Origin of the sequence: Campylobacter sp. CNRCH_2014_2849, from assembly GCF_025772845.1 — a bacterium.
In the GTDB taxonomy this organism is placed as follows: Bacteria; Campylobacterota; Campylobacteria; order Campylobacterales; family Campylobacteraceae; genus Campylobacter_D; species Campylobacter_D lari_D.
The window spans coordinates 1-57,671 of the sequence record NZ_JAKMSW010000008.1; the positions used below are offsets into that span (position 1 = coordinate 1).

General features: G+C 28.9%; 58 protein-coding genes, 6 tRNA genes and 4 pseudogenes (1 of these 68 running past the window's edge). 27 read left to right on the forward strand and 41 right to left on the reverse strand.

The genetic code is table 11. The features are described from left to right. Positions 1-162: 162 nt before the first annotated feature. The 4 genes and pseudogenes from L8X33_RS06365 to L8X33_RS06380 all read right to left on the reverse strand — a co-directional run bounded on the left by L8X33_RS06365 (position 163) and on the right by L8X33_RS06380 (position 2,340). Positions 163-654, reverse strand: coding sequence for a hypothetical protein (locus tag L8X33_RS06365; RefSeq protein ID WP_263666693.1), 492 nt, complete (start codon positions 652-654; stop codon positions 163-165). Beyond that, complete coding sequence (locus L8X33_RS06370) at positions 651-887, reverse strand: hypothetical protein (RefSeq protein ID WP_263666692.1); 237 nt, start codon at positions 885-887, stop codon at positions 651-653. The genes L8X33_RS06365 and L8X33_RS06370 overlap by 4 nt, the downstream gene beginning before the upstream one ends. 521 nt (positions 888-1,408) lie before the next feature. Then, positions 1,409-1,489, reverse strand: a pseudogene (locus L8X33_RS06375) (type II toxin-antitoxin system RelE/ParE family toxin); the annotation flags it as partial. Positions 1,490-1,959: 470 nt separating this feature from the next. After that, on the reverse strand, positions 1,960-2,340 hold the full coding sequence (locus L8X33_RS06380; RefSeq protein WP_263670263.1) for a hypothetical protein: 381 nt from the start codon (positions 2,338-2,340) through the stop codon (positions 1,960-1,962). Positions 2,341-2,494: 154 nt separating this feature from the next. Here L8X33_RS06380 and L8X33_RS06385 point away from each other — a divergent pair, with 154 nt between their 5' ends. Together L8X33_RS06385 and L8X33_RS06390 are read left to right on the forward strand one after the other, a co-directional pair. Next, positions 2,495-2,698, forward strand: coding sequence for a hypothetical protein (locus L8X33_RS06385; RefSeq protein ID WP_039642399.1), 204 nt, complete (start codon positions 2,495-2,497; stop codon positions 2,696-2,698). A 23-nt stretch (positions 2,699-2,721) separates the two neighbouring features. After that, entirely contained in the window at positions 2,722-2,928 is a 207-nt protein-coding gene (locus L8X33_RS06390) for an XRE family transcriptional regulator (RefSeq protein WP_263670266.1), read from the forward strand. 307 nt (positions 2,929-3,235) lie between these two features. Here L8X33_RS06390 and L8X33_RS06395 read toward each other — a convergent pair whose 3' ends face one another. The 25 genes and pseudogenes from L8X33_RS06395 to tig form a co-directional block, all read right to left on the reverse strand. Continuing rightward, complete coding sequence (locus L8X33_RS06395; RefSeq protein ID WP_263670268.1) at positions 3,236-3,661, reverse strand: type II toxin-antitoxin system PemK/MazF family toxin; 426 nt, start codon at positions 3,659-3,661, stop codon at positions 3,236-3,238. A 928-nt stretch (positions 3,662-4,589) separates the two neighbouring features. After that, on the reverse strand, positions 4,590-5,735 hold the full coding sequence (locus L8X33_RS06400; protein WP_263670270.1) for an AAA family ATPase: 1,146 nt from the start codon (positions 5,733-5,735) through the stop codon (positions 4,590-4,592). Continuing rightward, positions 5,728-6,852: a hypothetical protein gene (locus tag L8X33_RS06405; protein ID WP_263670271.1), complete on the reverse strand. Its 1,125-nt coding sequence runs from the start codon at positions 6,850-6,852 to the stop codon at positions 5,728-5,730. Before L8X33_RS06405 ends, L8X33_RS06400 begins: the two co-directional genes overlap by 8 nt. A gap of 10 nt (positions 6,853-6,862) precedes the next feature. Beyond that, positions 6,863-7,048, reverse strand: coding sequence for a helix-turn-helix domain-containing protein (locus L8X33_RS06410; RefSeq protein ID WP_039642406.1), 186 nt, complete (start codon positions 7,046-7,048; stop codon positions 6,863-6,865). 424 nt (positions 7,049-7,472) lie between these two features. After that, positions 7,473-7,840: pseudogene (locus tag L8X33_RS08715) on the reverse strand (type II toxin-antitoxin system HicB family antitoxin). Further along, a complete protein-coding gene (locus tag L8X33_RS06420; protein ID WP_258108018.1) occupies positions 7,800-7,979 on the reverse strand; it encodes a type II toxin-antitoxin system HicA family toxin in 180 nt (59 codons plus the stop codon). Before L8X33_RS06420 ends, L8X33_RS08715 begins: the two are co-directional and overlap by 41 nt. Before the next feature lie 124 nt (positions 7,980-8,103). After that, positions 8,104-8,577, reverse strand: coding sequence for a hypothetical protein (locus tag L8X33_RS06425; protein WP_263670275.1), 474 nt, complete (start codon positions 8,575-8,577; stop codon positions 8,104-8,106). Further along, positions 8,556-8,738 (reverse strand): hypothetical protein, encoded by a 183-nt coding sequence (locus L8X33_RS06430; protein WP_263670277.1) that lies wholly within the window; start codon positions 8,736-8,738, stop codon positions 8,556-8,558. The genes L8X33_RS06425 and L8X33_RS06430 overlap by 22 nt, the downstream gene beginning before the upstream one ends. Beyond that, a pseudogene (locus L8X33_RS06435) lies at positions 8,739-9,134 on the reverse strand (tyrosine-type recombinase/integrase); the annotation flags it as partial. A 12-nt stretch (positions 9,135-9,146) separates the two neighbouring features. Then, positions 9,147-9,875: a phage integrase SAM-like domain-containing protein gene (locus tag L8X33_RS06440; RefSeq protein ID WP_263670278.1), complete on the reverse strand. Its 729-nt coding sequence runs from the start codon at positions 9,873-9,875 to the stop codon at positions 9,147-9,149. Positions 9,876-10,170: 295 nt separating this feature from the next. Next, positions 10,171-10,255 (reverse strand) — tRNA-Leu (locus L8X33_RS06445). Between the two features lie 5 nt (positions 10,256-10,260). Then, positions 10,261-10,337 (reverse strand) — tRNA-Arg (locus tag L8X33_RS06450). A 27-nt stretch (positions 10,338-10,364) separates the two neighbouring features. Continuing rightward, positions 10,365-10,441 (reverse strand) — tRNA-Arg (locus L8X33_RS06455). 3 nt (positions 10,442-10,444) lie between these two features. After that, positions 10,445-10,521 (reverse strand) — tRNA-His (locus tag L8X33_RS06460). A 12-nt stretch (positions 10,522-10,533) separates the two neighbouring features. Further along, positions 10,534-10,611: transfer RNA gene (locus L8X33_RS06465), tRNA-Pro, on the reverse strand. Positions 10,612-10,699: 88 nt separating this feature from the next. Continuing rightward, the gene (locus L8X33_RS06470; RefSeq protein ID WP_263666675.1) at positions 10,700-11,422 is read right to left on the reverse strand and encodes a TerC family protein; all 723 of its coding nucleotides are present in this window, start codon (positions 11,420-11,422) and stop codon (positions 10,700-10,702) included. 43 nt (positions 11,423-11,465) lie between these two features. Next, entirely contained in the window at positions 11,466-12,038 is a 573-nt protein-coding gene (purN, locus tag L8X33_RS06475; RefSeq protein WP_263666674.1) for a phosphoribosylglycinamide formyltransferase, read from the reverse strand. Next, the gene (locus L8X33_RS06480) at positions 12,029-13,375 is read right to left on the reverse strand and encodes an NAD(P)H-hydrate dehydratase (protein WP_263666673.1); all 1,347 of its coding nucleotides are present in this window, start codon (positions 13,373-13,375) and stop codon (positions 12,029-12,031) included. Before L8X33_RS06480 ends, purN begins: the two co-directional genes overlap by 10 nt. After that, positions 13,359-14,699 carry a DNA recombination protein RmuC gene (gene rmuC / locus L8X33_RS06485; protein WP_263666672.1) on the reverse strand — a complete coding sequence of 447 codons (1,341 nt, stop codon included), beginning with the start codon at positions 14,697-14,699 and terminating at the stop codon, positions 13,359-13,361. Before rmuC ends, L8X33_RS06480 begins: the two co-directional genes overlap by 17 nt. A gap of 2 nt (positions 14,700-14,701) precedes the next feature. Further along, positions 14,702-15,388 (reverse strand): NYN domain-containing protein, encoded by a 687-nt coding sequence (locus L8X33_RS06490; RefSeq protein WP_133318989.1) that lies wholly within the window; start codon positions 15,386-15,388, stop codon positions 14,702-14,704. 8 nt (positions 15,389-15,396) lie between these two features. After that, the gene (locus tag L8X33_RS06495; RefSeq protein ID WP_133318990.1) at positions 15,397-16,905 is read right to left on the reverse strand and encodes a YifB family Mg chelatase-like AAA ATPase; all 1,509 of its coding nucleotides are present in this window, start codon (positions 16,903-16,905) and stop codon (positions 15,397-15,399) included. Next, complete coding sequence (def, locus tag L8X33_RS06500) at positions 16,902-17,426, reverse strand: peptide deformylase (protein WP_263666670.1); 525 nt, start codon at positions 17,424-17,426, stop codon at positions 16,902-16,904. Before def ends, L8X33_RS06495 begins: the two co-directional genes overlap by 4 nt. Next, positions 17,423-18,463, reverse strand: coding sequence for a GGDEF domain-containing protein (locus tag L8X33_RS06505; protein WP_263670282.1), 1,041 nt, complete (start codon positions 18,461-18,463; stop codon positions 17,423-17,425). Before L8X33_RS06505 ends, def begins: the two co-directional genes overlap by 4 nt. A 12-nt stretch (positions 18,464-18,475) precedes the next feature. Further along, the gene (clpP, locus tag L8X33_RS06510) at positions 18,476-19,066 is read right to left on the reverse strand and encodes an ATP-dependent Clp endopeptidase proteolytic subunit ClpP (protein WP_220566471.1); all 591 of its coding nucleotides are present in this window, start codon (positions 19,064-19,066) and stop codon (positions 18,476-18,478) included. Continuing rightward, positions 19,066-20,385, reverse strand: coding sequence for a trigger factor (gene tig / locus L8X33_RS06515; protein ID WP_220566470.1), 1,320 nt, complete (start codon positions 20,383-20,385; stop codon positions 19,066-19,068). Before tig ends, clpP begins: the two co-directional genes overlap by 1 nt. A gap of 109 nt (positions 20,386-20,494) precedes the next feature. On the opposite strand from tig, the gene folE reads away from it, so the two are divergent. The 10 genes from folE to L8X33_RS06565 all read left to right on the forward strand — a co-directional run bounded on the left by folE (position 20,495) and on the right by L8X33_RS06565 (position 29,190). Continuing rightward, positions 20,495-21,067 (forward strand): GTP cyclohydrolase I FolE, encoded by a 573-nt coding sequence (gene folE / locus L8X33_RS06520; RefSeq protein WP_133318995.1) that lies wholly within the window; start codon positions 20,495-20,497, stop codon positions 21,065-21,067. After that, positions 21,067-22,374, forward strand: a complete 1,308-nt coding sequence (gene fliI / locus L8X33_RS06525) for a flagellar protein export ATPase FliI (protein ID WP_220566469.1) — start codon at positions 21,067-21,069, stop codon at positions 22,372-22,374. Before folE ends, fliI begins: the two co-directional genes overlap by 1 nt. 56 nt (positions 22,375-22,430) lie before the next feature. Continuing rightward, the gene (locus L8X33_RS06530) at positions 22,431-22,919 is read left to right on the forward strand and encodes a hypothetical protein (RefSeq protein ID WP_133318996.1); all 489 of its coding nucleotides are present in this window, start codon (positions 22,431-22,433) and stop codon (positions 22,917-22,919) included. Positions 22,920-22,972: 53 nt separating this feature from the next. Continuing rightward, positions 22,973-23,152, forward strand: coding sequence for a putative motility protein (locus tag L8X33_RS06535; RefSeq protein ID WP_133318997.1), 180 nt, complete (start codon positions 22,973-22,975; stop codon positions 23,150-23,152). A 79-nt stretch (positions 23,153-23,231) separates the two neighbouring features. Continuing rightward, on the forward strand, positions 23,232-24,377 hold the full coding sequence (locus L8X33_RS06540; RefSeq protein ID WP_133319187.1) for a hypothetical protein: 1,146 nt from the start codon (positions 23,232-23,234) through the stop codon (positions 24,375-24,377). 126 nt (positions 24,378-24,503) lie between these two features. Then, positions 24,504-25,682: a NifS family cysteine desulfurase gene (locus L8X33_RS06545; RefSeq protein ID WP_263659576.1), complete on the forward strand. Its 1,179-nt coding sequence runs from the start codon at positions 24,504-24,506 to the stop codon at positions 25,680-25,682. 10 nt (positions 25,683-25,692) lie between these two features. Continuing rightward, positions 25,693-26,664: an iron-sulfur cluster assembly scaffold protein gene (locus L8X33_RS06550; RefSeq protein WP_263670283.1), complete on the forward strand. Its 972-nt coding sequence runs from the start codon at positions 25,693-25,695 to the stop codon at positions 26,662-26,664. Between the two features lie 85 nt (positions 26,665-26,749). Continuing rightward, the gene (nhaA, locus tag L8X33_RS06555) at positions 26,750-27,910 is read left to right on the forward strand and encodes a Na+/H+ antiporter NhaA (RefSeq protein ID WP_133319000.1); all 1,161 of its coding nucleotides are present in this window, start codon (positions 26,750-26,752) and stop codon (positions 27,908-27,910) included. Continuing rightward, positions 27,907-29,061 (forward strand): Na+/H+ antiporter NhaA, encoded by a 1,155-nt coding sequence (gene nhaA / locus L8X33_RS06560; RefSeq protein ID WP_263660661.1) that lies wholly within the window; start codon positions 27,907-27,909, stop codon positions 29,059-29,061. Before nhaA (L8X33_RS06555) ends, nhaA (L8X33_RS06560) begins: the two co-directional genes overlap by 4 nt. A 54-nt stretch (positions 29,062-29,115) precedes the next feature. Continuing rightward, a tRNA-Glu gene (locus tag L8X33_RS06565) sits at positions 29,116-29,190 on the forward strand. A gap of 190 nt (positions 29,191-29,380) precedes the next feature. Here L8X33_RS06565 and L8X33_RS06570 read toward each other — a convergent pair. Genes L8X33_RS06570 through L8X33_RS06595 form a run of 6 tightly spaced genes read right to left on the reverse strand, consistent with a single transcriptional unit; the run spans position 29,381 to position 34,280 of the window. Continuing rightward, entirely contained in the window at positions 29,381-30,007 is a 627-nt protein-coding gene (locus L8X33_RS06570; protein ID WP_220566464.1) for a trimeric intracellular cation channel family protein, read from the reverse strand. Positions 30,008-30,036: 29 nt separating this feature from the next. Next, positions 30,037-31,080, reverse strand: coding sequence for a Cj0069 family protein (locus L8X33_RS06575; RefSeq protein WP_263670284.1), 1,044 nt, complete (start codon positions 31,078-31,080; stop codon positions 30,037-30,039). Positions 31,081-31,134: 54 nt separating this feature from the next. Then, positions 31,135-32,223: a chorismate synthase gene (aroC, locus tag L8X33_RS06580; protein WP_263670285.1), complete on the reverse strand. Its 1,089-nt coding sequence runs from the start codon at positions 32,221-32,223 to the stop codon at positions 31,135-31,137. Then, positions 32,220-32,888, reverse strand: coding sequence for a ribonuclease III (gene rnc, locus L8X33_RS06585; RefSeq protein ID WP_220566461.1), 669 nt, complete (start codon positions 32,886-32,888; stop codon positions 32,220-32,222). Before rnc ends, aroC begins: the two co-directional genes overlap by 4 nt. Beyond that, positions 32,881-33,321 carry a ribonuclease HI gene (gene rnhA, locus L8X33_RS06590; protein ID WP_263661619.1) on the reverse strand — a complete coding sequence of 147 codons (441 nt, stop codon included), beginning with the start codon at positions 33,319-33,321 and terminating at the stop codon, positions 32,881-32,883. Before rnhA ends, rnc begins: the two co-directional genes overlap by 8 nt. Next, on the reverse strand, positions 33,318-34,280 hold the full coding sequence (locus L8X33_RS06595) for a hypothetical protein (RefSeq protein WP_133319007.1): 963 nt from the start codon (positions 34,278-34,280) through the stop codon (positions 33,318-33,320). Before L8X33_RS06595 ends, rnhA begins: the two co-directional genes overlap by 4 nt. Positions 34,281-34,354: 74 nt before the next feature. On the opposite strand from L8X33_RS06595, the gene dnaG reads away from it, so the two are divergent. Both dnaG and L8X33_RS06605 read left to right on the forward strand, forming a co-directional pair. After that, a complete protein-coding gene (dnaG, locus tag L8X33_RS06600) occupies positions 34,355-36,142 on the forward strand; it encodes a DNA primase (protein ID WP_263670287.1) in 1,788 nt (595 codons plus the stop codon). A gap of 65 nt (positions 36,143-36,207) precedes the next feature. Next, the gene (locus tag L8X33_RS06605) at positions 36,208-37,191 is read left to right on the forward strand and encodes an argininosuccinate synthase (protein WP_263670288.1); all 984 of its coding nucleotides are present in this window, start codon (positions 36,208-36,210) and stop codon (positions 37,189-37,191) included. 25 nt (positions 37,192-37,216) lie between these two features. On the opposite strand, the gene L8X33_RS06610 is transcribed toward L8X33_RS06605, so the two are convergent. Both L8X33_RS06610 and L8X33_RS06615 read right to left on the reverse strand, forming a co-directional pair. Continuing rightward, the gene (locus L8X33_RS06610) at positions 37,217-38,680 is read right to left on the reverse strand and encodes a methyl-accepting chemotaxis protein (protein WP_133319010.1); all 1,464 of its coding nucleotides are present in this window, start codon (positions 38,678-38,680) and stop codon (positions 37,217-37,219) included. Between the two features lie 112 nt (positions 38,681-38,792). Beyond that, positions 38,793-39,299 carry a hypothetical protein gene (locus tag L8X33_RS06615; RefSeq protein ID WP_263660654.1) on the reverse strand — a complete coding sequence of 169 codons (507 nt, stop codon included), beginning with the start codon at positions 39,297-39,299 and terminating at the stop codon, positions 38,793-38,795. Positions 39,300-39,671: 372 nt separating this feature from the next. On the opposite strand from L8X33_RS06615, the pseudogene L8X33_RS08795 reads away from it, so the two are divergent. Continuing rightward, positions 39,672-39,894, forward strand: a pseudogene (locus L8X33_RS08795) (hypothetical protein); the annotation flags it as partial. Positions 39,895-39,910: 16 nt separating this feature from the next. Here the strand turns inward: L8X33_RS08795 and pbpC are convergent. Then, a complete protein-coding gene (gene pbpC / locus L8X33_RS06625) occupies positions 39,911-42,115 on the reverse strand; it encodes a penicillin-binding protein 1C (protein WP_263670290.1) in 2,205 nt (734 codons plus the stop codon). Further along, entirely contained in the window at positions 42,112-47,397 is a 5,286-nt protein-coding gene (locus tag L8X33_RS06630; RefSeq protein WP_263670291.1) for an Ig-like domain-containing alpha-2-macroglobulin family protein, read from the reverse strand. Before L8X33_RS06630 ends, pbpC begins: the two co-directional genes overlap by 4 nt. Positions 47,398-47,497: 100 nt before the next feature. Here L8X33_RS06630 and L8X33_RS06635 point away from each other — a divergent pair, with 100 nt between their 5' ends. Then, positions 47,498-47,860, forward strand: coding sequence for a hypothetical protein (locus L8X33_RS06635; RefSeq protein WP_220567078.1), 363 nt, complete (start codon positions 47,498-47,500; stop codon positions 47,858-47,860). Positions 47,861-47,891: 31 nt separating this feature from the next. After that, positions 47,892-48,206 (forward strand): hypothetical protein, encoded by a 315-nt coding sequence (locus L8X33_RS06640; protein WP_220567077.1) that lies wholly within the window; start codon positions 47,892-47,894, stop codon positions 48,204-48,206. Here the strand turns inward: L8X33_RS06640 and L8X33_RS06645 are convergent. Together L8X33_RS06645 and L8X33_RS06650 are read right to left on the reverse strand one after the other, a co-directional pair. Next, complete coding sequence (locus tag L8X33_RS06645; protein ID WP_220567076.1) at positions 48,203-50,074, reverse strand: mechanosensitive ion channel family protein; 1,872 nt, start codon at positions 50,072-50,074, stop codon at positions 48,203-48,205. The genes L8X33_RS06640 and L8X33_RS06645 overlap by 4 nt on opposite strands. Beyond that, positions 50,071-50,709 carry a carbonic anhydrase gene (locus tag L8X33_RS06650; protein WP_133319017.1) on the reverse strand — a complete coding sequence of 213 codons (639 nt, stop codon included), beginning with the start codon at positions 50,707-50,709 and terminating at the stop codon, positions 50,071-50,073. Before L8X33_RS06650 ends, L8X33_RS06645 begins: the two co-directional genes overlap by 4 nt. A 160-nt stretch (positions 50,710-50,869) precedes the next feature. Between L8X33_RS06650 and L8X33_RS06655 the strand changes: the two genes are divergently transcribed. The 10 genes from L8X33_RS06655 to L8X33_RS06700 form a co-directional block, all read left to right on the forward strand. Beyond that, positions 50,870-51,571, forward strand: coding sequence for a Bax inhibitor-1/YccA family protein (locus L8X33_RS06655; protein WP_039629164.1), 702 nt, complete (start codon positions 50,870-50,872; stop codon positions 51,569-51,571). A gap of 102 nt (positions 51,572-51,673) precedes the next feature. Then, positions 51,674-52,018 carry a preprotein translocase subunit SecG gene (gene secG, locus L8X33_RS06660; RefSeq protein WP_133319019.1) on the forward strand — a complete coding sequence of 115 codons (345 nt, stop codon included), beginning with the start codon at positions 51,674-51,676 and terminating at the stop codon, positions 52,016-52,018. Between the two features lie 14 nt (positions 52,019-52,032). Continuing rightward, positions 52,033-52,590 (forward strand): ribosome recycling factor, encoded by a 558-nt coding sequence (gene frr, locus L8X33_RS06665; RefSeq protein ID WP_263670292.1) that lies wholly within the window; start codon positions 52,033-52,035, stop codon positions 52,588-52,590. 2 nt (positions 52,591-52,592) lie between these two features. Further along, positions 52,593-53,201 (forward strand): orotate phosphoribosyltransferase, encoded by a 609-nt coding sequence (gene pyrE, locus L8X33_RS06670; RefSeq protein WP_133319020.1) that lies wholly within the window; start codon positions 52,593-52,595, stop codon positions 53,199-53,201. Next, the gene (locus L8X33_RS06675; protein ID WP_133319021.1) at positions 53,201-53,617 is read left to right on the forward strand and encodes an RDD family protein; all 417 of its coding nucleotides are present in this window, start codon (positions 53,201-53,203) and stop codon (positions 53,615-53,617) included. The genes pyrE and L8X33_RS06675 overlap by 1 nt, the downstream gene beginning before the upstream one ends. After that, positions 53,614-54,636 carry a ribonucleotide-diphosphate reductase subunit beta gene (locus L8X33_RS06680; RefSeq protein WP_133319022.1) on the forward strand — a complete coding sequence of 341 codons (1,023 nt, stop codon included), beginning with the start codon at positions 53,614-53,616 and terminating at the stop codon, positions 54,634-54,636. Before L8X33_RS06675 ends, L8X33_RS06680 begins: the two co-directional genes overlap by 4 nt. Before the next feature lie 124 nt (positions 54,637-54,760). Further along, positions 54,761-54,928, forward strand: a complete 168-nt coding sequence (locus tag L8X33_RS06685) for a dihydroneopterin aldolase (protein ID WP_133319023.1) — start codon at positions 54,761-54,763, stop codon at positions 54,926-54,928. Positions 54,929-54,938: 10 nt separating this feature from the next. Continuing rightward, complete coding sequence (locus L8X33_RS06690) at positions 54,939-56,456, forward strand: disulfide bond formation protein B (RefSeq protein WP_263661613.1); 1,518 nt, start codon at positions 54,939-54,941, stop codon at positions 56,454-56,456. A gap of 90 nt (positions 56,457-56,546) precedes the next feature. After that, positions 56,547-57,176: a protein-L-isoaspartate(D-aspartate) O-methyltransferase gene (locus tag L8X33_RS06695; protein WP_133319188.1), complete on the forward strand. Its 630-nt coding sequence runs from the start codon at positions 56,547-56,549 to the stop codon at positions 57,174-57,176. A 105-nt stretch (positions 57,177-57,281) separates the two neighbouring features. Then, positions 57,282-57,671, forward strand: the 5' portion of a protein-coding gene (locus L8X33_RS06700) for a carbonic anhydrase family protein (protein ID WP_263666658.1). The gene runs 351 nt beyond the window's last position; only the first 390 of its 741 coding nucleotides appear in the window; it begins with the start codon at positions 57,282-57,284; its stop codon lies off the right edge, out of view.

The following is a 57,671-nucleotide window of genomic DNA, read 5'->3' on the forward strand; positions in this document are numbered from 1 at the left end:
AGAGAGTTAAATTTTAGTAAAACACAAAACAAGTGATACTATAACTTTAACCAAGTAATTCCATAGCATCTTTGTATACACTAACTAGCGAAGCTAAAGTAACAAAAGCACCGATAATTAATTTTTTCTTTTATTCTCTTTTATTTTTTCCTTTTTATCTTCTTATTGATTTTGTTCAATATGTAAAATATCAACAAGATTTTCTATCTGGATTTTAAGTTCTTGATGTTGCTCTAAAATATTATAATAATGAAATATAATTTTCCATATTGTGTGTTTTTGTTGGTAGTTATAATGTATTGGGTTGCTAAAAAAATATTTCAAATTAAAAACATAAAAATCTTTTTTAATATCAATAACATCATGGTAGTTTTCTTTATCTATGATACTTGAAGTCAAATTCAAATAATACTCCATTTTCTCACGATAAGCCAAAGAAAGTGCAAACATAGTCATTGTATCTTTAAATTTACTTTCACAATTGTTAAATTTAGCCTGAAACAAAAAGCCTTTTTCTGAAAACACAACTTTAATATCTGGATTATCATAACAATTTGATTTATCTATTTTTAATGTAAAACTACCTCTTAATAGTTGCGATATTTTACCATCATTCATATTTTCATCAGTATAAGCAACTATATAATCTATCACGCTTTTTTAAATTGACAATACTCTTGGCCTACGAAAACTCCATCTTTTATACATATATCAAAAATTTTATATATTAGTATTGTACCTTTGACATAATTTTGGTCTTCTATATTGGTATAAATTTCTAAATTTTGTGCCAAAAAGATATGAAAAAAATCCTTTAGCCTTGTATCTTTTTTAAATTTATCCTTGCAAAAATTTTCGATAATTTTAACTTGATATATATTTACCATGATATCTTCCTAATATTTGCAATATATTTTAATTTAAAATATTATTATTGTGCAACTAAAAATAAATTATATATAGGTTTTCATATTTGAGTAAAATCTAAATTAGTGGTGCGGATGAAAGGACTTGAAATATATAACTAAAAATAAACATCTGTATTACAATATTTTTATAGTAGTTACCTTTTATAAGTTACCTTTTTTATGCAGCCATATTAATCTCTATTTCTTATAAAACTTAAATAGTTTTTGAAAATTACACTTTTCAAACTTTTTTATATTTATATAAGCACCAAAGCCTTATTTTGCGATATTTTAACAAAATGTCTTTTAAGTCTTTTTGAAGTATTTTAAGTTTATTTAGCTTAAATTGAATGTTTCACGGATTTTTGGTTTAAGTTTTCTTGCTTTTTTAAGCATTTTTGGTTTGAAACTTAAATGTGTTTTTTTCTAAAGCTTAAAAGTAATTTTTAAAAGTTTGGTAGGTTTTCTTTCTAAATACCTAAGATAATAATTAAATCTTTTTATTTATCTATTTTGTAAGGTATTACATAGCCTTTAAAAATAAAATCTCTTTCTCTTTCATCATTAAAGGCTAAAGACTTTATAGGATTTGCACTATATCCACTAACTAAAATTAGCACTTCTCTTTTTGGCAAGCGGTAACACTTGCAAGACTGCTTATTTTGTGGGTTTTGGTAGGTGTCTCCAAATTTGGATATACCCTCTTCAACCACTTTTAGTTATTATAACTCATTTTATTTTATATGCCTTTAAAAGAAAGCTATTTAATTTTAAATACCTTGCAAAGCTATACAGTTTTTTTAACACCTAGATTAAACTTAGGGGTTTAATGTTGATAAGGAAGTAATTTAACTTACACTCTTTTATATTTAAAGGTTAAAAGATGACCTAATTAATAGTTAGCTCATCAGCAAAATGCCCTTTTTATCGTATTCTTATCGTATAACATTTTCTTAAAGATTGCTTAATACAATGTAGTTTTTTTGGATATTTTAAAGCTTGTTTATAGTGTAGTAGTGTAGATATTATCTACATCATAAGATGTATGAGTTTAACTCACACACCTTTTATTTTTATCTTCTTCCAACATTTCTCTTAATATTCTTTCTTCTTGTATTTGGTGTATTTTCTCAAGATCTTCAAAACTAAACTCTTTGCCTAGCTCATCTTTTACAATACCTTTATAAGCGCTTTCACGCTGACTTACATTATAAAGACAATTATCTTGCTCAATTGTAATATCTTTTATATTATCAAGCATTGCCATAATCATATCTTTTATATCGCAAATACTTGCCTCATTATCAAACATTACACAAGACTTAACATCGCCTTTATTATCTAAATCACTCAAAAACACATCTAAAAAGTATTTAAGACCATTTATCTTGCCATCTAAGCAACTCATTCTACAATAACTTACATTTTCCATTTTTATCCTTTTGTATTGCTTCAAATTAATTATTTATGAAATTTTACATTAAATATTATTAATTATAACTTAATTAATACACTTTTTATTATTTAAAGTTAATAAAAGATTATTTAATTATAATAAATAATTATTTTATATAGAAAGGTTAAAAATGGAAGTGGGCGAATTTGAAAAACTTCTAAAACAAGCAGGATTAACTAAAAAAGAGTTTGCAAAACTAACTAATATGAACTATAACAGCGTTGTGAATTGGGGTACTAAAAATACATATGCGAAGTGGGTAGAACCTTTTTTAAACTATTACATCAAAGCAAAAAAATATGATGAATTAACACAAGCTTTAAAAGGTAACTAATAAACAAAAATAAAGGTTAAATTATGACTAATATAGAATTTGAGAGTATTTTAAAAAAATACAACCTAACTAAAAAAGAGTTTGCCTCTCTTTGTGACTTACCTTACCAAACACTTATGAATTGGAAGCAAAGCGATAAAACGCCTTCTTGGGTTAAATCTTGGCTTGAAAACTACATCAAAGCACAAAAATACAATAAAATCAAAGACTTAATAAAAGATGATATGTAGAAAAGGTTTTAGATGAAATTTCAAAATCTATAAAACCTTTTATAAGATAAATATTGAACATAAATAATTAAAAATAATATTTTTGTTGTTTTATGTAAAATTACATTTTATTGCACATTTTTGCTCTTTTGTGCAAAATTACATTTTATTGTACATTTTTGTTGTTTTCATATATAATATACTTTTTATTATAATTGTGATATAATTAACACAAGTAAAAAGAATTGTGAAACTTATTATGTAGTTAGGTTTTAGACTTCTCTTTAGGAGATTTGGCTCTTTATCTTTAGTTAGAGAGTTACCCCGCTTAGTGCGGGGATATTATATTTTTAGTTATTTTTTCTTTTATCTTTTCTAAATCTTCTTTTTTGATTTTACCATTATAGTGACTTACTATTCTTTTTGTATCAAAAGACCTTATTTGAGATAGTAATGCAACTTGATTTTTATTTTTACTATCTATAAAGTGATGGTAAAGATAACCTGTCTTGTTTGCTATTTTGCTCGATAATGGTATTCCTATGAAAAGATTAATATAATTTGGAATATAAATTTTATTTAAAACCAACACAGGTCTTTTAAAATCACTATGCTTTCCATAAACCTCACTTCCTATATTTTGACCTACTTGAACCCAATAAATTTTTCCTATGCTTATTTTTTTATTTTCTTTTAAATGTATTTCTTTCTTTTTTTTATTCCATTTATTAAACTTATCATCATAATTTATCAAAAAAAGCTCCTTTGAAAGTATAATTTTACTTATTTTTACTTCCAAAATAATTAATTTTATTTTTAGCTTTGTAAGAAAACTATGTCTTAGTGCTTGTGTGTTGGAATTATTCTTTTAATATAATCAATTTAAAAGGCATTTATAGCTTAATAAACACTATGTATATTTTTTCAGCAAATAGGTTTAAAAGCAGATGTTTTTTATAACATAAATTTGTAAAAATGATAAATATTTTTTATAATTAAAAACTAGCAAGGTATAAAAATATTCTGTGAAACATTTTATAAGCACTTCTTATTATAAAGCAATTATAATCAATTATAAAAACAGCATTTATAATTGGTGCAAATACCTATATAATAGGGCTTTACTTCCACTTTTCATAGCAAAAGCTATTATAATTGATATAAATACCTATTTTACCATGATTTGAAGATATAATCTTTATCAATTATAAATCTTTTCTATTTGTGTCTATATTTCACACATTTTTACTAAAAAACATATCTTTTGCTAGGGACTTAGACATTTTATTTATAATTGAGCCTTTTAAGTGCTTTAAATACCTATATAATAATGCTTTGCTTCAATTATAATAGCTATTTTAGAAAAAATGCTTATAAACCATTATTTTATAGGGATTTAATCAATTATAATAGCCTTTTTTATAATTGCTTATAATTGAATTATAATTGAAAAAAATGTTTCACAGAAAAAAAGAATGCAATTATAATTAAAAAATAATATTTTTTTATTAAAAATAATAAGAATATAAAAGTATAAAATATGTTAAATCAATCAAAGCTGTTTTAAACGATTTTTGTTTTTTTATTTTATATTAGTAAAAATACTTTTCGCATTTAATGGATATTTTTATTAATCAAAGCTACATAGGTTAAACCTACATAGCTTAAAAAACTAAGTAGCTTTATTCAGTAAATAAAGTTTGTGTAGCGTTTATTTCTATGCCATTAATGATAGTTTTGTTCTCTTTTAAAGGCATATAGTATTTTAATGCTTTTCCGCCCGTGCTTCTTGATTTTTCTAAGATTTCATAATATAGCATTTTCCCATTTTCTAGCTTTTTAATGGCATAAGTATCAGTCTTTGCTTTTCCTAAAAGTTCTAACAAATCCCCTTGCAAAATCTCCCCTCTTTGCTCTATGATTTTCTGAGCCTTTAAAAGAAAGTTTGTATCAGCTTCATTTACAAGCTTTTCTACTTTTAAATCAAGAGTTTTTAGGTCTATATCTATTTTTAGAGGATGAGGTAGAAAGTTCCTTGCTTTTTTGGTTTTTAACTCCATATCTAGCTTTAAACCATCATTATTGCTTGTTTGTATTATAAAAAGATTATCAGTAGCATTTGCAAAATTAACTCCGCCTATAAAATCATTTTCTACACTTTTTCCTTTATGATGAATAAATAAAAAAGTCCCACCGCTTTTATGGCTTATTTTTTTGATTATTTTCATAAACTCAGCTACTTTTTTATTATCATTCATATCGCCTTTAAAGAAATTAAAAAGACTATCAAAAACAACAAAACAATCAGATAAACTGCCTTTTTGTGCTAAAGGTTCCAAATACCTTTTAACAATAAAATCAAAATCTACATCTATTTCATCATCTCCATACTCCAAAGAATTGCTAGTTTGTATATAATTAAAATCTGCATAATCTAAAAAGCAACACCCTTTTATTTGCATTGTTTCTTTAATCCTGCTTTTAATGGTTATTTTGCTATTATCTCCATCAAAATAAACAATCTTTTTAACCTTATCAAACTCCAATAAATACTTACAAATAGCAAGACTTAAAAATGTTTTTCCTTTATTGGCTTCACTAATTAAAAAACTAATACTACCTTTATCTAAAAAATTATCTATCAAAGATATAAAATCAACATTAGTTAAGTCTTTATTTCTTATAGCCCATATTGTTAAATCTATAAAATCAGCATTTTTAATATTTTGTGGTAAAATACTATTCGGACTACTTGTTATTTTTTTAATATCTTTAAAAGCATCAAAGTTGAGTTTTGCATCTTGACTTTGACTTTTAAATCTATCCATTTTTATTCCTTTCTAAAAAGCTTAAGCCTTTCATAAAATAACTTTTAAAATACTTTTGTGCAAAAGCCAAAAAGGTATTTAGCTCCTTTCTGTCTTTCTCATAATCTTTTTTTAATTCTTTCATTAAATAAACTATAAAATCCACAAAATCAGCATTTTTACACTCATCATAATTAAGAACAGAAAAACTATTTAACACACTTGGTTTTAACTTTGCTAACTCTTTTAAAAGACCTAAATTGGCATTAAAACTACTTTCATCGTTCTCAACAACAAAATATAAAAGTTTCCCATCTATGAAGTTCAAAAGCTCATTTATTTGCTCGTGTGTTTGTATATGCTTCATCGTGCTATCGCTTTGAAAGCAAATCGCATTTACACCTAAAAGCTCACTGATGATTATTTCTTTTATGCCACTAAATATAAAGCAACAATCTTTTAGCAATCCATTTTCTTTAGCTTTTACAAACTTTATAAACTTAGCATTGCTTCCTTTTAGTTTAAACCATTTTATTGTCTTATCTTTGACTATTTTTTCTTTTATAGCTATGCTCTTAATCTCACCTTTATCTCTTAAGATAAGTGCTAAGCTTTTGTCGTTTTTAGAAAATCCAAAGTATTCATTTATGATATTTTCAAACTCATTTATTTTTACAAAATCTAATATTTTGCATAAATCCATAAAAAGCCTAAAATTACCAAAAAAGGTTTTATCTAATAATTCATTTCTCAAAATATCATCATAGTATAAGTTATAATCAGCCTGTAAAGAATAAGCCATATTTTTTAAATAGCTATCATCTTTTGCAACTTCTTTTATAGGTTTAAAGCTATCCACCTTTTGCGTTGGTAATTTATGAAAATCAACAAAGACCTCTAAAGCTTCTTTTGTGCTAATATTTTCTTTAAAAACTATAAAATCAATCACATCTCCACTAAAACTGCCGTTAAAATCAGTTATTAAGCTTGTGTTTTGTTTGATTTTAAGACTTGTGTTGTGTTTTTCATTACCACTTCTATCAAAACTTAACCCATAGCGGTATAGCAAGAAGTTGGTTACAAAATGGTAATTTTTTGTATATGATTTTACCTCATCATTAAAAAGGCTTACACTCATTATAAAGCCTTTAATTCATAGTGTGACTTCTAAACCACTCATCAAGTCTAGCTTTATCATAAAATACTTTTTTACCTATTTTAATATAAGGAATTTTGTTTTGCATTCTATATTTGTTTTGTGTTTCTTTGCTTAGATTATAAAGCGTAACTACCTCTTGTATAGTTAAAAAATCTTTGTTTGTATTGTTTTCCATTTTCTATCCTTTTAAAATTATTTATGGAGTTCATAAAGCCTTTAAAAGAAATAGATAAGTTAAATTACAATACAATTCTTTTAAGGGCTTAAACTAAAGCTCTTATAATGAAATTGTGCGTTTTAATCTTGTTTGCAGACCTGTTAAAACGCACTTACTTGAAAGCCTTTTAAAACTTTTCAAGTTCCATTAAATTAAAAAACATTCTTTTGAATATTTACGAAGTATTCTAGCAGTTTTTGAAGTATTTTACCTTAATGTAGATTTGTTACCATTTGCAACTATTTTTATTTTCTTATATTTCTTTTATTTCGCCTTTTTTTATAAGAAACAATTTTAAACTTAAATTACTAGCGATATTTTTCTAAAAAGTAACAAAAATTTTACTCATATTTTCTATTTTTTTCATAACAAGCTAATATCTTTAAAGGTTTTTAATATATGCCTTAGCTGAAATAGCTAAAAAAGCACTGCGTGATAAGCCCATTTTCTTAGAATAAAAATCTATCTCATCTATAAGACTATTTTTAAAGTGATAGCTAGGTTCTTACTTTTATCATTTTGCATAGGTTCAGGTATAAACTCGTTTTTTTCTAAAGCTTCTTCTAAATAACAAGCAAAAGCATTTTTTAAATCTTCTATTGCTTCATTTGGTGTTTTCCCATCTCCTGCCATTAAAACAAGTTTATTTAGCTCTTTATCATCAAATTATGCAAAATAATCTCCATCTTCAAGTCTTACCAAATTAATCTTATAAGGTAAGTTCAAATAATAATTTATATCTTTTTTCATTTTTCTTAAACTTATGATGACTTCCCTTAATGCTAACAAGTTTATAACCATACCAACTTAAAAGCTTTTCTATATTGGCAAAACTTGCATTTTTAGGGTTATTTTCTAGTTCTTTAATTAACTTTTCTTTATTACTCATATATGTATTATATAGAATTATCTTAAAGCATTTTAAAGCCTTATAAGGTATTTTATATTTTATTAAGTATTTGTGTTTTATAATTTTTTTTACATTCAAAAAAAAAGGGGGGGGGGCTCAACCCCTACTTAATATAATCTAACAAATCTTTATTTATTCCACAAATTAAATCATTCAAAAATTCTTCTATTTTATCAGGCATTAGACCTATGTTTGTTCCTTTTTCTTTTGTGCTTATGCGTGGATATAGTTTATTATTATTTTCTCTAAGCTTTAAAAGATTTTCAAAATGACAAGCTCTATTTCTTAGAGTATGTAACAAGTTTAAAACAATATTAACCTTATCTATATTATCAAAACCTTGTTTTGTGTTTTTATAAATAAAAAAGTTTCTATTGCTAGGACTATACTTTCTAAAATCAAAAGTCTTTAACTCTAAAATCTTGTTTTGCACCTTATAAGATACGATTAATTTAGCTACCACACCTAAGCTAAGGCGTGACAATATTTGATGAGGTTCTAAACTTTCTTTGTCTTTAAACTCATTTATTTTTGCCAGTAAAAAAGGATTATCGCTTATTTTATCCACTCTTTGCATTTAAAGCTTAGTTCATAATCTAACGCATTTCTTATATAAATCTCAAGTATAGCTATTTTAGGAATTATCTTAGATATTAATTTTAAGTTCTCAAAATGCTCGTTTATATCTTTGTAATACTCTAATCTTTGTTTTGAAAAGATAAACTCTAAATCTTGCATTTATTCTTCTTGTAATTTCTTTAAAGCCTCGTTAGCTTTTTGACTTGCCTTAAGTGTATCATTAGTTGCATAAATGTTTATAGTGCTTAAGTCTCTATGCCCCAAAGTCCCGCTAATTACTGCAGGATTAACTCCATTTTGTATTAGCAAAGTAGCTTTTATATGCCTTGAAAAATGAGGCGTCCATTCTCTTACACCGCTAAGCTCTCTTATTTTAATTTCTTGTCTTGCTAAGTTTGATATTTTTTTACCACTAACACTAGAAACAAAGACTAAGCCTTTATCTTGTTTAACCTCATCTTTTAAAGCTTTTAAAGCCTTATAACACTCATCATCTAAGGCATACTCTTGTGCTTCGCCGTTTTTTGTTTTTGGTAAAAATATAGTTTTTCTTTCTAAATCTACATTTTACCAAAGAAGACTTAAAACCTCATCCCTACGCCTACCACTATGTATAAGTAAAAACAAAGCCTTATAAAGTGAATTGTCTTTGTATAGTTCTAAAATAGCATTTAAAATAGCTTCATATTTGCCTTTAGGGTTGGTAACAAGCTTTTTATTTTGCACCTTATCAAGTTTTAAACCTAGAGTAACATTTTCATTAATCCATTTGTTTTTTATAGCATACTTAATCATAGGGTTTAAAACTTCTTTAATGGCTCTATTATATGTTTTTGGCTCTAATCCTTTATTTTTCATATCATTATAAAACTCTTGCACCTTATAAAGCGTAAGTTCATCTAAATGTATATTTCCTAAAGGTTCTAAAATATGATTATTAAAAATGCTTATTAAGTTTCTAATGTGGCCTTTGTGTTGCTCGTTTAAATCTTTAATATTATAATTAGCTTTTATAAAGACCTCAAAAAGGTTTTTTATTAAAATACTAGAGTTTAAAGTATAAGTAGCACTAAAAAGCTTTTTAAACTCGTTTTCATATTCTTTAGCTCTTGCAAGTGCTATTCTTATATATTCGTTTTCATTCCAAGTAGGGCGTAAGGGGATAGTGAAAGCGTGTTGTTTTTCTTTACCGCCGTTTTGCATTCTAAATAAAAAGGCGTTGATTTTATTTTTGTGTCTTTTTAGATGTGTTCCTTTTCCTATGGATATATTATAATCCTTTCTATCAATCGCCATTTTTAACCTTGTATTTTTGCTGTATTATAGCGTATTTAAAAGCCCTATAAACTTAATTAAATTATTATAGGTTACCTTTGCTTTAAGGTTAAAGCCAAAATTGACCTTTTTTACCGCAAAACTTAAATGAATGAAAAGGACTATTTTTTAACTATCCTTTCATCCGGTTACTTTAAAAAGTTACCTGCTAAAAGGTTACCTTTTTGAAATAACTCGAAATGATACAATAGGACTTCAAAGACTTCAGCGTAATTTAAGTATAATTGCTCAAACTATGGTAAAATAGGGTTTTAAGTGGTGCGGATGAAAGGACTTGAACCTTCACGCATTACTGCACCAGATCCTAAGTCTGGCGTGTCTGCCAATTTCACCACATCCGCAAAAGTGGTACGCTCAAGAGGATTCGAACCTCTGACCTACGGCTTAGAAGGCCGTTGCTCTATCCAGCTGAGCTATGAGCGCAAAAAAATAAAAGTAACAATAGGCTTATGGTGCGCCCGATAGGAATCGAACCCATAACCTACAGATCCGAAGTCTGTCGCTCTATCCAGTTGAGCTACGAGCGCTGATGGGGTGAGTGATGGGAATCGAACCCACGACCCTCAGGACCACAATCTGATGCTCTAACCGACTGAGCTACACTCACCATTTATAAAAATGGTCGGGGTGAAAGGATTCGAACCTTCGGCCCCTTGGTCCCAAACCAAGTGCGCTAACCAGACTGCGCTACACCCCGATGTATAAAAATAAAGCGTTATTTTACATAAAAAAATATTAAAAGTCAAGATAAACAAGAATATTTAGCATAAAAAATGCTAAATATTTTAAGAATTATTTGTTTGTTTTTTTTGTGAAATAATGTTTAAAATTTCAACTACCAAAGAAAAGGCCATAGCTACATAAATATAGGCCTTATCTATATGAATATCAAAACTTTCACATACTAAAACAAAACCTATCATTACTAAAAATGCCAAAGCTAAAATTTTAATGCTTGGATATTTTTCTACAAAATCTGCAATTGGCTTAGAAGCAAAAAGCATTACTAATACTGCAATAATAACAGCAATAATCATAATCTCTATATCTTGAGCAATACCCACAGCAGTAATAACACTATCTAGAGAAAATACTATATCTATCACAGCTATTTCAGCAACTACAATCCAAAGTTTATTGCTGATTTTTATATTACTTTGACTTTCCTCTTGATGTGTTATACTTTCTTTGATTTCTTTGATAGATTTAACTATCAAAAACAAACCTCCAAGCAAAAGCACCAAATCCCTACCTGAAATTTCATTGCCTAATATACTAAATAAAGGTGTAACAAGTTTCATAACCCAAAACAAAGACAATAACAATAAAATTCTAGTAATCATCGCAAAAGCAAGGCCTAAAACTCTACCCTTATCTCTATGTTCTGGTGGTAATTTAGAAACCAAAATAGCCAAGAAAATGATATTATCAATCCCTAGCACAATCTCTAAAGCTGTAAGCGTAAGCAACACTACCCACGCATCCACACTAAAAATCCACTCAAACATTTAACTTCCTTAAAATAAAAAGCGTAATTATAATGATAAAAAATTAATCATTTTCAAAAATTTCAACAATAGTTGCAGGTAAAATTTCATACTCTAATTTATGAATTTTATCTTCAAATTCTTCAAAGCTTAGTTTAGCTTTTTCAAACGCCTTTTGAGCAATGATTTTACCACCATCAAGCTCTTCATTAACCCAATGCACGCTAACACCCGCAACTTTCATATCGCTCTCATAACTTTCTTTGATAGCATGAGCACCTTTAAATAAAGGAAGCAAAGAAGGATGAAGATTAACAGCTTTTATATTTTGAGTGAAAATAGGACTTAAAATTCGCATAAATCCTGCTAAGATGGTCAGATCTGCTTGACTTTCTTTTATAATTTTTACTAATTCTGCATCAAATTCTTCTCTTGAAGTAAATTTTTCATGCTCTATAATTTGAGTATTAAGGTTATATTTTAAAGCTCTTTGTATACCATAAGCTTCTTTTTTATTGCACACGCATAAAACCACTTCAAAGGTATTTTTACCAAAAGTTTTTTTATGTAATTTTGCTAAAATATTTTCCAAATTACTTCCATTACCACTAAATAAAATTGCTAATTTTATAAGCATTTTAACCCCTTTATCAATTTTAAAGCATCAAAACTAATTTTGTTTTTCTTATAATTTTTAGCTACTAAAGCATGAGCTAATACTGCATTTTTAGCAGCTTCTAAAGCATTAAATTTAGCTCCAAGCAAAGCTGCTATCATACCACTTAACACATCCCCACTTCCACCTTTTGCTAAAGCTTCATTGCCACAATTTACTATAAAAAATTTTTCTTTTTGAGCAATAATAGGATTAGCTCCTTTTAATACCAAAACACATTGAAATTTAGAACTAAACTTTCTTGCATAAAAAAAGCGTTTGTTTTGAATTTCTTCTACGCTTATATCCTCATTAAAACAAAGTTTTAAAAGCATACAAAATTCTTTAGGATGAGGGGTTAAAACAACATCTTCTCTAGCAAGATATGAAAGTAAATTTTCACTTTGAAAGCAATTTGCGTCTAAAACTAAAGGAATGTTTTTTAATCTTTCATCTTTTAAAATACTTAAATCATCAAGTCCCATACCTATAGCAGCTGCATTTATTTTGCTTTCAATATCATCTTTTAGCACAATCAAAGGTGAAAAACTTTCTTTAGCCACTAAAGATACAAGTCCTGCTCCAAATTCTAAAGCACCAAGTCCTGCTAGAGTACCTGCACTTTTATTTGCAAAAATATAAATATGGCCAAAATCGCCTTTATTTGAGTTAATCTTTTTTGTAATAAGTTTTAAATCTTTTTTTTCTAGTAAAAAACTTGAAGTATTTTGCATATAAGGTTTTAAACCCAAATTCGCAATTTTAATTTTACCTGCAAATTCTTTTGCAAAATCTTCTAATAAAATTTCTTTAATCACTCCCATGCAAAGAGTGTAATCAGCCTTAAAACATAGCTCTTGTCCAAGCCCGCTAGGAACATCACAAGCTATTTTTAAAGCCTTACTTTTAGCAATTTTTTTAAAAATTCTTTGCAAATTTTCATCTAAAGCTTTATTTAAACCACTCCCAAAAACACAATCAACAATGATGTCAAAATCTTTAAATTTAGGTTCTTTTTTTAAAAATTTAAAACCTATATTTTTTAAAATTTGCTCTTGCTTGATAAACATTGTATTTTTTTTATATGGCATAACAAAAGCAAAAGCTTTTTTTAAATGCCTTATAGCCACAAGTCCATCAGCTCCATTTCCACCAGTACCGAGCAAAAATAAAATTTTGGCATTTTTTATGTTTTTACTTTTTTTCTTAATCAAATTTGCAAGCTCTATGCCTGCATTTTCCATCATTAAAAACTCATCCAAACCTTTTTCAATAAGTTTTTTTTCATAAGAAATATTATCTTTAAATACTGCTTTCATCGCTCATCTCACATTTTATAAATTTTTGAGTTTTAGCGCCTAGCTCTTTAAGCTTTATCACTCTTGAAGCGATATTTCCACTTCCATGAGTAAGCTTTGTTTGCATATTATCTACATTTGTGTTTAATCTTTTAACATTTTCTTTGATTTTTTCAAAATCATCCAAAACGCCTGCAAATTTATCATGAAATTTACCCAGTTCATCAAAAGCTTTTAAGATATTTTCATTACTTTGTATATTTTTCCATGAAATATTTATAGTATTTAATGCCATAAAAAGAGTGTTTGGTGTAGTTAAATAAACCTTTTTTTTGTAAGCGTATTGATAAATTTCAAGATCTACATTTAAAATCAAATCTAGAATATTTTGATAAGGTATAAAAAGCAAAACAAACTCATAAGTGTGTTTATCATACTGCATATAAGGCTTTTTAGCTAACTCATCAATCCTTGATTTTAGATTATAAGCCAAATCAAGACAGGCATTTTTACTAATATCTTCAAAACTAAAATCACTTGGTAGAGAAAATTTTGCATCTATAACTATACTTTTTTGTTTATCTAAAAACACAACCGCATCAGGAATGTAAGTTTTACCCTCATCTTGAAATCTCTCTTGCAATTTATACTGCACACCCTCTACTAAACCACTATTTTCTAAAACTGATTTTAGTTGTAATTCTGCAAAATTACCACGAATTTTTTTATCTCCTTTTAAAATTTTAGCTAGCTTATCTGCATTTTCTCCCATATTTTGACTAAATTTAAACATATGATCAATTTGTGTTTTAATGCTAACTTCATTTTGACTGAGTTTTTCACTATATTCTTTAACACTTTTTTTCACAGGCAAGAAAATTTCTTCTAAGATTTTTTTTGTATCTTCATTGAGCATAAGTTTGTTTTGATTTAAAATACTAGCATTTTGTTTTTGGAAATTTTGCTCTAGCTCTTGTTTTAATCCCGCCAAACTTTGTTTATATTTTTCTTCTAATTTTATTAAGGTTTGAGTGTATTCTTCTTTTAAATTTGCACGCTCTTTTAAATGCATATTTAAAAGTTCTTGTTGAGTTTGTTCTTTTTGTGCTAATTTTGCCTCTAAAGCTTCATTTTTAGATAAATACGATATTTTTTCATCTAAAAGTTTGGAATTTTTTTCCATAAGTGCAGTTTTTTCAAACTCTAAATTAGAAAGTTGATTTTGCAAAGTCATATTGTTTTGATTTAAAAATTCTAACTTTACTTTTTCTTTCTGACTTTTAAATACCACCCATACAAAAGCTAAAATTACAACAGCCAAAAAAGCTATTAAGATATTTTCCATTTTTAAGCCTTTGCTTTTTCAAGGAAATAAATATTTTTCTCATTTGCTTCTTTAAATTGTTTCATCTTTGGTAAAAGTTCTTTCATCAAAGCTTTGAAATTTTTAAAGCCGAAATTTTGTGGAATAAAATTTGCATGTTTTCTGTTCATATTGGTACGAATTTGAGCATATTCTGCGCGACCTTTTTCTTCTATCAAAGCCTCTGCGATATTGATTAAATCTTTGATATATTCTTTTTCAATTATGACTTTTGTTTTTGATTTATCTTGATCTAAATAAAAGAATTCACTAAAGGAATTCACATAAGATTTTACAGCTTGCTTTAAACCCATGCCTATAACTTGTTTTTTATTTTCTTTTAGCTTCTGTATCAAACTAGTATAATCACTATCGCTTGATACAATAACAAAAATATCAATATCTTTTTCATAAAAAACACTCATAATATCAGTAATTAAATACATATCACTTGAATTTTTATTAGCTAAAAAATTAAATTGTTGCATAGCAATGATAGAATATTGTGCGATTTGTTCTTTCCAATTTTGTATATTTTTTTGAGTCCAATCTCCATAAATTCGCTTTATAACAATTTCTCCATAATCAGAAGCAATACCAAAAATCGATTTTGCGTATTTTGAAGGAATATTTTCCGCATCTATAAAAATTGCTATGCTTTTATTTTCCATTTTTGCTCCTAAATATTTCTCATTCTAAAACTTAATGCTTTTAAAATATGAGTTTTTAAAATCAACTCACTTTGCTCTAAATCTGCAATGGTTCTTGCTACTTTTATAGTTTTATTTACCCCTCTTTGAGAAAGATTATATGAATTTATAGCCTTTTGCAAAATTTCATTAGCAGAAGACTCTAAAATACAAAATTGTTTCATCTGCTCATCATTTAATTTAGCATTAAACTCTTCTTGCTGTCTTTGTTTTTGAAATAAAAATCCTTTAAATACCATCTCGCTCATTTGCTCTGATGTTAAACTCATTTTATCCTTATATGAAATTTCATCCATAGCTACATAAAGATCAATTCTGTCTAAAATTGGAGATGAAATTTTGTTTTTATATTTTTTTATTTCTATTTCTTGACAACGACAATTTTGATTTTTAGAAAATAAATTTCCACAAGGACAAGGATTTTGCGCACAAGCAAATAAAAATTTAGTTTCATAAATCACTTTGGTATTAACTCTTGAAATAAGAATTTTAAAATCCTCTAATGGCTCTCTTAAACTTTCTATGATTTGTTTTGAAAAATGAGGAAACTCATCAAAAAATAAAACTCCTCCATTTGCAAGTGCTATTTCTCCTATCTTGGCATTTTTAGTTCCTCCGCCAAAAATACTAGCTCTAGTACTTGTATGATGAGGACTTCTAAAAACCCTACTAGCGCTAAAATCATCATCTAAAGAATTTAATGACTTATAAGCGTTTTGAGCTAAAATTTCTTTCAAGCTTTGCGGTGGCATGATAAAAGGAAGTCTTTTAGCACACATACTTTTACCGCTACCTGGACTACCTTCAAATAAAATATTATGCATTCCTAAAGCTGCTATTATACAAGCAAATTTAGCATTTTCTTGGCCTTTAACTTCCTTAAAATCATAAGGAAAGCTAGTGTTTTTTATATATTTTTCCCCATTAAATTTTATAGCATTTTCAAATAAAGGATGCGCATTGCATATATGATAATTCTCATATTTTTTTTCTTTAAAAAAATCTACAGCCTGGGCTAAATTTTCTAAAGCATAAATTGTTAAATTAGGTATCATTGAAGCTTTTTGTGCTATGGCTTTTGGTACTACTACTTTAGCATTTTGTATTTTTGTACTTAAAAAAAGCAAGATAGAAAATAAACTAGCAGTGCTTTTTATACTCCCATCTAATCCAAGTTCTCCAAAAACAAAAAAATCATCTAAAATTTCTTTTTGAAATAAAATCAAAATTGCAATAGCTAAGTCAAAATGAGAACCATTTTTAGGAATATCCGAAGGACTTAAGTTGATAGTAATTTTTTGTGCTGGAAAGCTAAAATTCTGACTTAACAAAGTTGCTTTAATTCTTTCAGTGCTTTCTTTGATGGTAGAGTTTGCAAGACCCACTATGCTAAAGCCTGGCAAACCTCTTGTGAAAGTTGATTCTACATCGATGATATCAAGTTCTGTAGAAAAACTTGCACATTTTAGCTTTTTCATTTATTCTTTTTGGATTTTTTCTTAAAGTCTTTATCAAATTTTTGACGCTTTAAAAAAGAAAGTTTTTCTATAAATAAATGTCCATCAAGATGATCAACTTCATGTTGGATAGCCACTGCTAAAAAATCATGTGCTTGCAAACTTTGTGGCTTTCCAAACCTATCTTGATAGTCAAGTTGTATATTTTTATAACGCATTACATCTTCATAAAAACCTGGTATACTTAAACAACCCTCATTACAAGAAATTCTTTCATCATCTAAAGGTGTTATAATGGGATTGATGATTTCTAAAAGAGTTTGTTTGTCTTCTTTTTGCTCACCTTCTTCATCACCAATATCTACAAGTAAAGCTCTAATTGGCACATCAACTTGGATAGCTGCCAAACCTACACCTTTATTAGCTATCATTGTTTCATACATATCATCTAAAAGTACATGTAAATCTTTATCAAAATTTTCTACTTTTTTTGATTCTAAAAATAATCTTGGATTAGGATAGGTAATTATCTTTCTTATCATTTTTCTTTTTCCACTATTACAAAAGGTTCTAAATTTTTTCCCGAGTCTTTTAAAGCTTCAATGCATTTTTCTATTAATTCTTCACCTTTGCTGTCACTATTAACTGTACTAATAGCAACCTCCACATCTGCCTCTATTTCTTTATCTGCTAAGAAAAAATTTGAATTTTCTAAGGATTCTAAAATTTTATTGCATATTTCTTGTGCTTTTTCTAAATTAGTATGAGAGATCATTATAGCAAAAATATTATTTCCACAATGTGCTACTATATCACTTGAAGAAACATTTTTACTAAAAATTTTACAAACACTTTTTAAAAAGGCATTTTTCTCTTTTTGAGTATAAGTTTGCTCTAAAATTTCCTCTTTTACTCTAAAGAATATCAAAGAGGTATAATAATTATATTTAGCATTACTCTCTATGCTTTTTTCCAAATTTTCTAAAAAATATTTTTTATTAAAAACTCCAAATTTAGAGTCAAAATCACTCTGCTCTTCTATATGTTTATAAGTCTGTCTAACCTCATCAAAATTTTCTTTAATCTCATCTGAATACTTATCTAAAATGCTAGAAAATCTTGAAAGGTCTGTTTCAAGGGCATGGATTACATTAGAAACAGCTAAATTTCCTGTACTAATAGCAAGTTCTGAATTACGCCTTTTTAGCATATCTTTAACTGTTTCAAGATGCCTATAAATCATGGCAATATATTGCAATAATGCCGAAGTAGAATTAAAACTTTTCTTTATTTCTTGTTCTATATTTGCACGCTTAAGACCATCATCATTTTGCTCAAATTCCATAATCTCACCAACTTTTTTCTTAAAAGCTCCTGGACGCTCTTCAAGCATTTTTTGAAAATAAACCCCATAATTAGTAGGAGTTGGAGGCACATTATCTTTTACAAGTTCAGTTAAAATAGATTTCGCAAATTTCTCAAATTCGCCTCCACTAATTTTTTGAATTTTTGGAGCTTCTTTGGCTGGAGTTGGATCGCTATTTAAATTTAAATCAGCAAATAAATCATCATCTAGCATTGCTTTGTTTCCTTATTTAAAACTTTTTTCCAAAACCTTATCGATTAAGCCATATTCCTTAGCCTCTATAGCACTCATAAAAAAATCTCTATCGGTATCTTTTTCTATTTTAGAAAGTTTTTGATTAGTATTTTTTGCCAAAATATCATTTAAAATCGCTTTTAATCTTAGAATTTCTTTTGCCTGAATTTCTATATCTGTTGCTTGTCCTCTTGCACCACCTAGTGGTTGGTGGATCATAATTCTTGAATTTGGCAGAGCAAATCTTTTCCCTGGAGCACCACAACTAAGCAAAAATGCACCCATAGAAGCAGCTTGACCAATACAAATAGTACTTACATCAGCTTTAATATAATTCATCGTATCATAAATACTAAATCCACTTGTCACAACCCCACCTGGTGAGTTAATATAAAGATAAATATCCTTTTGAGGATCTTCAGCTTCTAAAAACAAAAGCTGTGCCACGATAGAAGCAGCAAGATCATCATTGATCTCACCACTTAGCATGATAATCCTATCTTTTAAAAGTCTTGAGTATATATCATAACTTCTTTCGCCTCTGCTTGTTTTTTCAACTACATAGGGTATATATGAACTCATTATTTTTCACTTTCTTTTTCGGTTTTCTTTTTATCATTTTTTTTAAAAATATCAGCAAAAAGTTTTTCTTCAATTAAAGACATTTTAATGGCAGGTAATGCACCTTGCTTTTTATAATTATCTAAATGTTCTTGTGGGTTAAAACCATATCTATAAGCTTCAAAATAAATTGCTTGGATTAATTCTTGATCGCTTACTGTAACATTTCTAAGTTTTGCTAGCTCGTCTATAATGAAAGTTAATTTTACGCTTTTTTGCGCATCTTCTTTGAAACTCTCTCTTTTTTCTTTATATTTAGCCTCATCTTTAAATTCTTTTAATTCCTCTTCGCTTAAAGTTCTTAAAGAGCTTCTAAATTGCATATCTGTTTCTTGCTCTACTATATTTCTTGGCAAAACAAAGTCAAACTTAGCTACTAAAGCTTCTGCAAATTGATTTTTAAGCTCATCATTAATAAGTTTAAAGATTTTTTCATTTTTTAGTTGTTCTTTTAATTTTGCGTCTAATTTTTCAACACTTGGCTCTTTTTCTTCAGGAAGTAAGTTTTTTAAAAGCTCTTCATTTAATTCAGGTAATTTAAGTTCTTGAATTTCATGAATTTTTACTTTAAATACCGCATCTTTTCCTGCTAAATGTGCTGCACCATATTCTTTTGGAAAAGTTACATTAATATCTTTTTCCTCACCTGCTTTTAAACCAATCATACCTTCTTCAAATCCTGGTATAAATTGTTTTGAACCAATCTCTAAAACATAATTTTGAGCTTTTCCGCCATCAAAAGCTTTACCATCAACAAAACCCTCAAAATCAAATTTAGCAAAATCGCCTTCTTTTAAAGCCCTTGTCTCTTTAATCGTTTCAGGAGTAGCAAATCTTTTTAATAATTCTTCTTTTTTTGCATCAATTTCTTTTTGAGTTACTTTTGGTGTATTATAAGTTGGAATTAGTTCTTCATATCCATCTAATTTTACTTCTGGCTTAAAAGATAATACCATTTGAGCTTCAATATCGCCATCTTTTCTATCAAATTTTTCAAAATATGGCTCACCTACTAAATCTTTAGCCTCTTTTTTAACTTCTTTTAAAGCACCATCTACAGCATTTCTTAAAAGATCTTGCTCCGCATCTCTTGTAAGCTCTTTTTCATATCTTTTAAGTATAGCAGCAACAGGAACTTTTCCTGCTCTAAAACCATCCATTTTCATAGTTTTAGACGCTTTTTTAGCTAATTTTTCAACTTCTGCTTTAATAGCTCCTTGAGCAATTTTCACAGTAGCATTTGCATTTGCAAAATCAATTAGTTTTGCTGTAACTTCCATAATATTTTCCCTTTTTAAATAAAATTTCTTGATAATATACCAAAATTTTCCTTATCACTTTATATAAAAATAAAAATATGTTAAAATTTTAATTTTTGATGGAGAAAAAATGCAAGAAAAATTTGAACAATCAGTAAAAAATATGTTAGAAATTATCGGGGAAAATCCGCAAAGAGAAGGACTTTTAAAAACCCCTACAAGAGTTTTTAAAGCTTTTGAATTTTTAAATAGTGGTTATAAACAAGATCCAAAACAAATACTAAATGATGCCTTATTTGAAAGCTCAAACAACGAAATGGTTTTAGTAAGAGATATAGAATTTTATAGTCTTTGCGAGCATCATCTTTTACCTTTTTTTGGGCGCGTACATGTTGCGTATATACCGGATAAAAAAGTCGTAGGTCTTAGTAAAATTCCACGCCTTGTGGAAGTTTTTGCAAGACGCTTGCAAATTCAAGAACAACTCACAGAACAAATCGCAGAATCTTTAATGGAACATGTAGGTGCAAAAGGTGTTGGAGTAGTTATTGAAGCAAGACACATGTGTGTTGAAATGCGTGGGGTGCAAAAAGCAAATTCTACTACTAGCACTTCAGCACTAAGAGGTAGCTTTTTAAAAAGTGAAAAAACAAGAAAAGAATTTTTCACTTTAATTAACTCGGCAAAACAGGTTAGATTTTAATGGGTTTAGAAAAACTTCGTAGTAAAATTGCTTCACAAAATCTTGCTAGTGTTTTTGGTCAGATTACTAAAATTTCAAGTACTAGTATAGAAATAAATGGCTTAAAAACTAGCATAGGTGATATCATTAAAATAGTTTCTAGTGAAGATGAGAGTAAAGAAGCTATGGCTATGGTGGTAGAAGTAGATGAAAATTTAAGCTATTTGAGTCCTTTTGGTTTTGTGGAAGGTTTTAAAATAGGCGATCGTGCTTTTATTAACGATGCAGGTATGCAAATAGGAGTTAGTGATGAACTTTTAGGAAGAGTAGTCGATCCTTTTATGCGACCAAAAGATGGTAAAGGACCTATTGAGGCAAGTAAATTTATGCCTATTATGCGAGCACCTATTGATGCAATGAAGCGAGGTTTGATAGAAGAAGTTTTTCCAGTAGGTGTTAAAACAATAGATGCACTTTTAACTTGCGGGGTAGGACAAAAGCTTGGGATTTTTGCAGGAAGTGGGGTTGGTAAATCAACTCTTATGGGTATGATAGTGAAAAATTCCAAAGCTCCTATTAAAGTTATAGCTTTAATAGGAGAGCGCGGTAGAGAAATTCCTGAATTTATACAAAAAAATCTTGGTGGTAAACTTGATGATACTGTCATCATCGTTGCAACAAGTGATGATAGCGCGCTGATGAGAAAATACGGAGCATTTTGTGCTATGAGTGTGGCTGAATATTTTAAAGAACAAGGTAAAGATGTGTTATTTATCATGGATAGCGTAACGCGTTTTGCTATGGCTCAAAGAGAAATAGGTCTTGCCCTAGGTGAACCACCTACAACAAAAGGTTATCCGCCAAGCGTTTTAAGTCTTTTACCTCAGCTTATGGAAAGAACAGGAAAGGAAGAAGGTAAAGGCACCATAACAGCTTTTTTTACCGTGTTGGTTGATGGGGATGATATGAGTGATCCAATAGCTGATCAAAGCAGATCTATCCTAGATGGGCATATAGTGCTTAGTCGCGAACTCACTGACTTTGGAATTTATCCACCTATAAATATACAAAATTCAGCCTCAAGGGTTATGGGGGATATTATCAGTGATGAACATAAGCTAGCTGCTAGAAAATTTAAGCGTTTAAATTCTTTGCTTAAAGAAAATGAAGTGCTATTGCGTATTGGTGCTTATCAAAAAGGCACCGATAAAGAACTCGATCAAGCTATTGCTAAAAAAGATTTTATGCAGCAATTTTTAAGTCAAAATCCTGAAGAAAGTTTTGAATTTGAAGATACGATTAATATGCTTAAGATGATTGATACATAATAGTTGGAATATTTTTTGCTTTTTTTGATAAAAAAGTCATGAAAAAAGGATAGATCATGTCAAATATAGCATTTTTAGATCATCAACAAAGCTTAGGTTTAAAATATACCGATATTTGTCAAAATATTTTTGAAAGAGAAATTTTTACACATATGTTTTTAGAATGCATAAGTTTTGTTTTACTAGAAGATAAAGCAAAATTAAAATATTTAAAAATTATCGCTTCAAAAGAAGATTTTATAATCGAATTTAAAATCAATAATCAAAAAAAATCTTTTATTATTAATAATAAAAAAGTTCTAAATGAAGAATTCAGTGCAAAAAGAATGACTCAAGATGAATATGAAAGAGAAGTGGCGAGAATTTATCAAATCGAAAGATATTTAAAAGCCCAAAATAATCTTCAAAATTTTTCTAATGAAATTAGCACTACAATGAAAAATCTTTTTAAAGATATGGATGAATTTAAAAATTATATCGATATGCTTGAAGCAAAAGAAAACACCCACAATCATTACTTATCAAAAATTTATAATATAGCTTAATATTTACCAAACTTTGCCGATAATACCTTTGATCCAAACAAAAGGAGTATGTTATGGGCGAAGTTACAAACAATCAAGCAAACTTAATGCTTAACATTGCAACTACTATGATGAAAAAAACCATAGAAGTTAATGAAAATGCAGTAATGCAAGTACTTGAAGGCGTAAATGCAAACCCTGCTCCAACTACTACTCCTACTGCTAGTTCAGGATTACTTGACATTTACGCTTAAAATTTTTCTCTTCAATTCAAAAATTTTGGCATAGCTTTTGCTTTTTAAAAGTTAAGCAATATTTTTGAAGAGAAGAGTTATGTTTGTAAATTCTAATGTTAATCCGTATCAGAATTTTGCAAATTATCCTTTTGCAAAAACTGGACACATAGAAGAAAAAAAAGAAAATACTAATATTAAAAGTGATTTACTTGATATCAATGGTTCTAATTTGGACTATAAAATTACTTATGCAAGTGAATTTGGTTTTAGAATCAATGAGCAAGGTTTTTTTGAAAAAGATCTTAATAAAGCAGCTGCTTTGCCTCTTGATTATGATATTAATATAAAAAGTATAAGAGAAATTTCAAAACAACTTATAAAGCTTGATGAGAATTTAAATTATAACAAAATAGATTTACCAAGACTTTTAAACACTTATCACAACACATTAAAAACTATAAATCCACAGTTTCAAAACAATGACAATGATTTTTTAAGTAAAGCTCAAATTTCAGAGTTAAATCAAGGTTATAGTTATACTTATGAGGGTAAAATTTTAAAAGTTTATGAAAATGCTAAAAATTTACAAAATGCAAAAGAATCAAATAAAAATTTAAACACCTTAATGCTTGATAATAAAATAGGTGATTTTGCGTTTAACGCAAGCATAGAAAATACAGCTAGTAATCCTGTTATCAAACCTTATTTAAATAAACAAGGGGAGGTTTCTAAAAGTGGATTGCTGCTCAATTATATTTATCATGATTTAAAAGAACAAAATCACAATAAAGCTAATTTTTTTCTATCGCCTATTGAGTTGGATATGTCCTCTAGTGTAAATTTTCAAAAACTCATGAGAGGTCAAATGAGTATGCAAGATTATATTAATGAAAACAACAAAGAAAAAATGAGTTTTGATTTATATTTATATATCAATGGAGTAGATAAAAACAACACTTCAGAAGATAAGCTTTCAGTTTTCTTTCAACAATATATTAACTATCAACATAGCATTAACATGAAAGAATTTGCCAATTCAAGTTCTATTTATAGTCTTTATAGCGAGCAAGTTAGTAAAGAAATTGAAGTTTTAAAAGAAGAATTCAATCAAAACAATCCTAATATTGATCTTGAAAAAATCAATACTCAAAAAGAACTTTTAGATACTCAATTTTTAGAAAATAGAAAAAAACAAGCTAGTATTAACAAAATTTTACATTCTTATTTAAATGCTATGGCTTAACTTGTGCTAAAATAATAATGTAAATTATTACACAAGTTAAAAACTTACTTGATTTAATATTAAATTTAATATTTTAGTGTATATTAACAAAAAAGATAAAAATTATCCTAATTAAAGGAGTATAATTTGAAAGTATATTTAGATAACAACGCAACAACACAACTTGCACCAGAAGCTTACGAGCTTATGAAGCCTTTTTTAAAAGAGCATTTTGGAAACCCAAATAGCCTTCATCAATGGGGTAGTGCAACCCATCCTGCCTTAAAAGAAGCTATGGATAAACTTTATATAGGTGTAGGAGCAAGTGATTTAGATGATATTATTATCACTTCCTGTGCTACAGAAAGTATCAATTGGGTGTTAAAAGGTGTGTATTTTGATAAAATTTTAAATAACGATAGAAATGAAGTAATTATTTCTAGCGTGGAACATCCCGCAGTAGCTGCTAGTGCTATGTTTTTAAAATCTTTAGGGGTAAAAGTTATAGAACTTGGTGTTGATTATGAGGGTGTTTCTAGCGTAAAAGATTTAAAAGAAGTTATTTCAGATAAAACTGCCCTAGTGAGTATTATGTGGGCAAATAATGAAACTGGTATGATTTTTCCTATAGAAGAAATGGCTCAAATTACTCATGAATACGGAGCGTTATTCCATACTGATGCAACCCAAGCTGTTGGGAAAATCAAAGTTAATTTTGCAAAAGCTGGAGTTGATTTTGCTTCATTTTCTGCACATAAATTCCATGGTCCAAAAGGAGTTGGTGGGCTTTATATTAAAAAAGATATAGAACTAACTCCACTTTTACATGGTGGTGAGCATATGGGTGGCAGAAGAAGTGGAACTTTAAATGTGCCATATATTATAGCAATGGCAGAAGCTTTAAGAATTGCAAATACTATGCTTGACTTTGAAAATTCACACATTAGAAGATTAAGAGACAAACTAGAAGATTTAATTTTAGCAATGCCTGATACAAGCGTAGTTGGAGATAGATCAAGAAGAGTTCCAAATACAATTTTAGCAAGCATTAAAGGCGTAGAAGGTGAAGCTATGCTTTGGGATTTAAATAAAAATGGCATAGCAGCAAGCACTGGATCAGCCTGCGCTAGTGAAGCACTTGAGAGCAACCCTATCATGGAAGCAATTGGTGCTGAAAATGATTTAGCTCATACTGCCCTAAGACTTTCTTTATCTAGATTTAACACAGAAGATGAAATTGATTATACAGCAGAGCAGATAAAAAAAGCAACGCAAAGACTTAGAGCAATCTCAAGTACTTATGCGTATAAGCCTGAAAATATTTAAAGGATAAAAAATGGCAAAAAATAATTTAATTGGCGGATCTATTTGGGATGAGTATTCTCAAAAAGTACAAGATAGAATGAATAACCCTCAACATATGGGCGAATTTACACAAGAAGATGCACAAAAAGCAAATGCAAAACTTATTATTGCAGATTTTGGAGCTGAAAGCTGTGGTGATGCAGTTAGACTTTATTGGCTAGTGGATGAAAAAACAGATAAAATCATTGATGCTAAATTTAAAAGCTTTGGCTGTGGAACAGCAATAGCAAGTAGTGATACTATGGTTGATCTTTGCATAGGTAAAACCGTGGATGAAGCTGTTAAAATTACAAATTTAGATGTTGAATTTGCTATGAGAGATAATCCGCAAACTCCTGCGGTTCCACCTCAAAAAATGCATTGTTCGGTTATGGCTTATGATGTTATCAAACAAGCAGCAGCACATTATAAAGGAATCAATCCTGAAGACTTTGAAGATCAAATTATAGTTTGTGAATGTGCTAGGGTAAGCCTTGGAACTATCAAAGAGGTAATTAAACTAAATGATTTACATACAGTAGAAGAAATCACACAATTTACAAAAGCAGGAGCTTTTTGTAAATCTTGTGTTAAACCTGGAGGACATGAGAAAAAAGATTATTACCTTGTAGATATTTTAGCTGAAACTAGAGCTGAAATGGATAGAGAGAGATTAAAAGATCAAAGTAAAGCAGATATTGCTTTTGATGATATGACCATGGTTAAACAATTAAAAGCAGTAGAGGCTGTTTTAGATAGCGATGTGCGTCCGATGCTACACGGAGATGGTGGGGATTTGGAAGTAATTGATATACAAAAAAGTGAAAGTAAAAATATAGATGTATATATACGCTATCTTGGAGCTTGCAGTGGTTGCTCAAGCGGAAGTGGCGCAACTTTATATGCCATAGAAAATATCTTACAAGAAGAACTTAGTCCAAATATACGCGTTATACCTGTTTAAGCAGTTTTTCTGCTTAAACTTTTAAATTTCAAGCCTTTTTATGTTAAAATAACGCATTAATTAAAAATTTAAAAAGGCTATTTATATGCAAAGACTTCAAACCTTTGTTAAAAGCGAAACTTTTCCGGGTGTTTTGCTAATATTTTTCACTTTACTTGCATTAATTTTACAAAACAGCTCTTTAACAGATCAATACACTAACTTTTTAAATATTCCTTTTGGGTTTCAAGCAGGAAGTTTAGAAATTTTCAAACCTTTGCTTTTATGGATTAATGATGGACTTATTGCGATTTTTTTCTTTGCCATAGGGCTTGAATTAAAGTATGAAGTAACAAGAGGACAGCTAAATAGTATAAAAGCTATGTCTTTACCTGTATTTGCTGCACTTGGTGGTATGATAGTACCTGCATTGATTTTTGCATTTTTTAATTATAAAGATGCTTTTGCTTTGCAAGGTTGGGCTATACCAACAGCAACTGATGTGGCTTTTGCAGTAGGAATTTTAATGCTTTTAGGTAAAAAAGTACCTACTTCATTAAAATTATTCTTGCTTTCCTTGGCTATTTTTGATGATTTGGGTGCGATTATTGTGATTGCTTTATTTTACACAAGCGAGCTTTCAGTATTTGCTATGATCGCTGCTTTGGTATGTATATTAGCACTTTATTTATTAAATCATTTTCATGTTACTAAAAAATCCTTTTATATCATTATAGCTATAGTATTTTGGATAAGCATGCTAAAAAGTGGAGTGCATGCAACTTTAGCGGGTGTGATTACTGCTTTGTTTATACCACTTGAAACAAAAAATGGAAAATCTTTTTTAAAAGAAATCGAACATGATTTAGCACCTTGGGTAAGTTATTTTATTTTACCTATTTTTGCCTTTGCAAATGCAGGTGTTGATTTAAAAGATATGGATCCAAGCTTTATGTTTTCTTCGGTTAGCTTAGGTATTATTTTAGGTTTATTTTTAGGAAAACAAATAGGTGTCTTTTTATTTTCATATATTAGTATAAAACTAGGCTTAGCAAAACTTCCACAAAATGTTAATTTCAAACAACTCTATGGAGTTTGCATACTCACAGGTATAGGTTTTACCATGAGCTTTTTTATAGATGGCTTAGCTTATCAAAATAGTGATATTTTTGCATATTCAGATAAGCTTGCTATTTTAATAGCCTCTTTGTTAAGCGCTGTGATTGGCTATGTTTATTTAAAACTCATTTATAGTTTCAAAAAATGAAATTTAAAAACCTCCAAAGCTTTTTATCTCTTGAAATTTTAGGAGGATTGTTGCTTTTAATAGCAACAATCTTTGCTTTATTACTCAAAAATAGCCCTTATGGACAACACTATATGAATTTTTTAAGTGTAGAAATGGGTATAAAAATAGGAGCTTGGGAGCTTTTTAAACCTTCTTTGTTATGGATTAATGATGGGCTGATTGCAATTTTTTTCTTTGCAATAGGACTTGAATTAAAAAAAGAATTTGTTCAAGGAGAATTTAAAACTCTTAGCAATATTACTCTACCCTTAATAGCTGCTATAGGTGGTATAGTAGTACCTGCTTTGATATTTTGTGCTATTAATTTTAATGATACTTATGTTTTAAAAGGTTGGGCTATACCAACAGCAACTGACACTGCATTTGCTCTAGTTATACTTGCAATGCTAAAACAACGCATACCAAGCTCTTTAAAAATATTTTTAGTTTCTTTGGCGATTTTTGATGATGTAGGAGCTATTTTAATCATTGCTATTTTTTATACAGGTGAGCTTTCAACTTTGGCTTTTTTTGTTGCCTTTTGCTGCATTGTTGGCTTGTTTTTACTTAATCGCTTAGGTAATGAAAGAAAATCATTTTATTATATACTTGGTGCTCTGCTTTGGCTTAGTGTATTAAAAAGCGGAGTACATGCGACTTTAGCAGGTATTATTACTGCTTTATTCATTCCTGTATATACAAAAAACAATCATGCTTTATTAGAAGAAATTGAGCATGGGTTAAAATTTTGGATAGCTTTTATAATATTGCCACTTTTTGCTTTTGCAAACGCAGGAGTTGATCTTTCTAAAATAGAATTTCATATGCTTTTTAGTGGTGTAAGCATGGGTATATTTTTGGGACTTTTTGTTGGAAAACAACTAGGTGTATTTGGCTTTGCCTATATGGCGATTAAATTCAAACTTGCAAAACTACCAAAAGATGCAAATTTTAAACAACTCTATGGAGTTTGCATACTCACAGGTATAGGTTTTACCATGAGCTTTTTTATAGATGCTCTTGCTTATGAAGTGAGTGATATATTTAATTTTGTAGATAACTTTGCAATCTTACTAGCCTCATTAGCTTCTGGTGTATTTGGCTATTTTTACCTGCGTTTTATTAAATAATTAAGCTTTTTTTAAATTAAATAAGATATAATTTCATTTCTTATTTAATGTTTTGGCCCATTCGTCTAGCGGTTAGGACATCGCCCTTTCACGGCGGTAACACGAGTTCGAGTCTCGTATGGGTCACCACTCTTTTAACTCCTAAATAAAAATAGCATAAACAATAGTTTCAATATTTAAGCTTAATATAAATTTAATATATCAAATAAATATTCTAAAATAAAATATAAATAAATATTGCTTACTAGCAAAGCTCGCAGGGATTTTATAAAAACATTATAAATAACAAAACTTGCATTTTAAAATCTAAAAAATAAAATTAGCTTTCTTTATTTTCTCCATCCTTAAAAGAAAATATAGGCAAACTTAAACCATAATGTATCGCTAAAAGTCTTGCTATAGTTCCTACAATCAATGAAGCAAGAATTACCCATAATTCATCTATGCCTAAAATATGCAATATATAATACAAAGCTCCTGTTAATATGGCCACACCTGCATAAATTTCTTTTTGAAATACAAGTGGTATCCTAGCACATAATATATCTCTTAATATCCCGCCAAATACACCTGTAATCACAGCTGAACTCACAGCCACTATAAAACCATACCCCATTTCTATTGCAATTTGTGCGCCTAAAACACTAAAAACAACCAAACCTATAGCATCTAAAATTAAAAAAAGTTTTTCAAGTCTTATAACATATTTAGCAATTTTTGTTGTAATCATAGCCGCAACACAAATCAAAATGACATATTCAGGAGTTTTAATCCAAGTTAGCGGATGATGATCAAGTAAAATATCTCTAATAGAACCTCCACCAATAGCTGTTACCAAAGCTATAAATATCACTCCAAAAAGATCCATTTTGTGCCGTCCTGCAGCAATAGCCCCCGTCATTGCATCAACAGTAATTCCGATAATATAAAGTATAGTTAAAAGCATAATGAGTTAAAACCCTTGTTAAACAAGGGTTAATTTTTACTCACGATATTAATGATATTTTGAGCTACTTTTTTAGCAATAGGCTCAACAAATTCAGCAGGAGAAGTAAATCCTACGCAAGAGCAGTTAATCTCACCTAAAACATATTTATCTTTACCATTTTCATCTGTATCTAAGATAAAATCGGCAGTCCAAATTAAAGGAATATCGTAATTTCCAAGCTTTGAACGAATTTCAGGTAAGGTTGCTAAAAACCAATCTACCAATTCTTGCCAATCTTTTGGCTCGTCATATCTATACTTTGCACCTGAAAAAAGTGTAGCAGAGAATGCATCAGCACCTTCTGCAGGCTTTTTATGCACTACATAAATTGGAGTATGATAAAGCATTAAAATTCTAATTTCACCTTCTTTAATACGCGGTAAGAAAGTCATATCTACAAGCATACCATTATCACCCACAATGTATTGCTCACAAAAATCCATAAATTCACCAAGCTCTCTTTCTTCTGTATGATTGTCTTTTGCTTCTGTGCATTTGATTTTTGCATTTAATGGCACACTTGTAGTCCCTGCTGGCAGTTCATCTATTAATCTCACACGCCAAATTCCCTCACCTGTTGAACCACGATTTTGCTTCAAAACCCTCTCGCCTTTTGCTAAGGTTTTTACAAAACTTTCTTTAAAAGTTTTAATATCATAATACGCATAAGTATCTTCAGGCACTAAAGCTGTTTTATTAAGCTTAGTAAGTGCATCTTTAGCGCCATATCCTATCATCGCATCAGGATGAGGCATACCTATAACACCATTTGCACAAAGTTTTCTTAACATATCAAAGTATTCATTTTCTTCTTTTAAATTTCCTGGGTTAATTCTAGAAACATAAGCATCAGCATTGTTTTTTACATATTCATAAATTTCGTCTTTTTTTTCAACTTCAAAAAAGATAACCTCAGCGTTCCAACCTTGCTCTTTTAAAGCATTTACCATAGGCATGGTGTCTTTTCTATGGCCATCTTTACCTTTATCGCTACCACCTCTAACTTCAAAAAATACGATATTTTTTTTCATATTGCTCCCTTTTTAAAGATATTTTATCATCATATCAAAATAAGTATTAAATTTTTATTTATTTTTTCCATAAATACATTGTAAATTTTGCAAATTTGAACTTGCATTTAAAAGTAAAGCATCGGCCATGCATATAGCTACCATAGCATTTACTACAACACTGCCTCTTATACCCACACAAGGATCGTGTCTACCTTGTAACTCGTGTATAATATTTTCTCCTTGAATATTTTGTGTTTGTTGGGGTAAAAATATAGAAGGAGTTGGTTTAAAATATGTTTTTATATCGATAAAATTTCCATTAGAAATTCCACCCAATATACCTCCGCTATGATTGCTTAAAAATACTCCATCTTTTAGCTCATCATTATTTTCGCTTCCATACATATAACTGCTTTGAATGCCACTTCCTATTTCTACAGCCTTAACTGCATTTACACCCATAATCGCATGAGCAAGTTTAGAATCAAGCTTATCATACAAAGGCTCACCTAAGCCTTTAATAGGGTTTTTCACTCTAGTAAAAACTCTAGCGCCTATGCTGTTTTTAGCTTTTTTAGCTTTTAAAATTTCATCTTTAAAACTTTGCTCTAAATTTTTATCTAAAGCATAAATTTCACTATTTTTAGCATAATTAAAATCGAACTCATCATTACTAAGTTTGCTATCAATACTTCCTACCCCAAAAACTCCACTCATTATTTCTATATCAAACTCTTTTAAAAGCATACAAGCTAACGCCCCTGCTGCCACTCTTGTTACACTTTCTCTAGCGCTAGCTCTTCCACCACCTCTATAATCTCTAATGCCGTATTTGTGATAATAAGTAAAATCAGCATGTGCAGGACGAAACACATCTTTTTCATAATCTTTTGAGCGTGTATTTTCATTATACACCAATACACTTATAGGAGTTCCTGTTGTATAACCCTCAAAAACCCCGCTTAAAACTTGAGCTTTATCTTCTTCTTTTCTAGGAGTGCTAAATTTATTTTGACCTGGTTTTCTTTTATCTAGCATTTCTTGCAAAAAATCAAAGTCAAACTTCACCCCTGCTGGCATACCATCTATCACACAACCCATAGCTTGACCATGAGATTCGCCAAAGCTTGTAAATTTAAATCTTTTTCCAAAGCTATTCATAGTTTTCCTAATTTTTCAAGTGCTATTTTGGCACATTGTTGTTGGGCTTCTTTTTTACTACCTGCTATAGATCTTGCTACTTCTATACCTTGAATTTTTACTGCAATTTCAAATTGCTTTTTATGATCAGGTCCAAAAGCTTTCATCACTACATACTCAGGTGTGCCTGCCATATTTGCTTGTGTAATTTCTTGAAGTCTTGTTTTATAGTCTTTAAATAAACTTTGTGTATCAATATGTGGATAAACTTCATTGAGTAAATTTAATGCTATGTTTTTAGTTTTTTCAAAACCTATTTCCAAATACAAAGCTCCCATTAAAGCTTCAAAGGCATCAGAAAGTATAGAAGGTTTATTGCGTCCATCATTATTTTCTTCTGCAATAGACATAAAAATACATGCTCCAAGATCAAGTTTTTGTGCTAAGGTTGCAAAAGATTTTTCATTTACCAAAGCTGCCCTAAGCTTAGAAAGGTTTCCTTCTGAGTCTTTTTGGAATTTAAAAAACAAAAACTCCCCTACTACTAAATCCATTACAGCATCACCCAAAAATTCTAATCTTTCGTTATTATAAGGCTTTTTATAGCTTTTATGTGTCAAAGCTTCGATGAGCAATTGCTCATTTTTAAAATGATAACTTAATCTTTCTTGGAGTTTTTTAAGCATTTATTGACCTTTCTTCTTGGAGCTTTAAGGCTGCATTTCTTGCTAGCTCATCACAACGCTCATTTAATTCATGGCCATTGTGTGCTTTGATCCAAAAAGCAGTTATTTTATGATCTTTAGCAACATTTAAATACTCTTTCCAAAGATCAATATTTTTTTTACCTTTAAAATCTTTTTTTATCCAACCTTCAAGCCATTCATTAATACTTTGCACCATTAAATTTGAATCTGTGTATAATTTTACCTCGCATGGCTCTTTTAAAGCTTTCAAAGCTTGTATAATGGCCATTAACTCCATACGATTATTTGTTGTATTCTCACATGCCCCACTTTGTTCTTTTTGATGATTTTTATAAGTTAAAACATAAGCCCACCCTCCAAAACCAGGGTTATTTAAACACGAGCCGTCTGTATAAATTTCAATATTTTTCAAGCTTTTACCTCATAATAAATCTCACATTTTCCAAATTCATAACAAAATGGACAATGATAAAAAAACAAAGGACTTTGATTTTTGCAATTATTACACACATAAGTAAAGCTAAGATTAGCACTTAGCTTATTATCATTTAAAATTTTTAAAATTTTTAGTTTATGATTTTTAATAGGAATAGATTTTGTACTTAAATTTTTTGCATAAAAAAACTCATGGTATTTTTCATCTTCAAGATTAAGTGGGCTTTTGCACTCATTAAGCAAATCAATAACATTTTCAAATTTAGGCATTTGAGTAAGTTTATCTTTATAGTGTAAAAAACAAAATCTTAAAACATACTCATTATCTTTGCTAAAAATTAAAATTTCTTTAATCTTTTGCTCTTGCTCTTTAGAACTTGATTGAATTTTTAAAGCCTTTATCAAAGCTTTTTCTGCATATATATTTTCTCCAAGCTCAAACAAACATTCTAAAACATCTAAAACCTTATCATAATCTTTAAGTTTTAAATACACAATTTTTAAAAGTTTTAAGCTTTCTTTATTGCGTGCTTTGATTTTTAAAGCATTTAACAAAGCTTCTACACTACGCTCTAAAAATCCTGCTTTTAGATAAACTTGTGCTAATGAAAAAAAGATAAATTCTTTTTGGTTAGCCTCATTTGTCTTTTGCAAAGCTATAAGATAAATTCCCACAGCTTTTTCAAATTCACCACTTTTGGTAAAAATTTGAGCTAGGAAATTTAAATTTTCTATACTTAAATTGGCATTTTTTAAAATCTGCTGATGGGTAGAATTGATTTCAAATTTTTTTACAAAACGATCAAGCTTGCTTTTTTGATCTTTGCTTGCAAAAAACCGCCATATATAATGTGAGCTAGCAACGATAAAAATCAAAGCCGTCAAAACAATAAGACCGAATAAAGGATCGCGGTATTCTACAAAGAAAAAATCCATAATCTTGCAACTTAACTTTCAAATTTATAACAATTATAGCTAAATGCTTATATAATTTTCTTTAAGGTTTAAATATGATAGAACAAGCAAGTATAGAACAACTTTTACAAAAAACAGATATTGTTGATATTATAGCTCATTATGTTGAAGTAAAAAAACAAGGTTCAGGCTATGTATGCGTTTGTCCTTTCCATGATGATAAAAATCCTAGCATGCATATTAATTCTATTAAAGGATTTTATCATTGTTTTGCATGTAAAGCTGGGGGCAATGTTTTTAAATTTGTAATGGATTATGAGAAATTAAACTTTGTTGAAGCGGTAGAAAAGGTTGCTTCGTGGAGTAATTTTTCACTTACTTACACCTCACAAAAACAAGACAATAAAAAATCTATCACTCACATCTTACCTACTCTTAATGCTTTTTATAAACAAAATTTAACAAAAAACAAAGAAGCTTTAACTTATCTTTATAAAAGAGGTTTAAATGATGAGGATATTAGAACCTTTGAGCTAGGCTTTGCACCAAGTTCTAATGAAACACTAAGACTTTTACAAAATGAGCAAATCACTCAAGAAGAAGCCTTAGAGGTTGGCGCAATAAAACAAAATGAAAATGGTGCTTATGCAAGTTTTATCAACCGCATTACTTTTAGTATTTATGATCATAAAAATTTACTCATAGGCTTTGGTGGTAGAACTTTAGATGAAGCAAATATGGCAAAATATGTTAATTCACCTCAAAGCAAACTTTTTGATAAATCACGCGTTTTTTATGCACTCAATTTAGCAAAAGATACCATTTACAAACAAAAAGAAATGATAATTTGTGAAGGCTATATGGACGCCATAGCCTTTCATAAGGCAGGATTTAAAAATGCTGTAGCGGTTTTAGGAACAGCTTTAGGTGAAAATCACATACCTTTGATAAAAAGATTAGAGGCAAGAGTGATTTTGTGCTTTGATAATGATAATGCAGGACTTAATGCTGCCGTGCGTTCAGCACATTTACTAAGTTTAGCAAAAATTGATGGAAAAGTAGTTTTAATAGAAGGTGGGAAAGATCCGGCTGAACTAGTGGCCGCTCATCAAGAAAAATTGCTTTTTAATATTTTAGAAAAAGGTATAGAACTTGGAGAATTTTATATAAGAAATTTGATCACAAATTTTGATTTAAGCTCAGCACTTAGTAAGCAAAAGGCTTTAGAAGAGGTGCAAAAATATACTTTTAACCTTGAACCTTTAATAGCAAATTCCTACACTACCTTAGTAGCAAATCTTTTGGGTGTAAATATTAATGATATAAAACTTTCTAAAAATACTAGAAAAAATATAATTTTTTTTACTCCTACAAAACAAAATAAAATCAACAACATAAGCGAGTTGGAACTTTTGAAATTTTTATATGAAAATCAAAAAGCCATAGGACTTTTTAAACTTTTAAGCGCAAAAGAATATTTCTTACATAAAGATATTGCTAAGGCTATTTTAGAACAAAAAGACTTTAATGATCCTAGCATAAGAGAACTTTATGAGATCGAAAATATTAAAATTTTAAGCAATTTAGAAGAATTTTTATATGCTATTTGCAAAATTAATTTTGCTCATTTTAACAAATTAAAAAACTTAAATTTAAAACAAGCCTTTAAAAAGCAAATTTATAATTTGCTCAATCAAAATTTAGAAAAAATCAAAAAAAACTATCAAAATGATGAAAATTTTTTTAATCATTTAATGGAAGTTTTAAAAAATGTCCAATTTTTAGATGATGAGGGAAGTTTAGAATTATTTTTAAGTAGATTACAAAAAAATATAAAAGATAAAAAAGCAATTCATTATAACTTTGAAGAAGAAGTTTTTTAAATAAAAACTTACATAAAAATTAAAAAATATTCACTACAATATACCAAAAATTTCGAAAGGAAAAAATGAAAGCATTAGCACTTTTTAGTGGTGGCCTTGATTCTATGCTTGCTATAAAGCTTATAAGCTCTCAAGGCATAGAGGTAAAAGCTTTAAATATCAATATAGGCTTTGGTGGCACAAGCGATAAAAGCGAACTCATGGCAAAACGCGCTGCTATGGCAGGGGCTAGTTTTGAAATGATAGATGTAAAAAATGCATATTTGCAAGAAGTTTTATTTAATCCTCAATATGGTTATGGAAAACATTTTAACCCTTGTATAGATTGTCATGCTTTTATGTTTAAAACCGCTCTTTCTATGTTAAAAGATGAAAATGCAAGTTTTATCATCACAGGAGAAGTAGTTGGTCAACGCCCTATGAGTCAAAGAAATGATGCTATGGCCAAGGTTAAAAAACTAGCACTTGATGAAGAAGATTTAATCTTGCGTCCAATGTGCGCTAAAAATTTACCTTTAACTAAACCTGAGCGTGAGGGTTGGGTTGATAGAGAAAAGTTAGAAAACATAAGCGGAAGAAGTAGAAAAAGACAACTTGAACTAGCTTCCAAATTTGGTTTTGAAGATTTTGAAAGTCCAGGTGGTGGATGTTTGCTCACACTTGAGAGTTTTTCAAATAAAATCAAAGATTTTATTAAATTTGATAAAAATATACAAGTTAATGACGCTCAACTTTTAAAATATGGACGCCACTTAAGACTTCCAAATGGCTCTAAAATGATAGTAGGTAGAAATGAGCTAGAAAATCAATTTTTAAAAGAATTAAAAACTAAAAAATATGAAGAATTAAAACTCTTTGATTTAATCGGTGCTTATTCTTTGGTAGATGAAAATATCAATCCGCAAGATCTTGAACTTGCTCTAAGCATAGCACTAACTTATGCTAAAACTCAAAATAATACAAAATACAAAATAGGTTTTAAAGATAAAATTTTCCAAAGTATGGCTTTTGAAGATAAAAATAAAATTCAAGAGTATTTTATAAATTAAACTACCCTTAAAAAGGGTAGTTTTTTTAGAATTTCTTTCTTCTAACTTCTGCTACAATATCAGCCGACATAGAATCAACTTCATTTGCTACAGAATTAGTTGCATGTGCAATTTGTGAGTTTTCTTTAGTTAAACCATCTATTACTGAAACAGATTGATTAATTTGTGAAATTCCTAAAGCTTGCTCTTTAATACTCTCACCCATTTCATTAATAGATTGAACTAAGATATTAGTATTAGCTTCAATCTCACCTAAAGACTTTTGAGTTCTTTCTGCTAGATTTCTAACTTCATCAGCAACAACAGCAAAGCCACGACCATGTTCTCCTGCACGAGCTGCTTCAATAGCTGCATTTAATGCAAGTAGGTTAATTTGATCAGCAATATCTCTAATAACATCAGTTACATCTTTAATATCGCTACTTTGTTTAATAACCTCTTCAGTTCTTGCTGCTACTGCGTTCATAGAAGCACTCATTTCTTCAACAGCAGCTGCGCTTTCTTGTAAAGAATCAGCTTGTTTTTGTGCGCCATCATTAAGCTTTAAAACACTTTCTTTTAAAGCATCAGCTTTAGTTTGAAGCATTTCCCCTTGTTTTAATGAAGCTTGAAGCATTTTTCTTATTTCTTCTCCGACTGCATTAAGCGATTTTTCTATCTCACCATCAGCATACTCAAGCTTATCTGAAAAATCAAGATTTTTAAAACTTTTAAAAACTCTTTCTATTTCATTTAAATCTTTACCAATTTTCATTTGCATATCATCAAGCATTTTATTTAATACTTCTTTTAATTCCACAAGTTTTGGATTAACAGGATTCGCTTTTATTCTTTGAGTAAAATGTCCTTTTTCTATATCACAAGATACTTCTAAGATATTTTGCACAGTTATGTCATCTTTTTCTAAACAAGTATGTATATATTGAACATTATCATTAATCATTAATGCCATTTTTCCAAGTTCATCATTATATCTAGGAATTAAAACCTCAACGGTTGGAAGCTCATGATTTAAGTATCTAAAAAATTTCATTAAATGATCTTGAAGTCTTTGCACTCTTATAGAAACTATTCTTTTTACTGAAGTACCAATCACAACTACTATAACAATTATCGCTATAATAGAATTAATCAAAATAATATTTCTTAAATCCACAATAGAAGCATATACAGATTCATTTGGGACAATAGCCAACATAGCCCAATAAATTCCTGTATTTGGCCATATTTCAAATACTCTTATAGCACCATGATATTCACTACCATCATCTGCTTTATAATCAATAGCTCCTGCATGGATAGTTTTTTGTGCTTCTATTATATGAGCTGTATTTTTATTAACCTCTGTAATCTTTTTTGTAACAAATTCAGCATTTGGATGCGTAGCTATAACACCATTACTTGCTATTAAAATCCTTCTTGCTCCTTGATAAATAGATCTTGAAGAATCATTTAAAAAATCAGCCGTAGGTTTAAGATCAAAAAGCATACCAACAACACCTATAGCCTTTCCTTTTTTATCTGCAATAGGCGCAGCTACATGAACACCTAGAAATTTATTTCCATGTATGTTATACCATCTTGGTTCTCCAAAATATAACTTACCCCCCCCCCATCAAATTTTTTATAGCATTCGTTTTAGCAATCTCTTCACTTGCTGCTAAAGTTTGCATACCGCCAGCATTGTTAATATCTACATCTCTCATTAACACCATAAATTCATTATTATTTGAAAAATATTTTACATCAACACCCAAATTTTTATATGCAGTTCCGTCTTTTAAATAATAATAACCATAAGCTATATCTCCATTTGCGTCAATGGCTTCTCCGAGGATATTTTCTATCCTTTTTGGGTTTATAGCACCTTCTGAAATAAGATTGTTTAAAGTTCTTTGTGTACCAATAGTACTGACGAATAAAGACCTAATGCTCGCTTCAGCTTGATTTCCATAACGATGCACAGAAGCTGTGAGTGTATTTTCTATTTGTGTATTTAAAATAGCTGTGGATCTGTTTATAATCAAAAAAGATAAAATACTTAAGATTAAAACAACCGTTATAATAGCTATTGCAACTATTTTAGCACCAAGACTCCAATTACGCATTTTTTCTCCTTTAGTTAATAAATTATAAATTTTTATAATTATAAAAACTTTTCATTAAATAAAAATTAAAATTTATTAAAATATTAAATATTTTATAAACAATAAAAATTATCAAGTTAAAGCTAAAGAATTGAGTAGTTTTTACAAAGAAAAGAAGTTGAAGATTTATTTAAATGGATGAATGAAAATGCCAAATTACCTCGTTGGTTGAGCATAAATGGAATAGATTATGATGAAGCTTATGATAAAATTTTTCACACAAGTAAAAGCATAGATGAGTTTAAAGAAAAATACCTTGAGCTTCAAAATACATACTTTGTTGATTTTAGCAAAAAGATCAGTGAACCTCAGGAAACTTTAGAAAAAGACAAAGAAAAATCTTTCAAAACTATACAAGGTGAAAGTAAAAACAAAGAAACCTACAAAGATGATAATGCAAAAAAAATGAACTTATAAAAAACTTTTAAAAAATAAATTTAGCACAAGAGAAGAATTAGAAATTCTTTTTGGTATGAAATTTAATGATGATGTGGGAGAATTTAATCAATTTCTTTCTCAAAATATCACTCCAAAAATTATAGATATTAAAGTTTAAAAATATTTTTATAATATTAAAATATATTAAATTTTATAAAATCATTAGAACCATTTTCACTAATAACATTAATAACATATTTACCTTTTTTTAAATCTAAAGATAAACTTTCTTCTTTTCCTTCAAAAATCAATTCTTGATTTAAATACCAAAAAAGTTTTTCTTTTTTAGGGTTTATAAGTTTAACTAACAATTTTTGCTTACTTTTTAAATCTTTTGGCAAAATGATATTAAGATTATTTAGTGGATATATGATTTTTAAATTTTGATTAGAGCTTTGTAAATTTTGCTTTTCTTTTGCAAAAAATGCTTGTGCATTGGAAGGTAAATTTAATATAATCTTTTTCTTTGCATGGATGAAATTTTCATCTAAAGAATCAACTTCTTTATTTTTATACATAAAAACTTCTTTTAAAAATGGTGAAGTTCTTAAGACATTTGCACTTTGCGGGTAAAGCACTTCTTTAAAGTCAAATTTATAATCATATCTATATCCTGTTTGATTTTCAATTTTGATAGAAACTAAATCATTAGGTTTTTCAAATTCTAAATTAACTCTCTCAAGTAAGGCTAAAAGTTCAAAAAACAATTCCCCTGCTATGCTTACACCATATAAATTTACATTTGCCTCGCCATTAAAATTTCCAACCCACACTCCTAAAGTGTATTTTGGAGAAGTTCCTATAGCCCAGGCATCTTTTCTACCATAACTTGTGCCTGTTTTCCAAGAAATAATAGTATTAAAATCATATTGTCTTAAACCTGCTCTATCTAAATCCTTTAAGGTTTGTAAGGTTAAAAAGCTTGCTCCATCACTAATAAGCTTTTTATTTTCTTTAGTAAATGCATTTTCTTCATATAAAAGCTCTTTAAAATTTCCATAATTTCCAAGTCCTAGATAGATTTTTACCATATCTTCTAAACTAAATTCTTTTGTGCCCAAAATCAAAGAAAGTCCGTATTTTTTAAAATTTTCATCTTCAAAATCTAAAATATCTTTGAGCTTATAAAAAAACTTCTCATACCCATATTCTGCAAGTAAGCTTACAAAAGGAACATTAAGTGATTTTTGCAAAGATTCTTTTGCGCTAATAAAACCATGGTATTTTTTATTTGCATTTTGTGGAGCAAAGTTAGAAAAAAATGTAGGTACATCAAGCATTAAAGATTCAGGCACTATAAGTCCCTCATCTATGGCAAAAGCAAAAAGCAAAGGTTTTAAGGTTGAGCCCACACTACGCTTTGCTATCACCCCATCAACTTGACCAAAACTTGCAAAATCATAAAAATCATTAGAGCCTACATAAGCTAAAACTTTATTTGTTTTGGTATCTGCTAACAATATAGCTAGATTTTTTATGCCTTTTTGTTGTAGTTTATAAGAATATTCTTTAGCTTTTTCTTCAAATTTAATTTGAATTTTTTTATCTATACTAGAAACGATTTTTTCTTTATCCGCTAAAAGCCTACGCGCTAAATGTGGAGCTAAGTTTTTCCTTGTTTTAAAGCTAGGAAGTTTTTCAGCCTTTGCAAGAGTTAAAATATCTTTAGAAAAATATCCCTTTTCAAAAAGCCTATCAAGCAAAGCATTGCGTTTTTTTAAAAGTCTATCTTTGTTTTTTTCAAGATTAATTAAACCTGGATTATTAGGAAACACAGCAAGCAAGGCTGCTTCACTCCAAGTAAGATCTTTTAAATCTTTTTCAAAATAAAATAAACCCGCACTTGCAACACCTACTAAATTTCCTCCATAAGGAGCATTATTTAAATAAAGTCTTAAAATTTCTTCCTTATCATAAGCGCTTTCTAAAGCAAAAGCTTTGATGATTTCATTAAATTTATTAAAATATGTGCGTTTGTTTTGCTCTAGAAGTTTGATTGTTTGCATAGAAATTGTACTTGCGCCACTTCTTTTACTTGAAAAAATATTATTTTTAAAAGCCCTTATAATCGCTAAAAAATCTACTCCATAATGAGAATAAAAATTTTTGTCTTCATATAAAAGAACTGCGCTTTTTAATTTTTGCGGTATAAACTCACTCTCTAAATGCCATTGTTCGTTAGAATCTAAAAATACACTAAGAATTTCTTTATTTTTATCAAACAAAACCTTACTATAAGTGCATTTAAATAAATCCTTACTATCAAAGCTAAAATAAATTAAGCCTATGTAAAGACATAGACTTAAAAAGCATATTGCAAGGCTTATTTTGATTTTCACTGCACTACTTTAACTCTTTTACTCTCACTTAAAGCTCTATAAGCATTATCATACATTGCTTCAGCATAAGCTCCACTCAAAGTATAAACACCTGGAGTAACAGCACTTAATTTCACAAAAAATTCTCTTGACTCATCAGAGTATAAAGGAAAGAAATACATGATTTTATCATCTCTTATATCTACAAAATCATAATAAGAATTTTTCACAAAATCAGGAGTTTCATCATCTAAAAGATCATGTACTATCTCCCATCCACTTGGTAAAATTTGAGTTAAAGCTATATTAGAAGTGCCCGGATAATTTTTATTTGATATTTTTAATTTCATATAAAAAATTTGAGAGCTTTTTATAGCACTTTCATCTATTTCATTTCCATTTTCATCATAAAAACTTCTTTCTATATACATACGCTGCGCAAAAGGTTCGACAATACCTTTTTTAATTCCCTCTACTCCAAAATGCACATAAGTATCTTCTTTAGCTTCTATCAAAGCGCTGCCTTGATTAAACTCAAATTTAGAAAAACTTGCATTGAGCTTTTTACTCTCACCATTAATTTTTACACTTGCATTGATAGTTTTAGGATTTTCATCACTAAAGCTATTTGCCAAAGCATATAAAGCATAGCCTGTGCTTTGAGTGCTAAGCCAAGCTTGGCTTTCTAAAGTTTTTTTAATATCATCTAATAATTCATCATTATTTTTACCATAAATTATTTTATACGCATTTGCAATAATAGCTTCATCTCTTAGAAAAGATCCATAAGTATGAGTATAATTAGCTTTTTCATCAGGCTTTGTGCTTAAATTTTTAGCTATATTTAAAGCTACCTCATCAAAACCTGCTAATTTATAAGCTGCACTAAGTTGCCAAAGACTTACATTGTTTAAGCTTTGCAAATAAGTACTATCTTCATAAATAGCATTCATTATGCTTAAATTTGGATCTTTGGCTAAAGCTAAAAGATATAAAGAATTTATTCTAATTTCTTTATTTGTTTGAGCTTTTAAAACATAGTGTTTTTGATAATCAAGCCATGCTTTAAACATTCCCTCGCTCACATAATAGCCTCTTTCTTTGGCTAAAATCATAAACATACCCGCATAATTACTTCCCCATGCATCAGAATCTTTAAGTCCTTGCCAATAAGCAAAGCCACCATTAGCGGTTTGAAAATTTACGTATTTACTTAACAATACATTGATATTGTTAATATTTTTTTGTTCATTTGCCCCTTGATCAAGTTTTTGCAAAAAGAGTTGCGGTAAAACTGCTGAAGTACTTTGCTCTATACATCCATAAGGATAATTTTGCAAGTATTTTAATCTATGATTTATATTTAAAATAGGCTTAGAACTCACACTTAAAAACGCCACTGGATTGATATAATCTTGTGTGATTTTAAACTCCATAGAAGTATTTGCAGGAATTTTAAAAGATTTTCCCTCATAAGTAATCGTATTTAGTGCTTTTATGTCAATTTGAGTATTTTGAGTATAGGTGTAATCTTTTGCATTTAAACTTAACTCTATTTCTTCCACCCCAAGCTTGCTTGAATTTACTCTTGTGTTAATATAAATATCTTTTGTTTTTTCATTACCAAAATCAATTAAAATTTCATCTTTTTCAAAATTTATGAGTGAATTTTTTGTTTTTAGTTTAAGTTTTGCATTTTTTACATCATCATCTACTTTAAATACCTGCACCAAAAGCTTAAACTCATCATCAAGCCTTAAAGCCCTTGGCAAAGTTTCAAGCATTACAGCAGGTGCGCTAACTTGGATATCTTTAGAAGCACTGCCAAAACCCGCTAAGTTGTTCGCCACTACCATAACTCTAACCGAACCTAGATACGAAGGCATATTAAATTTTAATTTTGCATAACCATTTTCATCACTTTGTACTGGCTCTTGAAACAACACAACAGGTTTAAATCGTCTTGCTTTTTCATCGTTTTTACTTTTATTTGCCCTACTTTCTAAGAAAACATCACCACCTGTAGTTAATACCTTGGAAGCATTAGAAATATTTTTAGCAATGATTTTATCATAGGTATCATATATGCTCATGTTAAAGCGAATTTTTTGATAAAAATATCCCCAAATATCTGGAGTTTTAAAAGCATTCACATCAAGCAAACCCTCATCTACAATAGCTATGGTATAAGTATAACTTTGCTTGTTTTTACTTTGAATTTCTACTTCAAAATCTTGTTTTGGCATGATTTTATCCGGTACTTTTAAATCAAGCTCGATTTTACTTTGTTCATCTACTACATTCAAAGGCACTACACCAAAAAGTCTTAAGGCTCTATCGTTAGTGTATTGATTATAATCTTGAAGCAAAATCACACTCACATACACATTTGGCTTATATTCTTTAAGAATAGGAATTTCAACCTTTGTAATATCTTCATGCGTATCTATCACAAAGCGTTTTAAAACCTTTACATTATCATTTAAAGTAACGATGGCTTTTGCACCCTTAACACTTTCAAATTCAATAAAAGCTGTTTCGTTTGGTTTGTATTCTTTTTTATCGCTTTTTATTTTTAAAGAACTCACTATATCAGCATTACTTGGCGCACCAAAACTACTAATATAAAAAAACTCTCCTGCGCTTGTTTTACTTTGTGTATCTTCAAGCTCTATAAACATTTCACCATGGTATTCTTTGGGATCAAATTCTATTTTAACCGGTTTATCTTTACTTAAAATAGTTCCTTGGGTAATGATTTGTGTGTTTTTATCTTTTTTGAGTGATTTTAAAAAATCATCATAATTATCATAATCCCACCACCAAGAATAATCATTTGCATAAATAGTATATTTAATCTCCCTATTTGCTATCAAATTCTCATCTAAATCACTCACAATAGCTTCAAAATTAATTGTAGAACCCGAGCTTAAATAGTGATTTTTTAAACGCTTAATACCCACAAAATACTCATGTAATATCACTTGTGAATTCACAAGCGCTTCAACCGATCTTGAACCTTTTTCAAAAACCCTAGCCCTTATGTTAGCTTCAAGATTATATGGAGTATTTTTAAAAAAATCTTTTAAAGCAAATTCTTGCTTTACAAAGCCACTTTCATCTAAAATGCCTTTTAAATTATCTTGATATTTTTGCACTAAAACACTAGGATTTGAAAAAATATATTCTGGATATTTTGAATTTTTATATTCTTTTTTACTTACAAATAAATCAGCTTGATATTGTAAATTACTTGCTGGTGTTCCAAAAAGATATTTTGAGCTAATATTAAAATCTAATTTTTCATTTTCTTTTATACTTTTTGGAGCTTGTATAGATACTTTTATACGATTTGGCACTATATTTTGCACTAAAATTTCTTTATCAAAAATAGCATTTGCAAATTCTACTCTAGCTAAATACACTCCACTTAAAGCTTGTTGATCAAGTGAAATCTTTTTATAAAAAGTTCCATTGCTCAAAGGATCAAGTTTAATTTTATCTAAAAACTTTTTGTTGCGTGGATCAAAAAAACTCAAGAATATAGGGTGATTAACAGCTCCTTTATCATTTCTTGCAACCATAGTTAAATGTATATCATCACCTGGTCTATAAACCCCTCTTTCTGTGTAAATAAACACTTTGTTTTGAGAATTTTGCTCTAAACCGTCTACATCAAAACCATCATATAATAAAGGCGAACTTAAGCGTAAAATAGAAGCTTGCTTATCTTTTGAAGCAATGATAAATAAAGCTCTTGACTCATCAATATCATCAAAAACAGCCAAACCATTATCATCGCTTGTCTTAGAAGCTAAAATTTGATTGCTTTTGCTAATTATATCAACCCTAACCCCACCTAAAGCCTTTTGTGTGGTAAAATCTCTTACATCGACAAAAAGTTTTTTATTTAAATTTTGAGCAATTAAAGCTATATCTGAGAAAATCAAATTTTTACTAATCTTTGCTTTTTGATCAAAAAATCTTTGCTTTTTCCAACTCTCCATACTCTCATCAAAAACATAATCAATATCTTCTTCTTTAAAATAAAGTTTGACTATAAACACACCACTTAAATCTTTTAAACCATCTAAAACTATCTCATTTTCTTGCCATTGATTTTTAATATTTTTAATATCAAAGTCTTTTTTTAATACTACTTCACTAGTATAATCACTCTCTGAAAAAATATCGCTATCATAATCACTTAAATTTTTAGCACCTTGAAGATTTTTATATCTTAAATATTCACTTAAATTATTTGAAAATACCTGATGAACTTCTAAATGGATCTTTTTAATATTTAAACTTTTAAAAGCTATTTTTTTACTCGCTTTGCTAGATAAAAATACCCCTTGATTTGTAAAACTTATAGCAGGCTCATAGTCTTTTAAGCTCACTTGAGTTTTATAGCTTTCTTTTGTACTAATTCCATCAGCGCTTTTAATCCCTTGAGCAAGTTGAATTTCATAAGTTTTATTTGGAGTAAAATTTCCTGTGAGCTTGATTTTATTCCCAAATACCAATGCTTTAAAATCTACTTTGGGTGTAATAAAAATCAACTCTTTTAAATTTTGATCTTGCGAAATACTTTGAGAAAAAAGTAATTCTATGTTTTTATTGATTATATTTGCATTTTGAAATACAAATTCGTTCTTTGCAAGTAAAATATATTCTAAATCTATATTTTTCTCTAAACCTAAAATTTCTTTATCAAAAACTACTTTTATATTAGTGTTTGTATTTTTAATTTTTAATGGCTTAGAATACACACTTGCTATATCATCTTGGATGATAATTTTATCTATTTGAATTTCTTTTTCTTGTGCATTAATTTTTACAGCTTTTAACAACTCATCTTTATCAAAAGCATAAAAACTTTGAACATTTAAAATCAACACACTCTCATCATTTGATATATTTTGAAAATATCCTTTGACATCTAGTTTTTCAAAAGGAGTTTTTACTTTTAATTGTATTTTTTCATCAGCTACAATATCACTTAAGTCTATAAAAATATCATAATTTTGATTTGCTTTTAAAGAAGTGTATATGTTTAATCTTGTGGAAGTTTCAAGTTCATACTTTGCTTTTATTTTTTGATTATTAATAACAATTTCTCTTTCTTTTACAACACCTATGTTTTCTGTAATGATATTGGTATTAAATTCTATAAAAATACTATGCGTATTTTCATTAAAACCATAAGATCTTATAATAGAATTCTTATCTTCATTTTTAGAACATGCAAACAACAAGCTTGCAAGCAAAAAAATAAAAAAATAATGTAAAAATCCTTTCATGGGTATCCTCTTTTTGGTAAATTTTTCAAATTATATCTAAATTCACTCTTGCTTCACTCAAAAAATTATATAATTCTTACATAAAAATAAAGGAGAAAAAATGAAAAAGAAAATCGCTGCATTATTAACAACTTTAAGTCTTTCAAGTCTTGCTTATGCAGATGGAATTTATGGTGTTATAGTAGATGTAAATGATGGTGCAAAAACTATTTTAATCGATACCACCTATGGAGAAAAAATGAATATAAAAATTCTACCAAATACAGAAATTGACATGGATGATTGTGGTATTTTTGGTATGGATAAATATGGCACTTTTAGAGATTTAAAAGTAGGAACTTTTATAGAAGCTGAAGTTTTCCATGGCTATACTCAAACAACACCAAATCCACAAACGCCAAATCAAGTTCAAAATATAACCGCTAAAGAAATTAAAATAGAATGCAAAAAAAGAGCTTATTAAGCAAAATAACTCCTAAAAAGGAGTTATTTTGATGCGTTTTTTTCTTGTATTAATTTGCATTAGCACTTTTGCATTTGCTTATAAAATTCAAGGTATTTTAAAAAACACTACTACACATACAATAAGTATTCAAACAAGTTTTGATAATAACTTAATTATTACCATTTTACCCCAAACACATATAGATATTTATAACTGCGGAATTTTTGGTAGCAATAAAAAACAAGCCAATGTGCAAGATCTAAAAAAAGGAAGTCTTGTTAAAGTTAAAGGCAGTAAAAATGGAAGCATTATCATTGCTGAAAAAATTATAGTAGAGTGTGATGATCAAAGAAGAGCTTATTAAGATAATAACTCTTCTTTATCGTCTTTATTGATTTTTTCTATATAAAGACTTTGTGAAGGAAATGCAAAACTTAGTTTATTTCTTTCGACAATCTTCATTAATTCAAGTAAAATACTTTGTCGTGCTTCTCTAAAACCTGCAGCATCAACTGCTTTAGTATAAAAATATACTTCTATATCAATAGAACTTGCGTTAAAGCCACTCACAGCCACATAAGTATTATTTTTATATCCTTCTAAATCATTCACTGAAACTAAATTTTGTCTATATCTAGCGCGGGTTCCACCATGATTTAGCGCACTATCATCAACTTGAGCTATCAAAGGACTAGTAGCTAATAAATATCTTATATCTTCTACACATTGCTCAAGTTGTTCAGGTCTTGCATCATAAGTTACACCTATAAATAATTTTACATGGCGTCCTATTTTTCTTTTACTCCAATTTTTTATATTAGTTCCCATAATAGTTGAATTTGGTAAAAATACCAAAGAATTATCAAAAGTTCTAATAGTAGTTTTTCTAAGCCCAATTTCTACTATAGTTCCTTCTATACCTGAAATTTCAACCCAATCGCCTTGATTAAAGCTGTTATCAAAAAGCAAAAGCACAGAAGCAAAGAAATTTGCAATAATATCCTTAGCTGCCAATGCCACAGCCAAACCACCAATACCTAAAGATGCAATCAATGCTGAAATATTAAATCCTAAATGTGATAAAACAAATAAAACAGCTATTACTATAATAATAAAATATAAAATTTTAATAATTAAATTAACCACTTCGCGTTTGCCACTTTTTTCAGCAAGCTTTGCCACAATTACCATACCATAACTATCAAAAATATTTATCACAAGCCAAGCAGTTAAAATAACATAAACAATTGATAAAATATTACTAATTCTTATATCTACAGGTGCAGGATAGTAAAAAATAGTAAAACAAATTCCAATAGCATAAGCAAACAAAAACCAACCCACTGGTCCTTGGAGCTTTTCTAAAAAGTGAGTTTTTATTTCTACATTTTCTGAATTTTTTCCAAATAAATGTATCAATACAAAATACAAAATTTTTGCAAGATAAAATTTCAAAGAATAAAACAAAACAATGACAATAATAGAAATAACTATTTTTCCAACATTTACACTACTAATAGAGGTTTGTTTATTAATATAATTAATGGCATTTTGCAAACCCAAGCCCGTAAATAAAAAATTAGTTTCAAGCAAATTTGCATTATTTCTTAGATATACCAAAATTTCATTATATGACTTGATGGTATTTCTTAAATTATTTTCACTAAGCTCCAAAGTTCTAAGTTGAGTAATATCATTAATTTTCTCTTTATCTAAAGCAAAATTAAAAACTATATCTTCTTTTAATGAGTCAATGCTTTCATCAATAATTTTTTTTATTTTTTGACTTTGAGCACCTTCGATAAAAACTTTTTCTAATTCAAATATACAAAGATAAAAATGTTCTGCAGAGGTTAAATTTAAAAGTTTGATTTTATTATCCACATAATCATAATATCTTTTTTTAGCTTGGGCATTTTCAACACTTTTTTGTAAAGCATTCTTAGTTTTTAAAAAATCTTTTGCTTCTTTATCATCAATCTTTTGAGATACCATTTTTAAAGGTAAAGTAGTCAAAAGAGCTGTTTTTTGTTTTTCTATTTCTTTGATATTATCTTGAAATTCGGTGCTATTTGTATCACCGGTTTTAAAACTTTCCAAAAGTAAATTAAGCTCTATATAATCTTGCACCAAAGCAAAAATACTATTCTTATCCTCTAAAGCATTTTTTTCCTGTGCATTCAAAGTGCTGATAAATAAAAATAATAAAATAATATTAACAATCTTTTTCATACTTTTTTCACCCTCTCTTGTATTAAAACAAAATTTTCAAAATTAAAATCATACTCATAAATTTCACCCGTTTCTATGATGTAATACCAAGCATGAAGTTCTATTTCTTTTTTATTTAAAGCTTCTTCTATACCTGGATAGGTTAATAAATTTTGTAAAGAATTAACCAAGTTCATTTTTTCAGTCATCCAAGATCGCATGGCTAAATCACTGCCTGCAACTTTTAAAACCTTATTTTTAATAGGCTCGAGCAAGGTAAGCCATTTTCTCACATTCGGCATACTCTTTAGCTCATTTTCATTTGCATATAAAGCCGCACAGCCACCACAATTACTATGTCCACAAACTATGATATTTTTTATATGTAAAGAACTAAAAGCATACTCAATAGCTGAAGTAGTTGCCAAAAAATCATCTCCTACTCTATAAGGTGGAACTATATTGCCTATATTTCTTACAACAAAAAGCTCTCCTGGACCTGTATTAGTAATTAAATTTGGTATAACTCTTGAATCAGCACATCCTATAAAAAGCGTGTGGGGATTTTGTTTATTTTTTAAACTTTCAAAAAGTTCTGCATGCTCTTTAAAATCTTCTTGCATAAATTTTAAAGCACCCTCGATCAAGTCTTTCAAAAAAAGTCCTTTTTTGCATTTTAATAAAGCATTATACTAAATTATTTTTACTTAAAATAAATCTATAAATTTATTTTTTGTTATATTTTTATACAATTTTAATCTTTTATTTATCTTTTTTTTGTAAATTTTAATTTTTAAAAATTATTGGAGGATTTTAATGAGTCTTTATGATAGAGATTATTCTAACTCTAAAACTCAAGAATTTGAAGGTTATGCTAGAAGTGATTTGAGCATTTTTATAAAACAAACTTATCAGCTTTTTGCTGCTTCATTATTAGCTGCAACAGCAGGTGCTTACATAGGAATTTTTGCCTTAGCACATTTATTTGCACAATCTCAAGCAACTTTTTGGATTTTATTTATCGTAGAAATTGGCTTGTTATTTGCATTACAATGGAAAAAAAGAGAAGCTCCGCTTAATTTAGTTTTACTTTTTGCCTTTACTTTTGTTTCAGGACTTACTTTAACACCACTTTTATATTCTGTTTTAGCACTTCCTGCAGGAGCTAGCATTATCGCTCAAGCTTTTGCTTTAACAACAGTGGCTTTTGGTGCTTTAAGCGTTTTTGCTATGAATACAAAAAGAGATTTTACTATGATGGGAAAAATGCTTTTTATAGCTTTAATTGTTATCGTAGTAGCTTCTTTAATTAATATCTTTTTTCAAAGTTCACTTTTAAGCTTAGCAATTTCTGGTATTGGTGCAATTTTATTTTCTTTTTACATTCTTTATGATACTCAAAACATCATTAGAGGAAATTATGAAACACCAATCGAAGGTGCAGTTGCGCTTTATCTTGATTTTATCAATCTTTTCATCTCTCTTCTTAATATTTTAAGAAGCTTTAATAGCAGATAAAAATTTGCGAGAATTTTTCTCGCAAATTTTCTTTACCTCTTTCAAGTTTTTATCAAACTTTTTAAGTTAAAATACTCATTTTATTTTCAATAAGGAAAATTCATGACTACTCTTTTAATTATTTTGCAATTTGCAATTGTTGTGATTATTTGTATTGCTGTTTTATTACAAAAAAGCTCAAGCATAGGACTTGGAGCATATAGCGGAAGTAATGAAAGCTTGTTTGGAGCAAAGGGTCCTGCAGGGTTTTTAGCTAAATTTACTTTTGTGATGGGTGTTTTACTTATCGCTAATACAATTGCTCTAAGTTATATGTATAATAATGCTAATTCTAACTCACTTGCTGAAAAAGCAGAACAAATTTTACCAAAGGCACCTGAAACAAACACAACTAGCATTCCAGTTGCACCAAGTGCTCCAATTAGCGAAAGTAATACTAGCAAATAAAAAAAGGAAATACCATGCTAAATGAAATTTATACCAAGCAAAAACAACAATCAGACAAAAGCTTAGAGGCCTTAAAAAAAGATTTTACTACCATAAGAACTGGCAAAGTAAATATAAATATACTTGATCATATTCATGTAGATTATTATGGTAGTGCAACTCCATTAAATCAAGTAGCAACAGTTTTAGCAACTGATGCTTCAACTATTAGCATTACTCCTTGGGAAAAATCAATGCTAAAATCTATAGAAAGTGCTATAGCTGCGGCAAACATTGGAGTAAATCCAAATAATGATGGTGAAAGTGTTAAATTATTTTTTCCTCCTATGACAAGAGAACAAAGAGAAGAAAATGCTAAAAATGCTAAAGCTATGGGTGAAAAGGCTAAAGTTGCTATTAGAAATATTAGAAAAGATGCAAATGATGCAGTAAAAAAACTAGAAAAAGATAAAGCAATCTCAGAAGATGAAGCTAAAAAAGCTTATGATGAAGTACAAAAACAAACCGATAATTATACAGCAAAAGTAGATGAGTTAGTTAAAAACAAAGAAGCGGAACTTTTAAAGGTTTAAAAATGAACTTAGAACAAATTTATAAAGATTGTGGAGCATACCTACAAGGACATTTTTTACTTAGCTCAGGGAAACACTCTGAGTTTTACCTTCAAAGTGCTAAAGTTTTAGAAAATCCAAAACTAGCAGGTGAGCTTTGTGATGAGCTTGCGAAAGTTATTGCTAGTTTTAATATTGAATTTGATAGTATTTGCTCGCCTGCCTTGGGTGGAATTTTAGCAGGTTATGAACTTGCTAGAGCTTGCAACAAACGCTTTATTTTCACTGAACGCGTAGAAGGAGTGATGAGTCTTAGACGCGGTTTTGAAGTAAAAAAAGGTGAAAAATTTATCGTTTGTGAAGATATTATTACAACAGGTGGCTCAGCACTTGAGAGTGCAAAAATCATCGAGAATTTAGGTGGAGAAGTAGTAGGTTTTGCAGCTTTAGCAAATCGTGGTTTTTGTGCTGTAAAAAATTTAAACAATCCAAGAAAAGAAAATGCAAAATTACCACAAAATTTACCACTTTTTGCACTAGGAAATTTTGAATTTGATATTTATGATGCAAATACTTGCCCACTTTGTGAAAAAGGCACTAAAGCTATCAAACCTGGTAGTCGTGGTAACTAATGAAAACTAAAGCAAAAATAGCCACTCGCTTTTTAAGATTTAAAGCCTTTTTGATTGATCTATTTTTGCTTTATGTGCCCATTTTGTATTTGTTTTATTTTACTCTTGGCTCTAAAGAAGCTTTTTTAAACAATCAACTTATAATTTTTTTGTGCCCATTGCTTTTTGGATTTTTACAAGCATTATTTTTAGTAAAAAAAGCTCAAAGTCCTGGACTTAAAGCTTATGATTTATACTTGATTGATATTAAAAATGGACACAAACTTAATTTTTTTAGAATAATCCTACGCTATGTAATTTTCATTATAAGCTTTGGCTTGTTGATTGGCTTTTTGGTAAGCTTTTTAAGAAAAGATACCTTAGCCTTGCATGATATTTTAAGCCAAAGCGCTATTGTAACAAAGGTGGAAAAATGAATAGAAAAAGAATTTATAATCCAAAATCAAATGAAACTTTAAATGATAGAAAAGTATTTAACGGCAACCCACATGGTATTTTAAATTTTACTAAAGCAAAATACACATGGGCTTTAAAACTTTGGGATTTAATGGAAGCAAATACTTGGTTTCCAAAAGAAGTAGATACAACAAAAGATGCACTAGATTATCGTTGCAATCTAACCGTAGCAGAAAAAAGAATGTATGATCTAGTTTGGTCTCAACTTATCTCAATGGATAGTTTTCAAACAAACAATCTTGCTGATAATATCAACCCTTATATCACAGCACCTGAAATCAATGCGGTTTTAGCAAGACAAGCTTATGAAGAAGCAAATCACTCAAAATCTTATGCAGTGATGGTTGAAGCAATCTGTGAAAATACAGACTTAATTTATGAAATGGAAAAACACGATGAGACTTTAAGAGAAAAAAATGATTTCATTTCAAGTATTTATGAAGAATTAGCTGGCGAAGTAGATGATAATAAACTTTTACTTGCAATGGTAGCAAATCAAATTCTAGAAGGAGTGTATTTTTATAGTGGTTTTACTGCTATTTATGCTTTAGCGCGTGCAGGAAAAATGCTAGGTTCAGCACAAATGATACGCTTTATACAAAGAGATGAAATTACTCATTTATTATTATTTCAAAATATGATTAATTCTGTGCGTAAAGAAAGACCTGATTTGTTTAATGATATCAATATAAACAAAATTTATGATATGTTTAAAAAAGCAGGTGAACTTGAGATCAAATGGGGTAAATACATCACTCAAAATCAAATCATGGGTTTTACAGACGATATTATAGAAGAATACATTCACTATCTTGTTGATCAAAGACTAATAGCTATTAATCTTGATAAAATTTATAATGCAAAACATCCTATTAAATGGGTAGATGATTTTTCTAAATTTAATGATCAAAAAAGCAATTTCTTTGAAAGCAAGGTTACAAACTATTCTAAAGGGAGTTTGAGTTTTGATGACTTTTAAGTCACAAAACTACCCATATTTTACATTTTTTTAAACTAAAATTCTCTTTTTATTTAATATTTTATTTTTATTTATTTCATTATTGTAAAATCCGCCATTTTATTTTATTAGTAAAGGGGTAATTATGGAGTTTTTAGAACTTTTGCTAGTCTTTATTGCCATAGTTCTCATGATAATTAAGCCTGAAAAAGAAAAACTAGCTTTTTCTATACTTGTAATTTCATGGGCTATTATGGTATTTGACTATTTAGGTCGCAAATCAGGCGCAATCTTAGGCCTAATGAATCTATAAGGTGGCAAATATGTGTGATATTAACAAAACTAAATTTTTTTATTTTTTAATGTGCTTGGCAGGTTTTTTAATCATTTTAATGCCTGTTGGAATTGCAAATTTGATTTTTGGTTATATGCTAGGTGATAGCCCTTGTACTTCTTGTTGGGGCCAAAGAGAATCAATGATTTTCATTGGTGTTGCAGCTTTATTTATTGTGCGTTATGGTATGAAAGGTAAGTTCTTAGCTTTTCTTTTAATTGCAACTGCATTTGGTTTATGGCAATCATTTAATCATATAAGCGGACATGCACATCGTGATCTTGATCAAGGTTTTGGTTTGCCTATTTTTGGTTTGCATACTTATTTTTGGGCTGAAGTAGTATTTTGGGCTGTAGTTTTATTACTTGGTGTAATTTTTGCTTTTGCTCCAAAATTTGGCTCCTTTGAAAAAGAAATGGAAGGAGTTAGTTTTAGAAAATTAACTAAATTTAACCTAGCTGCTATGGTTATTGTTGCTTTTATCGTAGCTTCAAATGTCTTCCAAGCTTTCGTAAGCACTGGTCCTATCCCATATAGCGGACAAGGTGATCCAGTTCGTTTTAGTTTAAATCCAAAATATATTATTTGGGATGATTCAGGCTGGAATAAAAGTTGGAAAAGCATTTCTTTCTTAGGAAAACGCGATGTTAAAGAACCTGATTTTGCTTTTGCTCCTGCTAATGAAAAACTAGGTATTGAATTTGATAATAATATCAGTAATGCTCCATTTGCAAATATCGATGATAATCTAAAAATCGTAAATGAAACAAAAATTGATTTTCCTAAAGCTATCAATACACTTGATTATATCAATGGAGAGTATGTCGCAAGTTCAAAATGGGAAGTATTTTTCCTAGATGATAATTTTAGCACTAAAACAGATTTTCTATTAGACCCATATTTTTCAGCCACAATTAATCCTATCATAGGAATTATTCCTTATTTGGACAACAAATACATCTTAATGGGCTCTAATAAAACTTTCTTAAGATTTGCTCAAAATCCTAATGCAGATGAAGCTTTACAATATGCTGATTTTATTAGAGGGGCAAATAATTTTGAAGGACAAGGTGAAAACCTTGGTCGTGGTAGAATTGACACAGTTAGAGCTAAATTCCATCATATTTTAAGCACAACTACTGATGGAAAATACATGTATCTTGCTACCGTTCCAAACAATAAGGATGCTAAAACTTTTGTAATTTCTAAAATTTCTTTAGCAGATAGAGTTCTTTCAGCTGAATTTACTCCTAAAGCTGAGTTAAAAGAAGGAAAAACTTTGGGCGATCTTTATATAACTTCAATGGCTTTTAAAAATGGTAAAATTTATGCATTAAGTAAAAAGCATAATGTTATTGCTGTAATTGATCTAGACAAAGAAGAAGTTGTAAAAACTATTTCGTATCCAGAAAATATAACTAACGCAAGAAGCTTATTCTTCAAAGATGGTAAAATGCACATCTTATCTTATCAAGATGGATCAAACATCCTTTATACACTTGATTAATCTTAAGGCGTTTTTACGCCTTAAGGATTTTAAAGCTAGATAAATAAAATTTAAGATAAAATAACACTTTTTATCAAGGAGTGCTTATTGATTCATATATTTGAACAAAAACAATGTCAAACTATGGCAGAAGAAATTCGCAAAAACACTTTCATTAATGAAGAATTATTTGAAGCTTTTTGTTCTACTCCAAGAGAAATTTTTTCACCTTTAAAAATGCATGCTTATAGACTTGATGCACTTCCTTTAATGGGTAATCAATGGATAAGCTCACCTTTAACTGTGGCCAAAATGACTATGGCACTTGATTTTAAAGAAGCTGATAGTGTTTTAGAAATAGGTTGTGGTAGTGGATATCAAGCTGCGATTTTAAGTAAGCTTATTAGAAGAGTTTTTACCATAGAACGCATCGAAAAACTTGCAATTAGTGCTATAGAAAAATTTAAAAAACTAAACTATGCTAATATTCATGTAAAATTTGATGATGGGCAAAATGGCTGGAAAAATTATGCACCTTATGATAGAATTTTACTCTCAGCTTATATAGAGCATATTCCAAATGTATTATTTGATCAACTTGAAAATAACGGAATTTTGGTAGCTCCTTTACTTATAGGAAATCAACAATTCATCACTAAATTTACCAAAAAAGATGGCGAGATTAGCAAAGAAGTTTTAGATGAATGTCTTTTTGTGCCTATTAAAGATGGTAAAGAATAATCTTGCTAATTTTTAAGATAAATATTTAATTTTAATATAATTATTTTTAAACATAAGCTTCTTGTAGGATTTATTTTTTTATAATTATATTAAAAAAGGAATATTATGAGTTTTAAAAGAATACTTTTTGGTTTATTTACTACTAGCATGCTTTTTGCCTATGAGCAAATGCCTCAAAATGCCTCACATGGAAATTTCATAGACAAAGACAAATGGAAAAATTTAGATAAAAACTGGATTTACTGTGAAAGTGGTTTAAATCAAGATTTCATCAATATAAACAGTAAAAAGGCTACAAACAAAAATCATTCTTTAGAATTTAACTACTCAAATGATTCTTTTGGCTTAATAAATGATGGTTATACCATAAAAATGCATTTTGAAAGCAATGGAAGCCATATCGTGCTAGATAATACAGCTTATAATTTATCTCATTTTCACTTCCATAGTCCATCAAAAATTTCTATTGATAAAAAGTCTTATCTTTTAGAAATT

Excerpts from the sequence above, each read along its gene's own strand:
- L8X33_RS06370 (WP_263666692.1), bottom strand. The coding sequence starts at position 887 with ATGGTAAATATATATCAAGTTAAAATTATCGAAAATTTTTGCAAGGAT.
- L8X33_RS06380 (WP_263670263.1), bottom strand. The coding sequence starts at position 2,340 with ATGGAAAATGTAAGTTATTGTAGAATGAGTTGCTTAGATGGCAAGATA.
- L8X33_RS06385 (WP_039642399.1), top strand. The coding sequence starts at position 2,495 with ATGGAAGTGGGCGAATTTGAAAAACTTCTAAAACAAGCAGGATTAACT.
- L8X33_RS06390 (WP_263670266.1), top strand. The coding sequence starts at position 2,722 with ATGACTAATATAGAATTTGAGAGTATTTTAAAAAAATACAACCTAACT.
- L8X33_RS06400 (WP_263670270.1), bottom strand. The coding sequence starts at position 5,735 with ATGGATAGATTTAAAAGTCAAAGTCAAGATGCAAAACTCAACTTTGAT.
- L8X33_RS06405 (WP_263670271.1), bottom strand. The coding sequence starts at position 6,852 with ATGAGTGTAAGCCTTTTTAATGATGAGGTAAAATCATATACAAAAAAT.
- L8X33_RS06410 (WP_039642406.1), bottom strand. The coding sequence starts at position 7,048 with ATGGAAAACAATACAAACAAAGATTTTTTAACTATACAAGAGGTAGTT.
- L8X33_RS06420 (WP_258108018.1), bottom strand. The coding sequence starts at position 7,979 with ATGAGTAATAAAGAAAAGTTAATTAAAGAACTAGAAAATAACCCTAAA.
- L8X33_RS06425 (WP_263670275.1), bottom strand. The coding sequence starts at position 8,577 with ATGCAAAGAGTGGATAAAATAAGCGATAATCCTTTTTTACTGGCAAAA.
- L8X33_RS06430 (WP_263670277.1), bottom strand. The coding sequence starts at position 8,738 with ATGCAAGATTTAGAGTTTATCTTTTCAAAACAAAGATTAGAGTATTAC.
- L8X33_RS06440 (WP_263670278.1), bottom strand. The coding sequence starts at position 9,875 with ATGGCGATTGATAGAAAGGATTATAATATATCCATAGGAAAAGGAACA.
- L8X33_RS06470 (WP_263666675.1), bottom strand. The coding sequence starts at position 11,422 with ATGTTTGAGTGGATTTTTAGTGTGGATGCGTGGGTAGTGTTGCTTACG.
- purN (WP_263666674.1), bottom strand. The coding sequence starts at position 12,038 with ATGCTTATAAAATTAGCAATTTTATTTAGTGGTAATGGAAGTAATTTG.
- L8X33_RS06480 (WP_263666673.1), bottom strand. The coding sequence starts at position 13,375 with ATGAAAGCAGTATTTAAAGATAATATTTCTTATGAAAAAAAACTTATT.
- rmuC (WP_263666672.1), bottom strand. The coding sequence starts at position 14,699 with ATGGAAAATATCTTAATAGCTTTTTTGGCTGTTGTAATTTTAGCTTTT.
- L8X33_RS06490 (WP_133318989.1), bottom strand. The coding sequence starts at position 15,388 with ATGGAAAATAAAAGCATAGCAATTTTTATAGATGCGGAAAATATTCCT.
- L8X33_RS06495 (WP_133318990.1), bottom strand. The coding sequence starts at position 16,905 with ATGAAAAAGCTAAAATGTGCAAGTTTTTCTACAGAACTTGATATCATC.
- def (WP_263666670.1), bottom strand. The coding sequence starts at position 17,426 with ATGATAAGAAAGATAATTACCTATCCTAATCCAAGATTATTTTTAGAA.
- L8X33_RS06505 (WP_263670282.1), bottom strand. The coding sequence starts at position 18,463 with ATGCTAGATGATGATTTATTTGCTGATTTAAATTTAAATAGCGATCCA.
- clpP (WP_220566471.1), bottom strand. The coding sequence starts at position 19,066 with ATGAGTTCATATATACCCTATGTAGTTGAAAAAACAAGCAGAGGCGAA.
- tig (WP_220566470.1), bottom strand. The coding sequence starts at position 20,385 with ATGGAAGTTACAGCAAAACTAATTGATTTTGCAAATGCAAATGCTACT.
- folE (WP_133318995.1), top strand. The coding sequence starts at position 20,495 with ATGCAAGAAAAATTTGAACAATCAGTAAAAAATATGTTAGAAATTATC.
- fliI (WP_220566469.1), top strand. The coding sequence starts at position 21,067 with ATGGGTTTAGAAAAACTTCGTAGTAAAATTGCTTCACAAAATCTTGCT.
- L8X33_RS06530 (WP_133318996.1), top strand. The coding sequence starts at position 22,431 with ATGTCAAATATAGCATTTTTAGATCATCAACAAAGCTTAGGTTTAAAA.
- L8X33_RS06535 (WP_133318997.1), top strand. The coding sequence starts at position 22,973 with ATGGGCGAAGTTACAAACAATCAAGCAAACTTAATGCTTAACATTGCA.
- L8X33_RS06540 (WP_133319187.1), top strand. The coding sequence starts at position 23,232 with ATGTTTGTAAATTCTAATGTTAATCCGTATCAGAATTTTGCAAATTAT.
- L8X33_RS06550 (WP_263670283.1), top strand. The coding sequence starts at position 25,693 with ATGGCAAAAAATAATTTAATTGGCGGATCTATTTGGGATGAGTATTCT.
- nhaA (WP_133319000.1), top strand. The coding sequence starts at position 26,750 with ATGCAAAGACTTCAAACCTTTGTTAAAAGCGAAACTTTTCCGGGTGTT.
- nhaA (WP_263660661.1), top strand. The coding sequence starts at position 27,907 with ATGAAATTTAAAAACCTCCAAAGCTTTTTATCTCTTGAAATTTTAGGA.
- L8X33_RS06570 (WP_220566464.1), bottom strand. The coding sequence starts at position 30,007 with ATGCTTTTAACTATACTTTATATTATCGGAATTACTGTTGATGCAATG.
- L8X33_RS06575 (WP_263670284.1), bottom strand. The coding sequence starts at position 31,080 with ATGAAAAAAAATATCGTATTTTTTGAAGTTAGAGGTGGTAGCGATAAA.
- aroC (WP_263670285.1), bottom strand. The coding sequence starts at position 32,223 with ATGAATAGCTTTGGAAAAAGATTTAAATTTACAAGCTTTGGCGAATCT.
- rnc (WP_220566461.1), bottom strand. The coding sequence starts at position 32,888 with ATGCTTAAAAAACTCCAAGAAAGATTAAGTTATCATTTTAAAAATGAG.
- L8X33_RS06595 (WP_133319007.1), bottom strand. The coding sequence starts at position 34,280 with ATGGATTTTTTCTTTGTAGAATACCGCGATCCTTTATTCGGTCTTATT.
- dnaG (WP_263670287.1), top strand. The coding sequence starts at position 34,355 with ATGATAGAACAAGCAAGTATAGAACAACTTTTACAAAAAACAGATATT.
- L8X33_RS06605 (WP_263670288.1), top strand. The coding sequence starts at position 36,208 with ATGAAAGCATTAGCACTTTTTAGTGGTGGCCTTGATTCTATGCTTGCT.
- L8X33_RS06610 (WP_133319010.1), bottom strand. The coding sequence starts at position 38,680 with ATGCTTTTTGATCTTAAACCTACGGCTGATTTTTTAAATGATTCTTCA.
- L8X33_RS06615 (WP_263660654.1), bottom strand. The coding sequence starts at position 39,299 with ATGCGTAATTGGAGTCTTGGTGCTAAAATAGTTGCAATAGCTATTATA.
- L8X33_RS06630 (WP_263670291.1), bottom strand. The coding sequence starts at position 47,397 with ATGAAAGGATTTTTACATTATTTTTTTATTTTTTTGCTTGCAAGCTTG.
- L8X33_RS06635 (WP_220567078.1), top strand. The coding sequence starts at position 47,498 with ATGAAAAAGAAAATCGCTGCATTATTAACAACTTTAAGTCTTTCAAGT.
- L8X33_RS06640 (WP_220567077.1), top strand. The coding sequence starts at position 47,892 with ATGCGTTTTTTTCTTGTATTAATTTGCATTAGCACTTTTGCATTTGCT.
- L8X33_RS06645 (WP_220567076.1), bottom strand. The coding sequence starts at position 50,074 with ATGAAAAAGATTGTTAATATTATTTTATTATTTTTATTTATCAGCACT.
- L8X33_RS06655 (WP_039629164.1), top strand. The coding sequence starts at position 50,870 with ATGAGTCTTTATGATAGAGATTATTCTAACTCTAAAACTCAAGAATTT.
- secG (WP_133319019.1), top strand. The coding sequence starts at position 51,674 with ATGACTACTCTTTTAATTATTTTGCAATTTGCAATTGTTGTGATTATT.
- frr (WP_263670292.1), top strand. The coding sequence starts at position 52,033 with ATGCTAAATGAAATTTATACCAAGCAAAAACAACAATCAGACAAAAGC.
- pyrE (WP_133319020.1), top strand. The coding sequence starts at position 52,593 with ATGAACTTAGAACAAATTTATAAAGATTGTGGAGCATACCTACAAGGA.
- L8X33_RS06675 (WP_133319021.1), top strand. The coding sequence starts at position 53,201 with ATGAAAACTAAAGCAAAAATAGCCACTCGCTTTTTAAGATTTAAAGCC.
- L8X33_RS06680 (WP_133319022.1), top strand. The coding sequence starts at position 53,614 with ATGAATAGAAAAAGAATTTATAATCCAAAATCAAATGAAACTTTAAAT.
- L8X33_RS06685 (WP_133319023.1), top strand. The coding sequence starts at position 54,761 with ATGGAGTTTTTAGAACTTTTGCTAGTCTTTATTGCCATAGTTCTCATG.
- L8X33_RS06690 (WP_263661613.1), top strand. The coding sequence starts at position 54,939 with ATGTGTGATATTAACAAAACTAAATTTTTTTATTTTTTAATGTGCTTG.